The sequence below is a fragment of the Pseudoblastomonas aquimaris genome (assembly GCF_035481675.1).
In the GTDB taxonomy this organism is placed as follows: Bacteria; Pseudomonadota; Alphaproteobacteria; order Sphingomonadales; family Sphingomonadaceae; genus Alteriqipengyuania_B.
Genome location: NZ_JAYJJW010000002.1, coordinates 1 through 56,699, shown reverse-complemented (window position 1 = coordinate 56,699; position 56,699 = coordinate 1). Strand labels below are relative to the sequence as shown.

50 protein-coding genes and 2 tRNA genes (1 of these 52 running past the window's edge) are annotated in these 56,699 nt (G+C 67.2%); 29 read left to right on the top strand and 23 right to left on the bottom strand.

What is annotated here, in order from left to right; translation table 11 throughout:
* The 4 genes from VCJ71_RS10330 to msrB all read left to right on the top strand — a co-directional run.
* On the top strand, positions 1 to 770 hold the 3' portion of the coding sequence (locus tag VCJ71_RS10330) for an ABC transporter ATP-binding protein (RefSeq protein WP_324640996.1). Its footprint begins 223 nt before the window's first position; the window shows 770 of its 993 coding nt (coding positions 224-993); the start codon falls outside the window, past its left edge; it ends in the stop codon at positions 768 to 770.
* Entirely contained in the window at positions 767 to 2,014 is a 1,248-nt protein-coding gene (locus tag VCJ71_RS10325; protein ID WP_324640995.1) for an ABC transporter permease, read from the top strand. Before VCJ71_RS10330 ends, VCJ71_RS10325 begins: the two co-directional genes overlap by 4 nt.
* Before the next feature lie 120 nt (positions 2,015 to 2,134).
* Positions 2,135 to 3,475 (top strand): cytochrome P450, encoded by a 1,341-nt coding sequence (locus tag VCJ71_RS10320; protein WP_324641519.1) that lies wholly within the window; start codon positions 2,135 to 2,137, stop codon positions 3,473 to 3,475.
* Between the two features lie 57 nt (positions 3,476 to 3,532).
* Entirely contained in the window at positions 3,533 to 4,051 is a 519-nt protein-coding gene (msrB, locus tag VCJ71_RS10315; protein ID WP_324640992.1) for a peptide-methionine (R)-S-oxide reductase MsrB, read from the top strand.
* Here msrB and VCJ71_RS10310 read toward each other — a convergent pair.
* From VCJ71_RS10310 to VCJ71_RS10280, 7 genes are all read right to left on the bottom strand, one after another.
* Positions 4,038 to 5,825 (bottom strand): hypothetical protein, encoded by a 1,788-nt coding sequence (locus VCJ71_RS10310; RefSeq protein WP_324640991.1) that lies wholly within the window; start codon positions 5,823 to 5,825, stop codon positions 4,038 to 4,040. The genes msrB and VCJ71_RS10310 overlap by 14 nt on opposite strands.
* Entirely contained in the window at positions 5,822 to 6,238 is a 417-nt protein-coding gene (locus tag VCJ71_RS10305; protein ID WP_324640989.1) for a GtrA family protein, read from the bottom strand. The genes VCJ71_RS10310 and VCJ71_RS10305 overlap by 4 nt, the downstream gene beginning before the upstream one ends.
* Before the next feature lie 10 nt (positions 6,239 to 6,248).
* On the bottom strand, positions 6,249 to 7,862 hold the full coding sequence (locus VCJ71_RS10300) for an NAD(P)/FAD-dependent oxidoreductase (protein WP_324640987.1): 1,614 nt from the start codon (positions 7,860 to 7,862) through the stop codon (positions 6,249 to 6,251).
* A gap of 79 nt (positions 7,863 to 7,941) precedes the next feature.
* Positions 7,942 to 8,586 (bottom strand): PilZ domain-containing protein, encoded by a 645-nt coding sequence (locus VCJ71_RS10295; protein ID WP_324640986.1) that lies wholly within the window; start codon positions 8,584 to 8,586, stop codon positions 7,942 to 7,944.
* A 262-nt stretch (positions 8,587 to 8,848) separates the two neighbouring features.
* Positions 8,849 to 8,933, bottom strand: a tRNA-Leu gene (locus VCJ71_RS10290).
* 72 nt (positions 8,934 to 9,005) lie between these two features.
* Positions 9,006 to 9,287, bottom strand: coding sequence for an integration host factor subunit beta (locus tag VCJ71_RS10285; protein ID WP_290136567.1), 282 nt, complete (start codon positions 9,285 to 9,287; stop codon positions 9,006 to 9,008).
* Between the two features lie 147 nt (positions 9,288 to 9,434).
* On the bottom strand, positions 9,435 to 9,776 hold the full coding sequence (locus tag VCJ71_RS10280; RefSeq protein WP_324640985.1) for a GntR family transcriptional regulator: 342 nt from the start codon (positions 9,774 to 9,776) through the stop codon (positions 9,435 to 9,437).
* A gap of 277 nt (positions 9,777 to 10,053) precedes the next feature.
* Between VCJ71_RS10280 and VCJ71_RS10275 the strand changes: the two genes are divergently transcribed.
* The 5 genes from VCJ71_RS10275 (at position 10,054) to VCJ71_RS10255 (ending at position 15,855) form a co-directional block, all read left to right on the top strand.
* Positions 10,054 to 11,811, top strand: coding sequence for a peptide MFS transporter (locus VCJ71_RS10275; RefSeq protein ID WP_324640983.1), 1,758 nt, complete (start codon positions 10,054 to 10,056; stop codon positions 11,809 to 11,811).
* A gap of 74 nt (positions 11,812 to 11,885) precedes the next feature.
* Positions 11,886 to 13,259 carry an amidohydrolase gene (locus VCJ71_RS10270; RefSeq protein WP_324640982.1) on the top strand — a complete coding sequence of 458 codons (1,374 nt, stop codon included), beginning with the start codon at positions 11,886 to 11,888 and terminating at the stop codon, positions 13,257 to 13,259.
* Positions 13,256 to 14,632 (top strand): amidohydrolase family protein, encoded by a 1,377-nt coding sequence (locus VCJ71_RS10265; RefSeq protein ID WP_324640979.1) that lies wholly within the window; start codon positions 13,256 to 13,258, stop codon positions 14,630 to 14,632. Before VCJ71_RS10270 ends, VCJ71_RS10265 begins: the two co-directional genes overlap by 4 nt.
* Positions 14,629 to 15,144, top strand: coding sequence for an FKBP-type peptidyl-prolyl cis-trans isomerase (locus VCJ71_RS10260; protein WP_324640977.1), 516 nt, complete (start codon positions 14,629 to 14,631; stop codon positions 15,142 to 15,144). Before VCJ71_RS10265 ends, VCJ71_RS10260 begins: the two co-directional genes overlap by 4 nt.
* A gap of 21 nt (positions 15,145 to 15,165) precedes the next feature.
* Positions 15,166 to 15,855, top strand: a complete 690-nt coding sequence (locus VCJ71_RS10255) for an NnrU family protein (protein WP_324640976.1) — start codon at positions 15,166 to 15,168, stop codon at positions 15,853 to 15,855.
* Between the two features lie 7 nt (positions 15,856 to 15,862).
* Here the strand turns inward: VCJ71_RS10255 and VCJ71_RS10250 are convergent, their stop codons facing one another.
* Positions 15,863 to 16,516, bottom strand: coding sequence for a hypothetical protein (locus VCJ71_RS10250; protein ID WP_324640974.1), 654 nt, complete (start codon positions 16,514 to 16,516; stop codon positions 15,863 to 15,865).
* Complete coding sequence (gene dxs, locus VCJ71_RS10245) at positions 16,513 to 18,435, bottom strand: 1-deoxy-D-xylulose-5-phosphate synthase (protein ID WP_324640973.1); 1,923 nt, start codon at positions 18,433 to 18,435, stop codon at positions 16,513 to 16,515. The genes VCJ71_RS10250 and dxs overlap by 4 nt, the downstream gene beginning before the upstream one ends.
* 132 nt (positions 18,436 to 18,567) lie before the next feature.
* Between dxs and VCJ71_RS10240 the strand changes: the two genes are divergently transcribed.
* Positions 18,568 to 18,900, top strand: coding sequence for a hypothetical protein (locus VCJ71_RS10240; RefSeq protein ID WP_324640972.1), 333 nt, complete (start codon positions 18,568 to 18,570; stop codon positions 18,898 to 18,900).
* Between the two features lie 7 nt (positions 18,901 to 18,907).
* Here the strand turns inward: VCJ71_RS10240 and VCJ71_RS10235 are convergent, their stop codons facing one another.
* The 5 genes from VCJ71_RS10235 to rpe all read right to left on the bottom strand — a co-directional run bounded on the left by VCJ71_RS10235 (position 18,908) and on the right by rpe (position 24,494).
* Complete coding sequence (locus tag VCJ71_RS10235) at positions 18,908 to 19,378, bottom strand: Fur family transcriptional regulator (protein WP_324640971.1); 471 nt, start codon at positions 19,376 to 19,378, stop codon at positions 18,908 to 18,910.
* A gap of 46 nt (positions 19,379 to 19,424) precedes the next feature.
* Positions 19,425 to 20,111: a peptide-methionine (S)-S-oxide reductase MsrA gene (gene msrA / locus VCJ71_RS10230; protein WP_324640969.1), complete on the bottom strand. Its 687-nt coding sequence runs from the start codon at positions 20,109 to 20,111 to the stop codon at positions 19,425 to 19,427.
* A 229-nt stretch (positions 20,112 to 20,340) separates the two neighbouring features.
* Positions 20,341 to 21,933: a bifunctional phosphoribosylaminoimidazolecarboxamide formyltransferase/IMP cyclohydrolase gene (gene purH, locus VCJ71_RS10225; protein WP_324640968.1), complete on the bottom strand. Its 1,593-nt coding sequence runs from the start codon at positions 21,931 to 21,933 to the stop codon at positions 20,341 to 20,343.
* A gap of 4 nt (positions 21,934 to 21,937) precedes the next feature.
* Positions 21,938 to 23,833 carry a heparinase II/III family protein gene (locus VCJ71_RS10220; RefSeq protein ID WP_324640967.1) on the bottom strand — a complete coding sequence of 632 codons (1,896 nt, stop codon included), beginning with the start codon at positions 23,831 to 23,833 and terminating at the stop codon, positions 21,938 to 21,940.
* A 1-nt stretch (position 23,834) separates the two neighbouring features.
* The gene (gene rpe, locus VCJ71_RS10215) at positions 23,835 to 24,494 is read right to left on the bottom strand and encodes a ribulose-phosphate 3-epimerase (RefSeq protein ID WP_324640966.1); all 660 of its coding nucleotides are present in this window, start codon (positions 24,492 to 24,494) and stop codon (positions 23,835 to 23,837) included.
* Positions 24,495 to 24,579: 85 nt separating this feature from the next.
* Here rpe and VCJ71_RS10210 point away from each other — a divergent pair, with 85 nt between their 5' ends.
* From VCJ71_RS10210 to VCJ71_RS10185, 6 genes are all read left to right on the top strand, one after another.
* Entirely contained in the window at positions 24,580 to 25,437 is an 858-nt protein-coding gene (locus tag VCJ71_RS10210) for a hypothetical protein (RefSeq protein WP_324640965.1), read from the top strand.
* A complete protein-coding gene (locus tag VCJ71_RS10205) occupies positions 25,434 to 25,685 on the top strand; it encodes a PqqD family protein (RefSeq protein WP_324640963.1) in 252 nt (83 codons plus the stop codon). Before VCJ71_RS10210 ends, VCJ71_RS10205 begins: the two co-directional genes overlap by 4 nt.
* Positions 25,682 to 26,101 carry a lasso peptide biosynthesis B2 protein gene (locus tag VCJ71_RS10200; protein ID WP_324640962.1) on the top strand — a complete coding sequence of 140 codons (420 nt, stop codon included), beginning with the start codon at positions 25,682 to 25,684 and terminating at the stop codon, positions 26,099 to 26,101. The genes VCJ71_RS10205 and VCJ71_RS10200 overlap by 4 nt, the downstream gene beginning before the upstream one ends.
* 239 nt (positions 26,102 to 26,340) lie before the next feature.
* Positions 26,341 to 28,239, top strand: a complete 1,899-nt coding sequence (locus VCJ71_RS10195; protein ID WP_324640960.1) for an asparagine synthase-related protein — start codon at positions 26,341 to 26,343, stop codon at positions 28,237 to 28,239.
* Between the two features lie 5 nt (positions 28,240 to 28,244).
* A complete protein-coding gene (locus tag VCJ71_RS10190) occupies positions 28,245 to 29,945 on the top strand; it encodes an ABC transporter ATP-binding protein (RefSeq protein ID WP_324640958.1) in 1,701 nt (566 codons plus the stop codon).
* A 91-nt stretch (positions 29,946 to 30,036) separates the two neighbouring features.
* Entirely contained in the window at positions 30,037 to 32,571 is a 2,535-nt protein-coding gene (locus tag VCJ71_RS10185; RefSeq protein WP_324640957.1) for a glycoside hydrolase family 3 protein, read from the top strand.
* Between the two features lie 58 nt (positions 32,572 to 32,629).
* Here VCJ71_RS10185 and VCJ71_RS10180 read toward each other — a convergent pair.
* Positions 32,630 to 32,706 (bottom strand) — tRNA-Arg (locus VCJ71_RS10180).
* A 172-nt stretch (positions 32,707 to 32,878) separates the two neighbouring features.
* Between VCJ71_RS10180 and VCJ71_RS10175 the strand changes: the two genes are divergently transcribed.
* From VCJ71_RS10175 to VCJ71_RS10135, 9 genes are all read left to right on the top strand, one after another.
* Positions 32,879 to 33,202, top strand: a complete 324-nt coding sequence (locus tag VCJ71_RS10175; protein WP_324640956.1) for a hypothetical protein — start codon at positions 32,879 to 32,881, stop codon at positions 33,200 to 33,202.
* A gap of 31 nt (positions 33,203 to 33,233) precedes the next feature.
* Positions 33,234 to 33,743 carry an MmcB family DNA repair protein gene (locus tag VCJ71_RS10170; protein WP_324640954.1) on the top strand — a complete coding sequence of 170 codons (510 nt, stop codon included), beginning with the start codon at positions 33,234 to 33,236 and terminating at the stop codon, positions 33,741 to 33,743.
* Between the two features lie 64 nt (positions 33,744 to 33,807).
* Positions 33,808 to 34,551 (top strand): sterol desaturase family protein, encoded by a 744-nt coding sequence (locus VCJ71_RS10165; RefSeq protein WP_324640953.1) that lies wholly within the window; start codon positions 33,808 to 33,810, stop codon positions 34,549 to 34,551.
* Complete coding sequence (locus VCJ71_RS10160) at positions 34,548 to 35,000, top strand: DUF2141 domain-containing protein (RefSeq protein WP_324640952.1); 453 nt, start codon at positions 34,548 to 34,550, stop codon at positions 34,998 to 35,000. Before VCJ71_RS10165 ends, VCJ71_RS10160 begins: the two co-directional genes overlap by 4 nt.
* A 110-nt stretch (positions 35,001 to 35,110) precedes the next feature.
* On the top strand, positions 35,111 to 37,117 hold the full coding sequence (locus tag VCJ71_RS12800; RefSeq protein WP_416379168.1) for a hypothetical protein: 2,007 nt from the start codon (positions 35,111 to 35,113) through the stop codon (positions 37,115 to 37,117).
* Between the two features lie 54 nt (positions 37,118 to 37,171).
* Complete coding sequence (locus tag VCJ71_RS10150) at positions 37,172 to 38,266, top strand: phosphatase domain-containing protein (RefSeq protein ID WP_324640951.1); 1,095 nt, start codon at positions 37,172 to 37,174, stop codon at positions 38,264 to 38,266.
* A 65-nt stretch (positions 38,267 to 38,331) separates the two neighbouring features.
* Positions 38,332 to 39,282 carry an alpha/beta hydrolase gene (locus tag VCJ71_RS10145; RefSeq protein ID WP_324640950.1) on the top strand — a complete coding sequence of 317 codons (951 nt, stop codon included), beginning with the start codon at positions 38,332 to 38,334 and terminating at the stop codon, positions 39,280 to 39,282.
* Positions 39,283 to 39,317: 35 nt separating this feature from the next.
* Entirely contained in the window at positions 39,318 to 40,691 is a 1,374-nt protein-coding gene (locus VCJ71_RS10140) for a M48 family metalloprotease (protein ID WP_416379167.1), read from the top strand.
* Positions 40,692 to 40,704: 13 nt separating this feature from the next.
* Entirely contained in the window at positions 40,705 to 41,421 is a 717-nt protein-coding gene (locus VCJ71_RS10135) for a DsbA family protein (protein WP_324640948.1), read from the top strand.
* A 7-nt stretch (positions 41,422 to 41,428) separates the two neighbouring features.
* Here the strand turns inward: VCJ71_RS10135 and VCJ71_RS10130 are convergent, their stop codons facing one another.
* Positions 41,429 to 42,049, bottom strand: a complete 621-nt coding sequence (locus VCJ71_RS10130; RefSeq protein ID WP_324640947.1) for an HD domain-containing protein — start codon at positions 42,047 to 42,049, stop codon at positions 41,429 to 41,431.
* A gap of 121 nt (positions 42,050 to 42,170) precedes the next feature.
* Between VCJ71_RS10130 and VCJ71_RS10125 the strand changes: the two genes are divergently transcribed.
* Genes VCJ71_RS10125 through nadC form a run of 3 tightly spaced genes read left to right on the top strand, consistent with a single transcriptional unit; the run spans position 42,171 to position 45,042 of the window.
* Positions 42,171 to 43,388, top strand: a complete 1,218-nt coding sequence (locus VCJ71_RS10125; RefSeq protein ID WP_324640945.1) for a sensor histidine kinase — start codon at positions 42,171 to 42,173, stop codon at positions 43,386 to 43,388.
* Complete coding sequence (locus VCJ71_RS10120; RefSeq protein WP_324640943.1) at positions 43,385 to 44,179, top strand: LytR/AlgR family response regulator transcription factor; 795 nt, start codon at positions 43,385 to 43,387, stop codon at positions 44,177 to 44,179. The genes VCJ71_RS10125 and VCJ71_RS10120 overlap by 4 nt, the downstream gene beginning before the upstream one ends.
* Positions 44,179 to 45,042 carry a carboxylating nicotinate-nucleotide diphosphorylase gene (gene nadC, locus VCJ71_RS10115; protein WP_324640942.1) on the top strand — a complete coding sequence of 288 codons (864 nt, stop codon included), beginning with the start codon at positions 44,179 to 44,181 and terminating at the stop codon, positions 45,040 to 45,042. The genes VCJ71_RS10120 and nadC overlap by 1 nt, the downstream gene beginning before the upstream one ends.
* A gap of 6 nt (positions 45,043 to 45,048) precedes the next feature.
* Here nadC and VCJ71_RS10110 read toward each other — a convergent pair whose 3' ends face one another.
* On the bottom strand, positions 45,049 to 45,915 hold the full coding sequence (locus VCJ71_RS10110) for a helix-turn-helix domain-containing protein (RefSeq protein ID WP_324640941.1): 867 nt from the start codon (positions 45,913 to 45,915) through the stop codon (positions 45,049 to 45,051).
* A gap of 186 nt (positions 45,916 to 46,101) precedes the next feature.
* Between VCJ71_RS10110 and VCJ71_RS10105 the strand changes: the two genes are divergently transcribed.
* Positions 46,102 to 47,121: a transglutaminase-like cysteine peptidase gene (locus tag VCJ71_RS10105; protein WP_324640940.1), complete on the top strand. Its 1,020-nt coding sequence runs from the start codon at positions 46,102 to 46,104 to the stop codon at positions 47,119 to 47,121.
* 7 nt (positions 47,122 to 47,128) lie between these two features.
* Here the strand turns inward: VCJ71_RS10105 and VCJ71_RS10100 are convergent, their stop codons facing one another.
* From VCJ71_RS10100 to VCJ71_RS10075, 6 genes are all read right to left on the bottom strand, one after another.
* Complete coding sequence (locus VCJ71_RS10100; RefSeq protein ID WP_324640939.1) at positions 47,129 to 48,388, bottom strand: HlyD family type I secretion periplasmic adaptor subunit; 1,260 nt, start codon at positions 48,386 to 48,388, stop codon at positions 47,129 to 47,131.
* Entirely contained in the window at positions 48,385 to 49,419 is a 1,035-nt protein-coding gene (locus tag VCJ71_RS10095; RefSeq protein WP_324640937.1) for a cell wall hydrolase, read from the bottom strand. The genes VCJ71_RS10100 and VCJ71_RS10095 overlap by 4 nt, the downstream gene beginning before the upstream one ends.
* Positions 49,416 to 51,587 carry a type I secretion system permease/ATPase gene (locus VCJ71_RS10090; protein ID WP_324640936.1) on the bottom strand — a complete coding sequence of 724 codons (2,172 nt, stop codon included), beginning with the start codon at positions 51,585 to 51,587 and terminating at the stop codon, positions 49,416 to 49,418. Before VCJ71_RS10090 ends, VCJ71_RS10095 begins: the two co-directional genes overlap by 4 nt.
* Positions 51,588 to 51,594: 7 nt before the next feature.
* Entirely contained in the window at positions 51,595 to 53,025 is a 1,431-nt protein-coding gene (locus VCJ71_RS10085) for a TolC family protein (protein ID WP_324640934.1), read from the bottom strand.
* A gap of 16 nt (positions 53,026 to 53,041) precedes the next feature.
* Complete coding sequence (locus VCJ71_RS10080; protein WP_324640933.1) at positions 53,042 to 53,758, bottom strand: OmpA family protein; 717 nt, start codon at positions 53,756 to 53,758, stop codon at positions 53,042 to 53,044.
* Positions 53,759 to 53,779: 21 nt separating this feature from the next.
* On the bottom strand, positions 53,780 to 56,699 hold a 2,920-nt coding region (locus tag VCJ71_RS10075), incomplete at its 5' end, for a cadherin-like domain-containing protein (RefSeq protein WP_324640932.1).

Genomic DNA, 56,699 nt, shown 5'->3' with positions numbered 1-56,699 from the left:
AACTGCTCGGCCATGCCAACCCCCGCGATGTCGCGCGGCTGGTCGGCTACCTGCCGGAAGAACGCGGGCTCTATCCTTCGATGAAGGCTTACGAGGCGATCGGATTCATGGGGGCGCTGCGTGGGCTGCCGCTGGCCGAAGGGCGCAGGCGCGGGCGGGAACTGCTGGACGCGCACGGCCTCGGCCACGCGGCCGAGCGCCAGATCCGCCAGTTGTCGAAAGGCATGGCGCAGACCGTCCAGCTGCTCGGCACGCTGGTCCACCGCCCGAAGCTGGTGGTGCTGGACGAGCCATTCTCCGGCCTCGATGCGATCAACCAGGGCAAGCTCGAAAAGATGATCCGCGGGCTGGCGGACGCCGGCACGACGGTGATCTTTTCGACCCACGTCATCAGCCATGCCGAGCGCCTGTGCGAATCCATCGCCATCATCGCCGGCGGCAAGGTGCCGTTCGCCGGCTCGGTCGACGTGGCGCGGGACCGGATACCGGCGCAAGTCCATCTGGAAACCGCGCGCGGCGAGGGCGCCTGGCGCGCCGCGCTGCCACCAAGCGCCGACCATGACCGCAAGGCCGGCGGCGGGCATTTCTGGTCGTTCGACCTGCCCGAAACGGGAGTCGAGCCTCTGCTGCGCGCCCTGATCGAAGGCGAGGCCGGCATCCTGTCGCTTTCCATCGAGCGCGCGGGCCTGCACGATGCCTTTGTCGCCATCGCGGGCGAGGCGGCAGCTGCCGAGATGGCGGGCACCGGCGAGCAGGACGTCGCGGCATGAGCGCGGGACACATCGAAGGCCGCCTGCCGGTGTGGCGCGCGGCATGGGTCGTCGCCCGGCGGGACTTCCTTGCCGTGCTGATGAGCAAGACCTTCATCTTCTTCCTTCTCGGCCCGCTGTTCCCCTTCGTCATCGGCGGGCTTGCCGGCGGCATCGGTGCGGAGGTACGCGACACGGTCGACCGGCCGGTGCTCGGCATCGCCATGGCTCCGGCGGCGACCGTGCAATTCGAGCGCGCCCATGCGCGGCTCCAGGCCGAACTGGGCGACTATATCCCCGGTCTCGTGCGCGTGGATGCGAGCGGCGATTTCGATCCCGGTGCGGCGCTCCGAGGCAGCGAGGTCAACATGGGCGCCATCGTCGGCGGCACGCTGGAGAAGCCGCAGCTTTACGGGCCGGCGGAGCAGGTCGCCGCGTGGCAGGGCCGCGTCGGGCTGATCGCGCGGGAGGCGCGCAGCGGCGGCGCGGCGCCCCTGCCGCAAGTCGCCAGCACCACCACGCAGGGGAGCACCGCCGGCGAGACGCGCACCCGCCTGTTCACCGCGCAGGGCGGGCAGCTGCTGTTGTTCATGCTGACCATGCTGCTTGCCGGGATGGTCCTGTCCAACCTCGTCGAGGAGAAGGGCAACAAGATCATCGAGATCCTGGCCGCGGCGATCCCCATGGACGCGGTCTTCCTTGGTAAGCTGTTCGCGATGCTGGCGATTTCCTTCGTCGGGATCACCGTGTGGGGGCTTGTCGGCGGCGGGCTGCTGTCGATGGCGGGGCGCTCGCTCGCCGATCTCAGCCCGCCCGCCGTGGGCTGGCCCGCCTTCTTCGGGCTCGGCATCGCCTATTTCTCGATGGCCTACCTCCTGCTCGGTTCGGTTTTCCTCGCGATCGGATCGATGGCGGCCACCGTGCGAGAGGTGCAGACGCTGTCCATGCCGGTGACGATGATGCAGCTGATGGTGTTCCTCTTCGCCAGCTACGCGATGGCGCAGCCGGGGTCGGGCGTGGAGATGGCGGCAATGGCGTTTCCGCTGTCCTCCCCTTTCACCATGATCGCCCGCGCCGCCCAGGACGCGGCGTTGTGGCCGCATGTGCTCGCCCTTGTCTACCAGGCCGTGTGGGTCGCGATTTTCGTGAAAGTCGGCGCGGGGCTGTTCCGCAGCCGGGTAATGAAATCGGGCGCGCAGGACCGGCGCCCCCTGTGGCGCAGGATGCTAACCCGCCGCCGCCGGCCCGTTCCCGCCGCGCGGTAAGGCGTTTGTATAAATCCGTCGCATTTCGAAACCCGTCTTGACGGACGGCGCGGCGCGGTGAACACTCCGCCCACCCATCCCGCAGGCATGCACCGGCAGGAGGGCGAGGAGATAAAAGGCATGGCAACGCAGGCACCCCCGCAGGCTCCGATGGAGTTCCGGTCCTCCCCCGCGGCGGTCGAGGCGCTGGACGCCCACCTTGCGGCGAACCCCGACCAGGCCTGGACCCACGAAGACCCCAAGGACGTCAGCCGCAGCGACATTTATTACGAGGATCGCTGGCAGCCGATCTTCCGCGAAATGCGCGAGGAAGGGCCGCTTCATTACGTCGAGCGCAGCCCCTTCGGTTCCTACTGGAACGTGGTCCAGCACAAGGCCATCCAGCACGTCGAATCGCTGCCCGAGCTCTATTCCTCCAGCTGGGAATACGGCGGCATCACCATCCTCAACCGTCTCGACGACGAGACGTTGGCGGAGCAGGGGCGCGAGCGCTTCGAGCTGCCGATGTTCATCGCGATGGACCGGCCCAAGCACACCGGCCAGCGTCGCACGGTGGCGCCCGCCTTCACGCCTGCGGAAATGAAGCGGATGGAAAGCGAGATCCGCGCCCGCACCGGCGAGCTGCTGGATACGCTGCCCGAAGGCGAGGAATTCGACTGGGTCGACACCGTCTCGATCGAGCTCACCACCGGCATGCTCGCGATCCTGTTCGGCTTCCCGTGGGAAGACCGCCGCCTGCTCACCTTCTGGAGCGACTGGGCCGGCGACACGGAGATCGCGCTGGTCCGCGATCTCGACGAGATGCGGCAAGGCATCCTCTTGGAAATGGGCGCCTATTTCCAGCAGCTGTGGGCGAGGCGTTCGCAGGAAGAGCCGGGGCCCGACCTCATCTCCATGATGATCCATTCGGAGGCCATGGCCGAGATGGACCCGCAGGAATTCATGGGCAACCTCGTCCTCCTGATCGTAGGGGGCAACGACACCACCCGCAACACGATGAGCGGCATCGTTCATGCCTTCGACCAGTTCCCCGACCAGCGCGAACTGTTCGAACAGAACCCCGAGCTCATCCCCAACGCGGTGCAGGAATGCATCCGCTACCAGACCCCGCTCGCCCACATGCGCCGCACCGCGACCGAAGATGCGGAGCTGTTCGGGGAAGAGATCAAGAAGGGCGACAAGCTGGTGATGTGGTATCTTTCCGCCAATCGCGACGAAGAGGTTTTCGAAAACCCCGACAAGCTCGACATCACGCGCGAGAATGCGCGGCGGCATATCGCCTTCGGTTATGGCATCCACCGCTGCGTGGGTGCTCGGCTGGCGGAATTGCAGCTGCGGGTCCTGCTGGAAGAAATGCACGCGCGGCGCATGCGCATCGCGGTGACGGGCGAGGTGGAGCGCGTGCGCGCGAACTTCGTCCACGGCTTCCGCAAGCTTGGGGTCACCATGTCGCGCTTCTGACGCGCCGGAATGCAACCGTTCAGCCTGCCGATACGTATATCATGGCAGGAGATACGCATGACTTTGCCAACACGACACGACCGGGGCCCAGCCAGTACCGACCGGCGCGGCTTTCTCAGCTTCCTCGGCATCGGCACCGCCCTGCCCGTGCTTGCCGCCTGCGGTGCGAGCGAGGCCGAGGCGCGCGACTGGCCGGTGACCAAGACGGACGCCCAGTGGCGCCGCCAGCTGACGAGCGCGGAGTACCGCGTGCTGCGGCAGGCGGGTACCGAGCGCCCCTATTCCTCCCCGCTCAACAGCGAGAAGCGCGCCGGCACCTATGTCTGCGCAGGCTGCCAGAACCGGCTCTATGCCTCCTCGACCAAGTTCGAGAGCGGCACCGGCTGGCCGAGCTTCTATCGTCCGCTGCGCGGCGGAATCGCGACGGATACCGATTACAAGCTGGGTTACCCACGCACCGAGGTGCTGTGCGCCGATTGCGGCGGCCACCTGGGCCATGTGTTCGATGACGGGCCGCGGCCGACGGGCAAGCGCTATTGCATGAACGGCGTGGCGATGGACTTCATTCCGTCTTGATCCGCCACAGGGCGAGATCGGTGGGGCTGCGCGGTGCGATCACCGGCTCCAGCCATGCAGGCGCGTTCCCGTCGCGCAAGGCTCCGGCCAGCGTCTCATCGCCTTCCAGCGCGTAGAAATAAAGCTCGTGATGCCCGGTGCAGGTGGCGACCCACTTCGTGCCGCGCGCCGCCAGTATGTTGCGGGACTCCTGCGGTGACGCGGCGAAAACCTCCAGCAAGGCCTTGATGCCGCGATCCCCGCGGTGGTGGCTCGTCGCGACCACGCCTGCGGGGCTGCGCAGCAGGATCTGCGGGCCGAGGTCGAGCGGGGCAAGCACTTCCTCGCCGCGACCGGCGTGGCTCGCAAATGCGGCCCAGTCGGCCTCGCACGTTTCCAGGATGTCCGGCGCTGCGCCTGGCGACGCGTTGACGGCGGACGATGTCAGCAGCGCGCCCAGCGTGAACGGCAGGGCGGGCACCAGGATCAGCGTGCAACCCGCAATCGCGGCGATGCGCTGGCGCGGGACCGGCGAGGTGCGTACCACCTCCACCCAGCGCGACAGCTGCCAGCCAAGCACCGGGGCGGCGAAGGCCACGGCGACCGAACCGGCGCGGCTGACCAGCATGGCGACGCCCAGGGCGGCCAGCGTCAGCGCGGCATATTCGAGCCAGAAACGGCGCAGCCACGCATGGGTCAGGCTGGCGTGGTGCATCATGCCCCAGATGCCCAGCGCGGCAGGCACCACGGTGAGCAGGATGATGGTCGGTTCCTGCTGCCACATCGGCAGGCCTTCGGCGATGGTGGCAAGCCAGCCGTCGCGCACCACCGGATCGACCTGCGCGAAGCCGCCGGTCGCGCACTCCGGCGCGCTGAACGCAAGGAGGGCGAAAGCCGCCGCCGCAGTGGCGGCAAGCCCGCCCAGCCGCACGGCCACGCTTCCGGGCTCGAGACGGGCGAGGCCGAACAGGCTCGCCGCGCCCAGCAGGAATACGGACAGGTGAACCGGCCCGATCGCATCGCAATGGGCGGCAAGGTCGGTGAAGCCGCGCGTGAAAGCGAACAGCAGCGCGCTGGCAGCGGCAAGCGCGGCCATGGCGTGGGTCATCAGCGTATCGTCCTGCGGATCGCGCAGCCAGCGCAGCGCGGCGATGCCGATGAACGCGGCAGCGAGCGGCAAGCCTTCGATGGAGATCGCCATCCACGCCGCCAGCGCCGTGCCGAGCACGAGGCCGCCCTTGCGCTCGTCACGCGCGATCAGTGCGTTGATCGCCACCAGCGCCAGTGCGATCTGCCAGCCGTGGTGGTCGATGCGGCCGGGCCGCAACTGGTTCGCAAGCGGCGCGGCGACGGCAACCACTATGCCGGTGGCGACGACCGCCTTAAGGCCCAGCATCCGCCAGGCGATCCGGCCGGCCAGCAGCATCACCGCGAGCAAGGTCAAGGCCGGCACTGCCGCGAGCGCAACCACTTCTGCCGCGCCCTGCCCGATCAGCGGAGCCAGCAAGGCAGCGATCAGGGCTATCGGCGCATCGACGAGGCGCGACCAGTGCATCGCAATGCCGCCGCTCGCCGCGTCGATCCGGTATTGGGTGAGATCGAACCAGCCTTGCCCGGCCAGGAAGTCGCGGACCTGTACCAAGCGCAGCGCGTCGTCGGGCCCCGGCAGGTCGAGCGCGGCAAGCTTGCTCCATGCGAAGGCGAGCGACAGCGCGATGGCGGCGAGCCAGATGGCGGCAACGCGCACGACCATCTCCCGCCCGAACAGCAGCCGCCGCCGGTCGAGGCCGCTCATGGCGTGCCTGCGGTGCGAAAGACGAAATGGTTGCGCAGCAGCCAGGTGGTGAAGAAACTGACCACGATGGCCGCGACCTTGGCGGCGCGCGGATCGATCCCCGCTGCCGCTCCGCCAGCCACGATCGCGGTGGTGAGGGCGAGGCCGACGAGCGCCGAGAAGACGAACAGCGCCTTTTGCCGCGTGCGGGCAGGTCCGCGGTCCGCCACGTCGGTGCCGAACACGGTGCGGCTCGACAGCAGCCAGTGGGCCAGGATGCCGAGCGAATAGCCGGTCGCGGATGCGGCCCAAGGCGCGGCCGATAAGGCCAGCAACGCGAGGAACGTGCCGACGTCGACCGCCAGCGCGCCGACGCTTGCCAGCACGTAGCGCGTGAAGCGGATGTCGATCAGGCGGCGGACGAGAGGCGCCATGGCAATTGCGTCAGGCGGCCTTGCTGCCCGCAGCGGGCTTCACCCGCTCCGGCACGTCGCGCATGGAATTGAGTGCGGCGGCCTGGTCCTCGCTCACCGTCTCGCGTCCGTTCTCTCTGGCCGGCAGAGCCTTTTCGGCGCCTTCGTCGCCAGCCTCGTGATACTCGGCATCCTCGTTCACGCACCAGATGTCGTACACGCGGCGGTCGGCGAGGATGTTCTCCACCGTCAGCATCGCGGTCATCATCGCGTGGTCCTGGTTGTTGTAGCGGTGCATGCCGTTGCGGCCCACCAAGTGCAGCGTCGGGAACTTGTCCTCCAGCTCACCGCGCATCGCGGCGACGTTCGCGGCATAATCCTCGTCATAGACGGGATAGGCCTTTTCCTGCCGCACCACCGCGCCGCCCTTGACCTTATTGGGGTCGAGCAGGCCAAGCGTGTCCATCTCGCTTGTCGCGAGCGCAACGAGGTCGCCGTCGTCCATGTCCCACAGGCCGTCGCCCTCGAAACAGAAATATTCGAGGCCGACGCAGGCCATTTTCTCGTCGGGCACCATTTCGGGCGACCAGCTGCGGAAGTTCTGCACCCGGCCGACCTGCACCTTGCTGTCGTGGATATAGATCCAGTTGTCGGGGAACAGGTCCTCGCCTTCCACCATCAGCGCGACGGTTAGGAAGTCGCGGTATTTCAGCTTCGAGCCATTGAGCGTCGTGTCGGGCAGCGGATGCAGGCGCGCGGCGAGCTCGCGCATCGGCGCGCTGCTGATCGCGTGTTTCGCGCGGATGATCGTTTCGCCATCCGCACCGCTGGCGGTCATGCGCCAGCCGCCTTCGCCATCATCGGAGCCGACATGGGCTAGCTGCTTGAGCGCGTGGCCCATCAGGACCTCGCCCTTGCCGCTCGCCACGATCTTGTCGCGCGCGGCTTCCCACATCATGCCGGGGCCCTGGCGCGGATAGCGGAAGGTTTCGAGCAGGGTCTTGGCGCCCATCCCGTCGTTCGGTTTCTTGTTGAGGCCGAGGCTGCGCTTCAGACCGTCGACCACCGCGCTCCACAGGCTCAGGCCCTTGATCCGCTGCGCCGCCCAGTCCGCGCTCATTTCGTCGCACGGCATGCCCCACACCTTCTCGGTGTAAGTCTTGAAGAAGATCGAATAGAGCTTGTGGCCGAACTGGTTGGTGGTCCAGTCCTCGAAACTGCGGATGTCCTTGATCGGGAAGAGCTTGTACCTGAGGTAGCTCGCCATGCATGCAGTCGAGCGCCACAGGCCCAGGTTGCGCAGCGCCTCGAAGGCGCGCAGCGGGTAGCTGTAGAACTTGCCCTCGTAATAGATGCGGCTCATCCGCGGGCGCTGGATGAAATCATCGGGCAGGATTTCGTCCCACAGGTCCACGACCTGCTGGCTTTTCGAGAAGAAGCGGTGGCCGCCGATGTCGAAGCGATAGCCGTCGTGCTCCACGGTGCGGCTGATGCCGCCGACGTAATGCGCGTCCTTCTCGATGATCGCGACCGACTTGCCGGCCTTGGTGAGGAGGTATCCGGCGGTCAGCCCCGCGGGGCCGGCCCCCACGATCGCCACGTCGACTTCGATTTCACCGCTGCTCTTGCGCGTTTCCGCTGCCATTCCTGCCCCCGTTGGCCAACCTGTCCGGATGTCTTGGTCGGGAGTGAAGGAAAATGGTTATCCAATGGTTAAACTACGGTCAGATCGCGGCGACGAGCTGGGCGAATTCCTCGAAGCGGAGATAGTTCTCGAACGTCACGCCCGCAGCCCGGCTGTGCGACCAGCACACCTTGGCCTCCAGCTCGGGCAGGACCCGCGCGCCAATGCGGATGCGACTGTGGACGGGCAATCGCCGTTCGCATTCCAGCCGCGCGCCCTGCTGCGAGATATTGGTGATGAGCGCCATCTCGCTGCCGAAGATGCCCTCGACCGTGACCGGCAGCGTGATCGCCAACCGGGTTTGCCGGCGGCGATAACGGCTCGGCTCCTCCACGATGCGGGTGACGTCCGGCCTGCCCACGAATTCGCATGCCAGCAGCATCGGTTCGCGCCTGACGGGCGTCAGCTTGAACCGGTCCCCGTTGCCGAGCACCAGCTCCAGCGTGTCTGTCTTAGGGATATCGTGGAAGACGCGCAGCGAGATGCCCTTTTCGGAAACGTCGCGGATGACACAGAGATATTCGCGCGCGCCGATGACCAGCTTGGCGCTGCGGATCAGCATCGCCTGGCGCGGCTTGGCGCGGCGTTCTTCGGGATGCGGAGCGTGGCGATGGGCGTGCGAGGCCCCGTGCTGGTCCGCGACCTGTCCCTCGTCGATGATCGGTGGCTGCCAGGCCTGCCCCATTCTGTCGTCCCCGTTTCCTGATCGCCGGAAGATTGGCGACGGGGGATGGTGTGGGCGCGGATTGGCTAAAAAGCGGCGGCGGGAGGGCTTGGGGGGATTACGTAGTGCAGTGCGGACGGGAGTCAGCGATTCGTTGGCTGAGCTGAGCTTCGCTCGGGAACTCGGGCCGATAAGGGTGCCGAAATCAAGCTTGGCGCACCTTCGCTTCGCTCGGGAGTTTCAACGGAAAACCATCCCCCGGATGGTTTTCTCTTGTTGAAACTGGTGCGGGCGGTGGGACTCGAACCCACACGAGCAAGGCTCAGGGGATTTTAAGTCCCCGGCGTCTACCATTCCGCCACGCCCGCAGCTTCGCAGCGCCTAGCGCGGCTGCGGCGGCGCCACAACGATGGCAATGATAGAGAGTCGGGAAACCGCGGTCAGTCGCGGTTGAGGCGTTCGCGCATGTCCTTGCCGGGCTTGAAGAACGGCACGCGCTTGGCGGCGACGTCCACTTCCTCGCCCGTGCGCGGATTGCGCCCCTTGCGGGCTTCGCGCTCGCGCGTGGAAAAGGCACCGAAGCCGCGCAATTCGACCCGGCCGCCTTCGGCCAGCCGCGCGCTGATTTCGTCGAAGAACAGCTCGACCACCTGCTCGACTTCCTCGTGGCGCAAATCGGGGTTGTCGTCGGCGAGGGCCTGGATGAGTTCCGATCTGATCATGTCACACCCCTTGAGTTGACCACGAAACCGCTTTTTTCGCTTGTTTATAAGCGGCTGTCGAATCCCGCGCCCCTGGCTTTCCTTGCCAGACGCGGGCGCGCGGGGCAACCTTGCAACATGAATTGTTAAATTAGGCGACAGGGCCGATTAGCAATCGGCGAGCAGGTCGCTGGCCGCGATGCCGAGCCGTTCCATCCGCGCGCGGATTTCGGGCCACTCCTCGGACAGGAACTCGTCGCGCTCGCGCGCCCGCAGGCGGCTGGCCGCGCCCGAAACCACGAACATGCCGACCCCGCGCTGCACCTCGACCAGCCCGTCGTTCTGGAACTGCTGGTAGGCCTTGGCCACTGTCAGTGGGTTCGCCCCCTGCTCCGCCGCGAAGGCGCGGACGGACGGGAGCATCGCCCCCTCCTCGTAGCGCCCTTCGATGATCGCGGCGGCGATCAGGTCGCGCAGGCGCAGGTATACGGGTCGGTTGGCTTGGTTCATGTCGGTCCCCGATCGGCCGATAACCCGACCGATTTCTTGCGCGACCATGGCCCAATCCGCCGGCCGCAAGGTGTTTCAGTGCCATAATACGGCGCAGCGCGTCAAGGGTTCCCACGTCATCGTCGCGACACAAGGACGGCTGCTTCAGGTGATAGAAAGGCGGTTTCGTCTGCAACTTGTCGCTTCACAGCGCCGATTCATCCGCTAGGGTGCGCGCTTTCCACGGGGAACGGCGCGGGACAGGGCCGCACCCGACAGGGACAAGAGGGACTATTCGATGGCATCGCAATCGCTACCGCACGGAGATTCGGCGGGCACTTTCCTGGGGCATCCGAAGGGGCTTTTCGTCCTCTTCTTCGCCGAGATGTGGGAGCGTTTCTCCTACTACGGCATGCGCGCCCTGCTGATTTTCTACCTGACCAAGCACTGGCTGTTTTCGGATAGCGACGCGGGCATCATCTACGGTGCCTACACGGCACTGGTCTACATCACGCCGGTGATCGGCGGCTATCTGGCCGACCGGTACCTGGGGCAACGCAAGGCGGTGCTGTTCGGCGCGGTCCTGCTGACCCTGGGCCATTTCTTCATGGCCTTCGAAGGCGAGCCGGGAGCAGGCAATGCCGATAATCCGGTCATTTACGTTTTCTGGCTGGCGCTGGCGCTCATCATCGTCGGCTCCGGTTTCCTGAAGGCCAACATCTCGGTCATCGTGGGTCAGCTGTACCCCCGCACCGACGTGCGGCGTGACGGTGCCTACACCATCTTCTACATGGGCATTAACCTTGGTGCGGCCATCGGCTCCCTGCTGTGCGGCTATATTGGCGAAACCTATGGCTGGGCCTATGGCTTCGGTCTTGCAGGTATCGGCATGCTCGCCGGCCTGGTCGTCTTCGTGCTCGGGAAGGGCCTGCTTCTCGGCCGCGGCGAGCCGCCGAAGGCTCTGGCCAAGAGCAAGGAGATGAGCGTCTACCTCGTCGGCCTGCTGATGGTAGCATTGTGCTGGATCGCCATCCAGAACCAGGACGCTGTCGGCGTCTTCCTCGGCACCTTCGGCGCGGCGCTCGTTTGCTACGTCCTTTCGATCGCGGTCTTCCAGCTGCCTTACGGAAACTACAACGCCGCACCTTCGGCTGCGTTCTATTCGTTCGTCGGCCTCAGCGCCCTGCTGATCGTGTCGATGTTCTTCGTTTCGCAAGGCAATGCCGGCTGGCAGCTGCCCGCGACGATCGGCGCAGGCGGCGTGCTGAGCGTGATGATCTTGCAGATGATCGCCAAGACCGACCATGACCGCGACCGGATCGTCGCGGCGATGTTCCTGATCTTCGTGTCGATCATCTTCTGGGCGCTGTTCGAACAGGCCGGCTCCAGCCTCAACCTGTTCACCGATCGCCATGTCGACCGCGGCGGCGTGCCGGCATCGGTCTTCCAGTCGATCAACGCCATCTACATCATCCTGCTGGCACCGGTGTTCGCCACGCTGTGGACCGTGATGGGGCGCAAGGGCATCGAACCTTCGACCCCGTTCAAGTTCGGCCTGGGCGTTATCCAGGTCGGGCTCGGCTTCCTGGTCCTGGTCTGGGGCGCGCAGTCGGTGGGCATCGACGTGCCGGTGCCGGTGATCTTCATCTTCCTGATCTACCTGCTCCACACGACCGGCGAATTGTGCCTGTCTCCGGTCGGCCTGTCGGCCATGAACCGGCTGGCTCCGGCGCAGATCGCATCGCTCATCATGGGCACGTGGTTCTTCGCTTCGGCCACCGGCAACTTCGCCGCCGGCCTGATCGCGGCAGCAACCGGCGCAGAAGGCGTGGGCGAAGAAGCGGGCAAGCAGGTCGTGCTCGACGTCTACTCCTCGGTCGGCTGGTGGGCCATCGGGATCGGTGTCGGCGTGATGGTCGTCAGCCCCTTCATCAAGAAGCTGATGCATCTCGATACGCTGGCAGACGACAACGTGGGCGACGACCTGGAAGGCCAGGCCGAAGGTCCGGGCGAACCGCAGGGCGCGGGCATCCACCCGGCCACCAAGCCGAACTAATTGGTGAAGGGGCGGGGTCCGGCAGAGTCCCGCCCTTTCCATTTGCTCGAACGACATTTCCGATGGGGGGATTGATGACCACAGGCCTCAGGACAGGCTTCGCGGCACTGGCTGCATTCGCGCTGGCGGGATGCGCGACGACCGGAACGGGCGAGGAGGCGGAAACCGCAGACGCGCCGGCCGAAGTGCCTTTCGCCAGCACCTATTCCGCCTATCCCGGCACACCGACCGCGATCGTGGGGGCAACCATCCTCGACGGGGCGGGCAACCAGATCGATGGCGGGACGGTCCTGTTCGCCGATGGCGAGGTTGTGGCCGTGGGCGACGCTTCGCTTGCCATCCCGGCCGGCTACACCCGCATCGACGGGGCGGGAAAATTTGTGACGCCCGGCATCATCGATATCCATTCGCACCTCGGCGTCTATCCCAGCCCCGGCGTGTCCGCGCAGAGCGACGGGAACGAGGCCACCTCCCCCATCACCGCCGACGTCTGGGCCGAGCATTCGGTCTGGCCGCAGGACCCGGGCTTCAGCCGCGCGCTTGCCAACGGCGGCGTTACCGCGATGCAGATCCTGCCCGGCTCCGCCAACCTCATGGGCGGGCGCTCGGTCACGTTGAAGAACGTGCCCAGCCGCACGGTGCAGGGAATGAAGTTCCCCGGCGCGCCCTACGGCTTCAAGATGGCATGCGGCGAAAACCCCAAGCGTGTTTACGGCAGCCGCGGCCGCCAGCCGTCCACCCGCATGGGCAATTTCGCCACCAACCGCGCCAAGTGGGCCGCAGCCAAGGAATGGGCAGAGGGCAAGCGCGAGAAACGCAATCTCGAGATGGAAACGCTGGCCGGCGTGCTCGACGGCGAAATCCTCGTCCACAACCATTGCTACCGCGCCGACGAAATGGCACTGGTGCTCGATATGGCCAAGGAAGCGGGCTACCGCGTCAGCGCCTTCCACCATGCGGTCGAAGCCTACAAGATTGGCGACCTGCTGCGCGAAAACGACGTCTGCAGCGCCATCTGGGCCGACTGGTGGGGCTTCAAGATGGAATCGCTCGACGGGATCCCGGAAAACGCGGCCCTGCTCTATAACCAGGGCGCCTGCGTGGTGATCCACTCCGACGATGCGAACGGCATCCAGCGCCTGAACCAGGAAGCTGCCAAGGCGATGACCGACGGGCACCGCATGGGCATCGAGATCAGCGATGCGGAAGGCATCCGCTGGATCACCTACAACGCCGCCAAGGCGATGGGGATCGAGGCGATGACCGGCAGCCTGGAAGCGGGAAAGATGGCCGACGTGGTGCTGTGGAACGGCAACCCCTTCTCCGTCTATTCGCGGCCCGAGCGGGTGTGGATCGACGGCGCCCTGATGTTCGACGCGGCCGATCCGGCGATGCGCCCGGTGAGCGATTTCGAGCTTGGGCTGCCCGGTGAAGGAGACGTGAAATGAAGCGCCTGCTGTCCGCCGCCGCCACGCTCGGCCTTGCCCTTTCGGCAGGCTCGCTCGCCGCGCAGGATTTCACCGTCACCAACGCCACCGTTGCCACGGGTGACGGGTCGGAGCCGGTCGAAGGCGGCATCGTCGTCGTCACCGGCGGGCGCGTGACCTATGCCGGTGCTGCCGGCGGGGCCGCCCCGGCGGGCACGGTGGTCGATGCGGGCGGGGGCTGGGTCACGCCCGGCATCTTCGCCTCGCTGACCGACCTCGGCCTCTACGATGTCAGCGGGGTGAGCAATTCGAACGACCTGTCTGCTCGAAGCTCGCCCTTCAGCGCGGCGCTCGATTTCTCGACCTCGATCAACCCGGCATCGACGCAGGTCGCGGTAAGCCGCGCGGGCGGCGTCACCCGGGCGACGGCCATCGGCACAGCGGGCAGTTCGATCTTTGCCGGTCAAGGCGCGATCATCGACCTCGGCGACGATCCCGAGCCGGTGGTCCGGCCGCGCGCCTTCCAGATGATCGAGCTGGGCGAACGCGGCGGTGCGCTGGCGGGCGGATCGCGCCCGGCGGCGCATGCGCTGCTCCGCAATGCCTTGCGCGAAGCACGGCAATATGGCGAGGCGTCGGGCATTTCCGGATCGCGCCGCCGCCCGGCCAGTGTCGACACGGGCGACGACGTGCCGATCGACCCGCGGTTGGTCGACAGCGAGGCGGAGCGTGACGATGTGCTGCTCTCCCGCTTCGATGCCGCCGCGCTGGTGCCGGTGGTGAGCGGGCAGCAGCAGCTCTACGTCCGCGCCGAGCGTGCCGCCGATATCCGGAGCGTGCTGGCGCTGAAAGGCGAATTCCCCGCGCTCGACCTGGTCCTCGTCGGCGTCAGCGAAGGCTGGCTGGTGGCAAGGGAGATCGCGGCGGCGGGCGTGCCGGTGATCGCCGACCCGCTCGACGACCTGCCCTCCAGCTTCGAGCAGCTCGCCGCCACGCAGGACAATGTCGGCCGCATGGTCGATGCCGGGGTGACGGTGGCGGTCGGCAGCTATTCCGATATGGAGCAGCCGCGCTTCGCCCCGCAATATGCCGGCAACCTCGTCAGCCTGGCCCGCGTGCCGGGCCGCACCGGGCTGACCTGGGGAGAGGCGCTGGCATCCATCACCTCCATCCCCGCGCAGATCGCGGGTGTCGGCGGGCGCTACGGCGTGCTCGCACCGGGCGCGGTGGCCGACGTGGTGATCTGGGACGGCGACCCGCTGGAGCTGTCCAGCCGCCCGACCCGCGTCTTCATCGACGGCATCGACCAGCCGCTGACCAACCACCAGACGCGCCTGCGCGACCGCTATCGCGATCTCGACGAAAGCGACCTGCCGAAAGCCTACGACCGATGACCGGAACCAAACGCAAGAGTACCTCTCCCATGCGCACCACGCTCGCCATGCTGGGCCTCGCCATCGCGGCGAGCGGGGCGGCGGTTTTGGCGCAGGACCGGGCGCCCGATTACTCGCAGGATATCGCCTGGCAGCAACAGCAGCAGACCGCGCTCCATTCGCGAAACTCGGCGGACGGCTGGACGGTGATGGACGGCGGCCTGCGCTGGCGCCGGATCGCGGGCGACGGCGTGGGCGAAAAGCCGAGTGTCGCGGACACGGTCACCGTGCATTACGCCGGCACATTCGTTGACGGCACGGGTTTCGACAGTTCCTACGACCGGGGCGAGCCTGCCACTTTCCCGCTCGGCCGGCTGATCCCGGCGTGGCAGATGGCGATCCCGCAAATGGCCGTGGGCGACACGATCGAGCTCGCCGCGCCGGCCACGCTGGCCTACGGTCCGGAAGGCAAGGGGCCCATCCCGGGCGGCGCGACGCTGTTGTTCAAGGTGGAGCTGCTCGGCATCGAGTAAAGCGCGGCGAGAGGAGGCATCATGGAACGCGACCTGATCGAACTGATTGCCGCCAGCATCGCTTTCGTCGGCACGCATTTCGCCATGTCGCATCCCTTGCGCGCCTCGCTCGTCAAGCGGCTGGGGCAAGGCGGCTTCATGATCGCTTATTCGCTGGTCAGCGCTGCCTGCATGGCGTGGATGTATTTCGCATTCACCGGCGTCCACTTGCCCATGACGCCGCTGTGGTCCGGCTTCGACGATGTCAGCTGGGCGGCGGCGAGCGTGCTGACGCTGCTCGCCATGGTGCTGTTCACGGGATCGCTGATGGGCAACCCGGCCCTGCCCGCGCCGGGTGCGCAGGAGCTGGCGATGAGCAAGTCCGCCAATGGCGTCTTTGCCGTCACCCGCCACCCGATGATGTGGGGCTTCGCGCTGTGGGCCCTCGCCCACATCATCGCCGCGCCGACCGCCCGCACGCTGGTGGTCGCAAGCGCCATCGGCTTCCTGGCCCTTGTTGGCGCGCATATGCAGGACCGCAAGAAGAAAGCCCTGATGGGCGGCGCCTGGCGCGAATGGGAAGGCAAGACGACCTACTGGCCGCGCTGGAGCCAGCTGCCGAAAGCGGGGGTGATCCCTCTGGCAGGCGGCGCCGCAATCTGGCTCGCCGCAACCTACATGCACATTCCGCAGGGCGGCTGGGCCGCAGGCATCTGGCGGTGGGTGGTTTAAGCTGCTGCTAGTCTGCTTGTGTGCGGTTGGGCGTGCGATACTGCGCATTGCCGACAATCCTGAACTGGATGCCTTCTAGCGTCAGAACAGACATCGCGCATCGAAAGGCAGCAAACGTCGCGCTCTCGTAGATATCATCCCGGCCTAGCCAGGCTGGGGAGACCGTGAGACCTTCCAGTTCGTTGGAGAAAAGTCCCTCGGCCTCAGAACCACAATATTCTTCTATTCGCTTGGCAAACGCAAATTCTGTCTCATTGTCGAATCGCACGGGAGGCGGGCCAAGGTCCGACCGGCTTTTTAGATAGGCTCGCTTTTCCGTGCGCCTTCGCTCACGTCGTTCCGCTTCGATCGGGGCGCGGATGGGCCCTTCCGCATCATGGAATAGGGTGGCGATCCGATCGTCGGAAAATTCGATCTCATAGAAACTGCGAACGGTAGCACGAGCCACACATTCCAACTCCGCGACAGAAAGCTCGTCATCCGAAATGAAGATTACGTCGGTTTGGGTAAGCTTATCCATGAAGATTTCGAACTTGTTGAGCCCGCAGCTTGCCAGTCTATCTTTCATCTCGGCATGATTGACATGTTCATATAGATCGGCGGTTTGGGGCGCTTTTCCGATCACCCCCAAAAACATCAATAGGATCAATAATCCGCTCAAGCCCGCGCTTCCTCCACGCCGGCGCTGTTGTGGCGTAGCGCCTTCAGCACCGTGTCCACGATGTGCGGGGCGTTGAGGCGGGCTTCGTCGTATTGCTTTGCCGGATCGTCGTGGTCCTGGAACATGTCGGGCAGGCGCATGGTGCGTACCTTCAGCCCGGTATCGGTCAGGCCCTCGTCGCTGGCGTGGGTGAGGACATGCGCGCCGAGGCCGCCGATGGCGCCTTCCTCCACTGTGATCACGACCTCGTGGCTTTTCATCAGCCGGTCGATCAAGTCGGTGTCGAGCGGCTTGGCGAAGCGCAGGTCCGCGACGGTGGTGGAAAGGCCCTTGGCCTCCAGTTCGTCAGCCGCCTTGTTCGCTTCTGCGAGCCGCGTGCCGAGCGACAGGATCGCCACCTTGCTGCCTTCGCGCACCACCCGGCCCTTGCCGATTTCCAGCTTCTGCGGCGTTCCCGGCAGCGGCACGCCGACGCCGTTGCCGCGCGGGTAGCGCAGGGCAATAGGTCCGTCGTCATATTCGGCGGCAGTGTAGGTCATGTGGACCAGCTCCGCCTCGTCCGCCGCGGCCATCACCACGAAATTGGGCAGGGTGGCGAGGTAAGTGATGTCGAAACTGCCCGCATGGGTCGCGCCGTCCGCGCCGACCAGCCCCGCGCGGTCGATGGCGAAGCGGACCGGCAGGTTCTGGATCGCCACGTCGTGGACCACCTGGTCGTAGGCGCGCTGGAGGAAAGTAGAGTAGATCGCCGCGAACGGCCGCATCCCTTGCGCGGCGAGGCCGGCGGCAAAGGTCACCCCGTGCTGTTCGGCGATTCCGACGTCGAAGGCGCGGTCGGGGTGCGCGGCGGCGAACTTGTCCACCCCCGTCCCGCTGGGCATGGCGGCGGTGATGGCGCAGATGCGGTCGTCGCTCTCGGCCAGCTTCGCCAGCGTTTCGCCGAACACGTTCTGGTAGGCGGGCGGGCCGGCCTTGGACTTCGCCTTTTCGCCCGTGACCACGTCGAATTTCGGTACGCCGTGGTACTTGTCGGCGCTGTCTTCGGCGGGCTGGTAGCCCTTGCCCTTGGTGGTCACGACATGGACCAGGATCGGGCCCTGCTCGCTGTCGCGCACGTTTTCCAGGACCGGGATGAGGTGGTCCAGATTGTGTCCGTCGATAGGGCCGACGTAATAGAAGCCAAGTTCCTCGAACAGCGTCCCGCCGGTCACCATGCCGCGGGTGTATTCCTCGGCCTTTTCGAGGCCCGACCACACGCGGCGCGACAGTTTCTTCGCCGCCTTGGAGGCCAGGTTGCGCAGGCCGAGATACTCGCTGGAGGATACCATCCGCGCGAGGTATGCGGACAGGCCGCCCACCGGGGGCGCGATGCTCATGTCGTTGTCGTTGAGGATCACGACCAGCCGGTTGCCCGCCTGCTCGGCGTTATTCATCGCCTCGTAGGCCATGCCCGCGCTCATCGCGCCGTCGCCGATGACGGCGATCGCCTTGCCCGGCTGGCCCTTCAGCTTGTTGGCGACCGCGAAGCCCAGCCCCGCACTGATCGAGGTGGAGGAATGCGCCGCGCCGAAGGGATCGTATTCGCTCTCGCTCCGCTTGGTGAAACCGGACAGGCCGCCGCCCTGCCGCAGCGTGCGGATGCGGTCCCGCCGGCCGGTCAGGATCTTGTGCGGATAGGCCTGGTGGCCGACGTCGAAGATCAGCTTGTCGTCGGGCGTGTTGAAGACATAGTGGATCGCGGTGGTCAGCTCGACCACGCCCAGCCCGCTGCCCAGGTGCCCGCCTGTGGAGCCGACCGCGTCGATCATTTCGGCGCGCAGTTCGTCGGCGAACTGGCGAAGTTGTTCGGGCTTCAGTTTGCGAAGGTCTTCCGGTGTGTCGACAGTGTCCAGAAGCGGCGTATCGGGGCGTTGGTTCATGGTTTTTGGCTTAGCGCCGCGTTTCGTGCTTGTCGATGAACAGTCTGCGGGGCGGCGAACGGCCTCGTCCGGCGACGCGGTTAGCATTTTCGCAAGGACCGGGAATTATCCATCGCTCCAAGGGGGGTAGTCATGGACGCATTGAAATTCCGGCTCAAATTCGTCGCCGCCATGGTGGGGATGTATATGGTCTATTCCGCCGCTTTCGATGCGACGGTCGTCCCGGCGATGAACGAGCATGCGGAACGATCGAAGGCCTTCGCCAGCGGCGATTTCGACGCGCTGCCCGCCCCCGACGGCAGCCGTTTCAGCGACCGGCTAGGTGCAGGCCGGCACGACGAGTTTGCCGCCGAACGCGCCCGTTTCGAGGCCCGCATGGAAGAGCTACGCCGCCAAAGCGAACGCGACCGCTTCTACGACGGGTTCTCGGAAGACAGCTACGAGGAAGGCGCGGACGGCTGGTAGGCGCGCATCAGGCCGCGCATTTGTCGCAAAGGCCGCGCAGTTCCACGACCGGGCGGATGTCCGCAAAGCCTGCGTCCTTGCCCGCTTCGCGCAAGGCCCCGGTGACGCGGTCGTCGTCGATATGGGTTGCCGCGCCGCAATCGTCGCAGATGACGAAGATGCAGTCGTGGTGGCAGCCCGGGTGGGTGTTGACGAGATAGGCGTTGGCGCTTTCGATCCGGTTGGCGAGGTTGGTGCGCACGAACAAATCGAGGATGCGGTAGACGCTGTTGGGGGCCACGCGCTTTTCGCGGCGGCGGGTCATCTCGTCGGCGAGATCGTAGGCGGAAACCGGCTTGTCCTCGCTCGCCAGCGCGCGGAACACGCCTTCGCGCATGGCAGTCCATTGCTCGCCGTGCTCGGTCAGCGTGGCGCGCGCGGCTTCGACCAGCGCTTCGCCGGAATGTTCCTGGTGGTGGGTATGTGCGTGACTGGCCATGCCGCCGATATAGGACGCCCGGCAGCCGCTCGCAATCGGGGCGCGATCAGCCGGTCTTGAAGCTGCTGCGGTAATGCTGCGGCAGCAGGCGGCGCAGCGCGGCGACCTTCGGCGCGTCCCAGCGCACGATATAGCCGTGACGCGGGTTCTTGTGCGCGAAATCCTGGTGATAGGTTTCGGCCGGGTAGAACCGCTTCGCCGTCTCGATCTTCGTCACGATCGGCCGGTCCCAGATGTCCGCCGCTTCCAGATGGTCTAAATAGGCACGCGCGACCGCGCGCTGGTCGGCGCTGACGGGGATCAAGGCAGACCGGTAATGCGCGCCGCGATCGGGACCCTGGCGGTTGAGCTGGGTGGGATCGTGGACGACCGAGAAGAAAATGCGCAGCAGCTGGTCGTAACGCACGATCTTGGGATCGTAGGTGACCTTCACCGTTTCGGCATGCTGGCTGACGCCGGAACTGACGATATCGTATTTCGCCGTCGCCGCATTGCCGCCGTGATAGCCACTGACGGCGCTCGTCACGCCGGGCACGTGGCTGAACACCGCCTCCACGCCCCAGAAGCAGCCGCCGGCGAAATAGGCGTTCTTCAACCCTTCGCTCTCTCGCGAAGTCCGGTCGGCCACCGGCGCGCGCACGGTTTCTTCCGCAGCGACGGCCGCGGGCATGGCCTGACTGCACGCCGCCGTGGCGAGCGCGAGGGCGGCAAAGCTGGCGCGGATGCGGTTCATGCGAGCAGGTTGAATTGGCTCGCCATGATAAACGCGGTCAGGCCGAAGCCTCCGGCGAAGGCGATGTAGGAATCGGTTTTGAAAAGGCCCATCGGTCGTGCTTTCGAATTTCGTCATCGTTGGGCACCTTCTACCGCATGGCCGCTTGCAAAAGGGTGAAGCGACCTGTCGTGCGGCGTTCAGCTTCGGCGAAGCGTGATTGGGGCCCCATTGGCGCGTCACCTGGGCGTCAGTGGTTGAAGTGCCGCATCCCGGTGAACACCATGGCGAGGCCCTGTTCGTTCGCGGCGTCGATCACTTCCTGGTCGCGCATCGAGCCGCCGGGCTGGATGACGGCCGTCGCGCCCGCTTCGGCGGCAGACAGCAATCCGTCGGCGAAGGGAAAGAAGGCGTCCGAAGCAACGGCGCTGCCCACGGTGCGCGGCTGGTCCCAATCGTATTTCTCGGCCGCTTCCTGTGCCTTGATGGCGGCAATGCGGGCGCTGTCGCGGCGGTTCATCTGACCCGCCCCGATACCCGCGGTCGCGCCATCCCTCGCATATACGATGGCGTTCGACTTGACGTGCTTGGCCACCGTCCAAGCGAACAGGCAATCGTCCAGTTCCTGCTCGGTCGGCGCGCGCTCGGTGACCACCTTCAAATCATCGCGCGTGATCCGCCCGTTGTCGCGCGACTGCGCGAGGATGCCGCCGGTGATCGACTTGATCGACAGGCCGCCGCGCGCCGCATCTGGCAGCTCCCCGGTCAGCAGCAGGCGCAGGTTCTTCTTGGCCGCGAAGAACGCCCTGGCTTCTTCGTCCGCATCGGGCGCCACCACGACTTCGGTAAAGATCTTGCAGATCGCCTCTGCCGTCCTGCCGTCGAGCGGCGTGTTCGACGCCACAATCCCGCCGAAGGCCGAGACGCTGTCGCACGCCAGCGCGGCTTCCCACGCTTCGATCTGGCTGCCGGCCTGCGCCACGCCGCACGGGTTGGCGTGCTTGACGATCACGATGGCCGGGGCCTGCCCGGCAAATTCGCTGACGAGGTTCAGCGCCGCATCGGCATCATTGTAATTGTTGTAGCTCAGCTCCTTGCCCTGCACCTGCTTGGCCTGCGGGATGCCGCGCGCCGGGGGACCGTCCGGGATATAGATCGCAGCCGACTGGTGCGGGTTCTCGCCATAGCGCAGTTCGTCCGCCTTGCGCGCGTTGGCGAACAGGCGGTCCGGCAGGGCCTGCCCCTGGTCGGATTGGGCGAACCAGTTCGCGATCATGGAATCGTAAGCGGCGGTCGCGGCAAAGGCCTTCGCTGCCATCGCCTTGCGGAATTCGTAGGAGGTCGCCCCGTCGCGGTCGGCCAGCTCGCGCTGCAGCGCGGCATAATCCGCAGGGTCGGTGACGATGGTCACGTAAGCGTGGTTCTTGGCCGAGGAGCGGACCATGCTCGGCCCGCCGATATCGATGTTCTCGATGATTTCGGGCCGCCCGGCGCCTTTCGCCACGGTCGCCTCGAAGGGGTAGAGATTGACCACCACAAGGTCGATCGCGCCGATGTCATGCTCACCCATGGCGGCGGCATGGGCGGCGTCGTCGCGCACGGCGAGCAGCCCGCCGTGGACCTTGGGGTGCAGCGTCTTGACCCGCCCGTCCATCATTTCGGGAAAGCCGGTGAGCTCGGAAATATCCTTTACCGCCAGCCCTGCGTCGCGCAGCGCCCTGGCCGTGCCGCCGGTGGAAACGAGTTCCACGCCGCGCGCCGCCAGGTCCCGGCCCAGTTCGACCAAGCCGGTTTTGTCGGACACCGAGAGCAGCGCCCGCTTCACCGTGACTGCATCCGTCACAAAATCACCCCATTCGCTTGAGCAGCCAGGAGAAATTCGCCCCGCTGCGCGAGATCATCCCCGCGATTACCAGTTGTTCGATCGCCTGCGGGCGGCCGTCACCGTCCGACCACATCGAATCCTCGATCGACAGCTCGCCTTCCGTGGTGCGCAGCTGCCAGTTGGTGCCGTCGGGCAGCGCGAGCCGCGCGCCCTTGCGATCCTTCGTCAGGCTGAGCTCCACGCCCGGCCCGACGTGGAAGCGGATCGCGTAATTGACCTTGCCGCGCTTGCCCTTGCGGCCCGAAGGCACGAGCACGTCCTCGCCGCGCAATTCGTCGCCTTCGTCGCTCAACATCAGGATGCGCCGGTGGACCAGGCCGAAGCGGCTGGCATAGCCGTCATGGCTCGCTTCCAGCCGGGTTGCCGGCTTCTTGCCGCCCACGCTGCGCCGGTCAATTTCCACTTCGCCGACGCCCGCGCCCAGTTTCCCGCCGATCAGCACGGCGGTGGAATTGGCATCCTCCAGCACCAGTGTCGAATGGGCGGCCGTAGCGCGCAGGCCCTGTTCGATGCGCACGGGAATCTGCCCGCCGGCCATCGCAGCACCGCCGCAATTCACGATGAGGCGATGCGCGCCGCTGGAAAATTCGAACGCCAGCGTCGATGCGCAGCCATAGCGGGCGTGGCGCGCCAGCGGCGGCGGGGCGGCGTCGAACTGCAGCACCGCGCCCTTGGCCGCGACCCGCTGGTAACCCCAGCCGCGCGCCTGCCTGAGCGGCCGGGTGCGCACCCGGGTCGCCTCCACCAGCGCGCGCAGCGTGTTGGCGCTCGTCGCGCCCGATCCCTGCCAGTTGCCGAGCGACCCGTCGGCATGGGTCAGGGTGAGCAGCGGCGGCACGAGCAGGCGCATCATCGCCTCCAGTGCATCGGGCGGATCGCGGCGCACCGCCTCGTAACAGGCGCGGCAGTCGACCAGCAGGCGCAGCGCTTCCATCTGGGCATAGGGGCTGCGCGACAGGACGCCGCCATCTTCGCCCACCAGTTCGCCCAGCGCGCGCACGAGGCCCGCTTCGCCATAGAGGCGGCGCGGCTTGCCATCGGGCAGCAGCAGGCCTGCGGCGGTGATCGCGCACCACGCGGCGACTTCCTCCAGCCGGTCCTCTGCCTTGCCATGGTTGCGGTCGAGCCAGCGCGCGGTCTCGGCGATCTGGGCGAGCAGCTTGGTGCGCACGCCCTTGTCGCCCGACATCACCAGCGGGGCGTGGACCAGCCATGCGAGCATCCGGCGCGCAGCCAGGCCGACGCGCCACGGCATGCCCTTGCCGACCTGCGGATTGGCCTTCAGCCACGCGGCGGCGATTCGCTCCGCCACGCCGCTGCATTGTTCGCGCGGGGCGGAGGAGGAAAGGTCGCGCAGCCACGTGAAGCCGTGGATCGCCTGCTCGAACGGCGGGGTGAGCCGCGCGCTGGGCGTGAAATCCATCTGCGAGATCGGCGCCTTGACGCCGTGGACGAGGAAATGGCCGGCCCTCAGCGCGACTCCGCTCGGCCGGCGGCCCGGCAGCGGGCTTTCGACCGTGGCGAGCAAGCGCAGGGCGGACGGCTTGCGGAACGGGCCGGACAGCACCGAACCCGGCACGCCCATCCGGTATGCCATGCGCATCAACCGCTCGCCCGCGCCGAGCGACGGCGGCGCGAAATCGGCGAGCGCCAGCGCGCGGCTGGCGCCGGCGGCGTGGTCGACGGCAGCGGCGGCGGTGGTCGGCGGATCGGACCGCCGCTTCAGTTCCTCGCGGACCAGGCCTTCTTCCGCGTTTCTCAGCGGGATGGCGCGCGCATCGTCCTCGCCCGGAACCTGCGGATCGCCGAGCGGCAGCTCGATTGTGTCCGGCGCGGTGCGGGAGAGGCTGTCGGTCATCCTATCCGCCCTTCAGGCCGGCGATGTTGGCGGCATAGCGATCGGGGCCGCCCTTGAAGGTGGCCGACCCGGCAACCAGCACGTCGGCCCCCGCCTCGACGCATTGCGGCGCGGTCTGCGCATCGACGCCGCCGTCGACCTGCAACCGGATATCGCGGCCGCTCGCGTGGATGCGGCTCCGGATCGTGCGGATCTTGTCCAGCTGGCTGGGAATGAACTTCTGCCCGCCAAAGCCGGGATTGACACTCATCACCAGCACCAGGTCGACCATCTCGATGAGGTAATCGAGCGTGTCGACCGGGGTTGCGGGATTGAAGACGACGCCCGCCTTCTTGCCCAGCGCCTTGATCGCCTGCACCGTTCGGTGGACGTGCGGCCCCGCTTCGGGATGCACGGTGATGATGTCCGCGCCCGCATCTGCGAAGGCTTCAAGATACGCATCCACCGGCGAAATCATCAGGTGGACGTCGAACGGCTTGTCGGTATGGGGACGCAGGGCCTTCACGACGGCAGGGCCGATGGTGATATTGGGGACATAATGCCCGTCCATCACGTCGATATGGATCCAGTCCGCCCCGGCCGCGTCGATGGCGCGCACTTCCTCGCCCAACTTCGCGAAGTCGGCAGAAAGGATGGATGGCGAGATCAGCGGGGGAGCCATGACTATCCCCGCCGGTTACGCGCGGGGCGAATCGCCGACAAGGCGCAGGCGCGGCCTTTTCCACACCGCTCCGGCCCGCAAACGCATGGCTGAATGGGTTATGCACAGCAAAGATGCACTGGCGCTGCTGGAACGCGAGCTGCAGCGGAGGGCCGGCCATGTGGAAGCAGCGCTGGATGGCGAGGCGCTGGGACGGCGGACATATTTGCTGAAGCCGGGCGAACTGCTGTTCCGCATCCCGCCCGACACGCTCGTCCATTACCGTTTGGGCAGCGGGCTGACGGTTGATCCGGGCAAGGGCACCCATCCGGCCGAGATCGACCTCTTCTGCGATGGCAGTATCGCGGCGGCGGTGACGGCGATCGCCGGGCTCTACCCGTTCCACGGATCGGCGGTGGGGGTAGGCGGGCGCGCGGTCATCCTCACCGGACCGTCGGGCGCGGGCAAGACCACCCTGGCAACGGGGCTCGCGCTGGCGGGAATGCCGCTCCTCGCCGATGATTTGAGCGTGATCGTGGACGGCGAAGACGGCCCGGAGGTCCTCCCGTGGCGCAAGAAGCCCAAGCTGTGGCCCGATGCCTTCGCGATGACCGGTGCGGTGAAGGGCCGGCAGGTCTCGCCCGAATATGCGAAGTTCTTTGCCGAGGGCTTGCCGCGCGCGGGCTGGCCCTTGCCGCTCGGCGCGCTGGTCCTGCTGGAGGACGGCGAGCGGTCATTCGGGCCGCTCGGCGGCGCGGCGGCAATCGCGGCCTGGTCGGCGGAGCATTACTGCAGCGAATTTCTCGCGCTCGCCCGCCGGTGGGATCGCGCTGCCGTTTTCGCCGACGCCGCGGCCAGGGCGCGCAGCGTCTCGGCATGGAGGCTGGCGCTGCCGCACGCGCACGGCGAATATACCGCCAATCTTGACTTCGCCCGCGACGCAATCGAGCGTGCGATGCGATGATTCCGCGCAAGACCAGCGACTTCGCCGAAACGGCCTTCGATGACGAAACCGTCGTCATGCGCATGTCCGACGGCGATTTCTTTGCCATGGAAGGCAGCGCGCACGCGATCTGGAACCTGATTGACGGCCAGCGCAGCCGCGACGAAATCCTCGCCGGACTGCAGCGCGACTATGCAGGCGATCCGGCAATGGGGGAGGAACTCGATGCCTTCCTCACCAGCCTGCGCGGCGCGGGACTGCTGGCGTGAAGCGACGGTTGCACGGCTGGCTGCGCACGGCGGAGGCTGCGCTTGCGCTGGCGGTTGCGCATGGCCTCGTCCGCCTGGTTCCCTTCCGCACGTGGCGGGCCTGGTTCGCGCATGGCAGCGTCCCAAGCCGTCCCTCTCCCGACGCAGCGACGCTGCGGCACCGCTCCGCGGCGATCGAGCGGGCCGCTGCGCGCATGCCGGGCGACGCGCCCTGCCTGCCCCGCGCCCTTGCGATGGCGCTTATGCTGCGGCGGCGCGGCTTCGGTTCGCAGCTTCAGATCGGCGTGCGCCCTCCCGCCGAACGCGACGGGCACGAGGACCTGCATGCGTGGCTGACCCATCGCGGGCAGGTCATTTACGGGGAGCGGCAAGGCAGCGACGTGGCGTTTGCGGCATACGCTCTGGGATCGCGATGATTAACAGAGCATCGTTGGCAGGCGATTCGGTGTCTGTTATGCTGCATCGCAACGCCGCATCCCCGCGGCCCGTTATGGAGGCGAATGTGAAAGAGCAGGGCACGGATGCCAAGCGATGGTCGACGCCCCGACTGGTGCCGATGGGCACCTTGCGCGACGTGGCGGGGAATGGAACCGGGGCCGATCAAGGTAACGGCAAGAACTCCACAAACCGCAGTTAGGTCGCCAGGGGCCGAGCCATGATTGCGCTCGGCCATCACTGGTCCGCGGCCTCGTGGCTCGACACGTCGCGGATCGCCCGCTCGCTGGGCCTGTTCGCCGGCCATCCCGCCAGTAGCGCGCACACGCCCGCCGGGCTCGCCGCAAGCCTGCCGCACCCCCGCGCCGCACCCGATCGCAGCTGGACGCCGGCCACCGGTCCCGACGGATCGCTGTGCCTCTTCAGCGGCTGGATCGACAACCACCAGGACCTTGCCGAAAGCATCGACGTCGCCGATCGCGACGATGCGCATGTCTTTGCCCACCTCGTCGCCCAGCACGGGGATTTCGCCGATCGCCCCGTCATCGGCTCCTATGCCGCCATCGTCATCAAGCCCGACGGCACGCTGAGGCTGTCGCGTAGTCCGTGGGACGCGCCCTCGCTGTTCTGGGCGGCCGACGACCACGCCGCCGTAGTCGCCTCGGTCCCGCGTGTCCTGTTCGCAGCCGGCTTCCCGCGCCGGCTGCACCGGCACCGCTATGCCAATATGCTTTTCGGGATCGAGCACACCGGCATCGAATTCTGGTACGACGGGGTCCACCGCGTGCCGCAAGGCTCGATCGTCACGCTGGGCCCCGACGGGTTCAAGCTCGACCGGTGGTACGACCCGCATGCGCTCCCGCCCACCAAACTGCCCGACGACGCCGATTACCTCGCCGCTGCCGATGCCTTGTTGGACGAGGCGGTCGCCGCCGCGCTGGACGGCGCGGAGAAGCCGGGATTGCTGCTATCGGGCGGTCTCGATTCGGGCATCGCGGCGGAGGCGGTGCTGCGCCAGCTATGGGAATCGGAGCGCTTGCCGAGCTTCACCTTGGTGCCGGAGGCAGGCACCGCGCGGGACCGCCGGCCTGGCATCGTGACCGACGAGCGCGCCGCGGTCGAGGCGTTCGCCGCCATGCATCCGCGCATCGACGCGCATTTCGTCGGCACCGCCGAATTCGACAATCTTGCCGAGCGGTTCTTCACCGCGACCTCCACCGGCCGGCCCGGACAGGCGGCGGCCAGTTTCTACCACAACGCCTACAGCGCCGCGGCGCGGGCAGGCTGCGACGTTCTGCTGACCGGCTTCATGGGCAACGACACGATCAGTAACGACGCGCCCTGGGCGCCGGTCGAATTCCTCGTGAACGGCAAGTGGCGACAGCTCTCCGGCCTGCTCGCCCACCCTGCGCCGGGCGACGAACGGTCGCGGCTGCGCCGATTCGCCGCGCAATCGCTGTTGCCGGTCATGCCGGAGGGGTTTCGTCGCTTCGTCCGCAAGCGCGTCCATGGCGAGCCCGATTTCATGCCCGCCAACGGCAGCCTGGTGCGCCCGGACGCAATCGAAGAGCTGGACCTGCGCGAGCGGGCGCAGCGGAACCACTGCCTGCGAACCGGGGAGCGGCCGGCGACCCGCCGCCAGTGGCTCGACATGGTCTGGCATGGCGCGGACGCAGGCGCGGAAATGCACCACGGGTTCGAGCAGGTGTTCGGCATCCGCCAGCGCGACATCTATGCCTATCGCCCGCTCATCGAATTTTGCATCTCCTTGCCGACCAGCCAGTTCGTGCGCGGCGGCGTTACGCGTTATCTTGCCCGCCGGCTGGCCAAGGGCCGCCTGCCCGAAGCACAGCGGACGGAGCGGCGGCTCGGCATGCATAACGGGGACCGCCATGCTCGCCTGACCCCGCGGCGCGAGGAACTGCGCGAGAGCCTGCGCCGCATGGAAGCGCATCCGGAGCTGGGCGCCGTCATCGACTTCGACCGTGCCTACGCCATCCTAGACAACTGGCCCGCACGCTCGCCCGTGGGTCATGTGGAGGCGCAGGCGCTGCTGCTGGCGCTGCCGGGCGTGGTGCTGGCAGGACGGTTTGCCGACCACCTGGAAGGGCGTAACTAGGGCCGATGGATTCCGCGATCCGCGATCACTTGCCGGCCCGCAAGGCGCTCGGTCTTGCCGCGCTGACCGTTGCGGGCGCCGGGCTTGAGGCGCTGGGCGCGCTGGCGCTGGTGCCGCTGTTCGCGCGGTTGGGGGGGAATGCGGGCCGCGGGGCGGATGGCGGCAGGCTGCTCGAATGGGCCGCTACCCTCAGCCTGCCGAGCGTGCTGGCCCTGTTTGTGGCTCTCGTCGCCCTGCGCGCTGCAGCGGCGCATGCGCGGCAGGTCGTCGCGCTCGATATCGAGATCGCGGTGGTCGACGGCCTCCGGCTGCGCGCCTTCCGCTCGCTGCTCGCCGCCGACTGGCGCGCACTCTCCGCCTCCCGGCAAAGCGAGCACCGCGCCCTGCTGATCTCCGGCATCGCCAGGGTCGGCCATGCGGTGCAGGAAGCGGGCAGCGCCCTAGCTGCCGCCACGACCCTAGCCGCGCTGGGCGCGGCTGCGTTGCTGCTGTCGCCGGTCGCGGCGCTGGCAGGGATTAGCGCAGGCGCTGGTGCAATGCTGCTGCTGTTACCGCTGCAACGCCGCGCCCGACACCTGGGCCTGCAAACCGGCGCAGCCTACGACGCGATTTACGAACGGCTCGAGACCAGCCTCGACGGGTTGCGACTGGTCAAGAGCTTCGGGCGCGAGGATGCGGCAGCGACTGGTCTGGCGAATGAACTGGCGCAGCTGCGACAGGCCGAGCGGGCCTATCTGTCCGGCACCGCATGGGCGCGCACCGCCCTCCAGCTGGGCGGGGCGATCATCCTCGGCGGCGTCGTGTGGTTCGCGGCCGATGCGCAAGGGCTCGCCCTTGCCGTGGTCCTGCCGCTGGCCGCGATCCTCCTGCGCAGCGTGCCGCTGCTCGGCGCATTGGTCGAAAGCCTGCAGCGGTGGAACAACGCAGTGCCGGCCATCGGCGCGGTCGAAGGCCTGCTCGCACGGATGGACGCGGCTGCCGAGACCGCGGGTGCGGACGAAGACATACCGCGCTTGGCACGGGCGCTCGCGCTCGATGTCGTATCCGTCACTTACGAAGGCTCGCGGCCCGCGTTGTCGGGCATTTCGCTTACCATCGCGGCTGGCGAAATGGTTGCGGTGTCCGGCCCTTCCGGCGCGGGCAAGAGCACGCTGGCCGACGTACTGGGCGGCCTGCTTGCCCCCGACGAAGGGGCGCTGCTGGTGGACGGGACGCCGCTGCCGCCGAACTCGCGCGCCGCTTGGCGCCGCCGCGTCGCCTATGTGCAGCAGGAGCCGGTGCTGTTCCCCGGCACCATCGCCGAAAATCTGCGTATGGCGGCGCCGGACGCTTCGGACGAGGCGTTGGCAGCGGCACTGCGCGATGCGTCTGCAAGCTTCGTCCTCGACCTGCCCGGCGTGACCGGGCACCGGCTCGGCGATGGCGGGCGCCAGCTGTCGGGCGGGGAGCGCCAGCGGCTCGCACTTGCCCGCGCCCTGCTGCGCAAACCGGACCTGCTCATCCTCGACGAGGCGACCAGTGCGCTCGATGGGGACAACGAAAGCGCCATCGCCGGGGCAATCGCCCGCCTGCATGGCTCCGTCACCATCCTGGTCATCAGCCATCGGGGCGCGCTCGCCGCACTAGCCGACCGGCAGGTGCGGATCGAGAACGGCCAGATCGTCGCCAGATCACCGGCTCGCCGCATGCCAGCAGCGGGGCATTGACCCTCGCCGCGATATGTTGTTAACGTTCACAACGAGAGTGAGAGAGGGCCGCGCGCCTGCTGCGGTCGCCTGTAGAGGGATGGGGATTGCCGTGAAATTTGCTAGGATTGCCAAGCTGTTGTGCGCCGCCGGATCGGGCCTTGCGCTTGCCGCATGTGCCACCGTCGAAACGCGCGGACCGAATCCCCAGGTCGCCGATGGCGACGCGATGGATGCCCCGCGCGAAGCCGGCGTCGCCAATCCCGAAATCTGGCCGGCGTACGAATATCCGGTCGAAGTGCCCGCGGCAGAGCAGGCGCGGATCGACAGCCTGCTGGCGCGCATGACGCTGGAGGAGAAGGTCGGCCAGCTGGTCCAGGCCGACCTGTGCTGCGTCTCTCCCGAAGATGCCAAGGCCTATAACCTCGGCTCCATCCTCGTGGGCGGCAACAGCGGCCCTTATGGTGACGATCTTGCGCCTGCACCCGAATGGCTGAAGGCGGCGGACGATTTCTACAACGCATCGATCGACACCAGCGATGGCGGCGTCGGCATCCCGATCGTGTGGGGCGTGGACGCCGTGCACGGCCATTCGAACATCATCGGGGCGACCATTTTTCCGCACAACATCGGCCTCGGCGCGATGCGCGATCCCGAACTGATCGAGCGGATCGGCGCCATCACCGCCCGCGAAATCCGCGCGACGGGGCAGGAATGGACCTTCGCGCCCACCGTGGCCGTGCCGCAGGATTTCCGCTGGGGCCGCGCCTACGAAGGCTATTCCAGCGATCCGCAGCTCGTCGCGTCCTATGTCGGCGCGATGGTGCGCGGGCTGCAGGGCGGGCCCGACAACTGGAACATGCTCGCGGGCGACAAGGTCATCGCATCGACCAAGCACTTCTTGGCCGATGGCGGCACCGATAACGGCGTCGACCAGGGCGATTCCTCGATTTCCGAAGAGGAGCTGCGCGACATCCACGGCCTGCCCTATGGCCCGGCGATCAGCGAAGGCGTGTCCACCGTGATGGTCAGCTTCTCCAGCTGGCAGGGCAAGAAGATGACCGGCAACAAGAGCCTCGTCACCGACGTGCTCAAGGACCGGATGGATTTCGAAGGCTTCGTGGTCTCCGACTGGAACGCCCACGGCCAGGTCGCCGGCTGCACCAACGACAGCTGCCCGCAGGCTCTGCTGGCCGGGATCGACATGTACATGGCTCCCGACACGTGGAAGGCGATCTACACCGACACGCTGGCCAAGGCGCTCAGCGGCGAAATCCCGATGGAGCGGATCGACGAGGCGGTCGCGGCGATCCTGCGGGTCAAGGCGCGGCTCGGCCTCTTCGAGGCGGGCGCACCGTCGACACGCCCCCTTTCGGGCGAGTTCGAGCTGCTTGGCGCCCCCGCCCACCGCGAAGTGGCGCGCGAAGCGGTGCGCAAATCGCTCGTCCTCCTCAAGAACGACGGCATCCTGCCGATCGCACCGGGCGGGCGGCTGCTCGTCGCGGGTGAAGGGGCCGACGATATCGCCCGCCAATCCGGCGGCTGGACGCTGAGCTGGCAGGGCACCGGGCATGACAACAGCCAGTTCCCCGGCGCGACCTCGCTCTTCGCGGGGCTGAAATCGGCGGTCGAATCGGGTGGCGGTAGCGCCGTTCATTCGCCCGATGGCTCTTTCGAACAGCGTCCCGATGCGGCGGTCGTCGTCTTCGGCGAAAAGCCCTACGCCGAATTCCAGGGCGACCGGGCGACACTGATGCTCGATGCCGACCTGACCGGCCCCTATGCCACGATGGAGCGCCTGAAAGCGCAGGGTATCCCGGTGGTCGCAGTGATGATCACCGGGCGGCCGCTGTACGTGAACCCGGCACTGAACCGGGCCGACGCGTTCGTCGTCGCCTGGCTGCCGGGCAGCGAGGGCGCAGGCCTTGCCGACGTGGTCGTCGCCGGGGCGGACGGCGCGCCGCGTTACGACTTCACCGGCAAGCTGCCGACCGCATGGCCCGCCACGGGCAGCCTCGACGACGGGGCGCTGTTCGACTTCGGCTACGGCCTGACCTACGCCTCGCCGGCGACCGCATGGGAAACGCTGGCCGAGCTCGACATGGCCGAAGCCGGCGACAGCCGGACATGGTTCGCCAACGGCGTCCCGGCGGCGAGCTGGTCGCTGCTGGTCAATGACGAGGGCGAGATCGACCAGACCCGCATCACCACGGTCCCCGCCGGTGCGCTGGGCGGCCGGATGCGCGTGACGGCAGCGAACTACATCGTGCAGGAAGGCGCGCGCCGCTTCGAGATCGCTTCGGGGGACGCGAACGTGGTGCTGCACAATTTCGATGCGGTCGACCTGTCGCGCGAAGCTGCGGGCGACGTCATGCTGCTGGTGACCATGCAGGTGACCGACCCGGCGGACAGCTTCGCGCTGGCGGTACAAGGCGGGGGAACCCAGGCGATCATCCCGCTCGACATTCCGGCCACCGCGGGCTTCGTGCGTTACGGCATCCCGCTGCGCTGTCTTGCGGGGGCCGGTGTCGACATGTCCCAGCTGACCACCATCATGCTCCAGACCAGCGGCGCCACAGACTATGCGTTGGCCGAGGTGCGCGTGGGCAATGATGCGGAGACGGTGCTGGCCTGCCCGGCGGGCTGAACCGAGGCCGGACGACAACGATACGCCGGGGGGCGGCGATATTTGAAAGACCGCCCCCTGGCGCACCCGACAGGATTCGAACCTGTGACCTCTGCCTTCGGAGGGCAGCGCTCTATCCAGCTGAGCTACGGGTGCTTCGCCGTGGCGTAGGTGCGGCGCTCTAGCAGCGGGTTTGCCCCTCGCCAAGCGCGTTTCCACCGGCCCGCCCCCGGCGTCAACGCTTTGGCAATCGGTCGCGCGCTATGGGGGCATCATGAACGCGATGTCCTTTCACGCAGGGGCCCATCAGGGCCAGGGCTCCCACGCGATGCGCTGGGGAGCGCTGCTCGACGCCGGCGCCGTGCTGGCCGACCTTGCCGGCGTGGCGCAGGAGCGGCCCGATGCCGCTGCCAAGGCCTTCCCGCTGGCAATGAAAGAGGCCGAGGGCCGCCGCCGCGCGGTCATGGAAGGCGCCTTGTCCGATATCGCCGCGGTCATGGAACCCGGTATGGCGGCGCTACTCGCCGTGCTCGCTCGCGGGGCCGATGCACGCCCGGCCGCCCGCGCGCTGTGGAGCGAATTCGCCACCTCGCGCGATGCGCTGCTGGCGATGGTCCCGGCCGGCGGCCACGGCCCGCGCCGGAGCGCTTGACGAAGTTCCCTTTTCGTTCCAACACGGCGGCATGACCGAAACGCTTGCCGCTGCCCCTTCGCCCGACGATCTCGACCCCGCCCGCTGCGACAGCGGTGCGGTGGCACGCGGGATCGCCCGGCTCTTTGCGCGCAACGACACCTGGCTGCTGCCCGAAATGCCGCTGCGGAACGGGCGGCGGGCCGACCTGATGGGCATCGATCCCAAGGGCCACGTGGTCATCGTGGAGATCAAGGTGGCGCGCGGCGACCTGATGGGCGACGCGAAATGGCCCGATTACCTCGACCATTGCGACCGCTTTTACTGGGGCCTCGCCCCGTCGCTGGACCGCGGCTGCATGGAGACCGAGGCGTTCCAGCCGGATTGCTGCGGGGTCATAGTAGCCGATGGCTACGACGCGGAAATCCTCCGCCCGGCGCCGCTGCGCCCGCTCGCCGCCGCCCGCCGCAAGGTCGAGATCGAGCGGCTGGCCCGCACGTCAATGCGCCGCCAGGTCGTGGCCGCCGATCCCTATTGCAGCCCGTGGGGTGAAGCGGGCTGATCGGCGAAAGTCCTGCCAACAGGGTACTGTCCCGTTAACCTGCCCTGCGCTATAGAACGGCGCCATGGGAACGGGGACGACACTGGCGATAACCATCGCGGGCATGGGCGCGATCATCGCACTGCGCTATATCGCGACGAGCGGGATTTTCGCGCTGGCCACCAGCCGGGTGCGCCCGGGTCTTTATGCCTCGCTCCGCCCGCAGATCCTGCGCGAAATCGGCTGGTCGCTGATCTCGGCGTTGATCTTTGCCGTGCCAGCCGGGATCGTGGCATGGGGCTGGCAGGAACGCGGCTGGACGCTGATCTACGACGACATTGCGGCCTATCCCGTGTGGTACATGCCGGTGTCCGTGCTCGCCTATCTGGTTTGCCATGATACGTGGTTCTACTGGACCCACCGGCTGATGCACCACAAGCGCATCTTCCCTGTCGCGCATGCCGTGCACCATGCCAGCCGTCCGCCGACCGCCTGGGCCGCGATGAGCTTCCATCCGATCGAGGCGATCACCGGGGCGGTGGTCATCCCGGCGCTCGTCTTCCTGATCCCGATCCATGTCGCCATGCTCGCTGCGGTGCTGGCGATCATGACCGTGATGGGCGTCACCAATCACATGGGCTGGGACATGTTCCCGCGCGCGCTCGTTCATTCGCGGTTGGGGGGCTGGCTGATAACCGCCAGCCATCATAACCGCCACCACACGCTCTACCGCTGCAATTACGGCCTCTATTTCCGCTTCTGGGACCGCCTGTGCGGAACCGACCGGGGCCTAGACACAGACTTCGCCAGGACACCGACGACGCCATGACATCACGCATCCTCGCCGCACTCGCCATCCTTGCCGCAGCACCCGCGGTGGGCGCTGCCGCACCGGCTCCGGAAGACGGGACCAGTGTCACCGTGTCCGTCAACAACATCCGCAATGCGAAGGGCGTGGTGCGCGCATGCATCACCGACCAGTCGCGCAATTTCCACAAGTGCCAGGGCGGCAAGACCCAGCGCCTCGTGGTCGATGCCAATGCCAGCGTGACCTTTACCTTCCGGAACGTCACGCCTGGCCGCTGGGCGATCGCGCTGCTGCATGACGAGAACAACAACAACAAGGCCGACAGCGTGCTGGGCATGATGCCGAAAGAAGGCTTCGGCTTTTCGCGCGATGCACCGGTCCGCATGGGCCCGCCCAGCTTCGGCAACGCCGCCTTCACGGTGGGCGACGAGCCGGTCAGCCAGTCGATCAAGATGCGCTACATCCTCTAGGACCCACCAAGGCCGGGCGGCGGGAGCACACAAACCCGCTCGCACTTAACGGCTTGTTTACCATGGTCCGGCACAACCCCAGCGAATGACCGAACTGGGGGCACGACGCCATGGATACGCTTAGGGGCAATTTTGGAAACGACGCCGATCCGCTGGATGGCGGCGTGGAGCCCGATATCCACGAGGACGAGACCGGGCGCGAGGATCCGCCCGCAGCGATCGGCACGGACGAGCGCCGCATGCAGGTGCGCGCCTACAATCATTGGGCCGGCCTGCTGGAAGATCGCAACTTCCCCTCGATCGAGGACCTCGATCCCGACGCCTTGCCCGATTTCGGGCCCTATTCGGTGCTGCTCGATTTCTCGACCGGGATCGAGAATCCCGGAATTTCCTATCTCGGCGCCAAGCTGGCCGAGGAATGCGACGCCGATACGTCGAACATGGCCAAGCTGGACGATATCCCGGCCCGGTCGCTGCTGAGCCGGATCACCGACCACTACATGCAGATCCTGGCGAATCAGGCGCCGATCGGTTTCGAGGCGGAATTCGTCAACCAGCGCAGCCAGACGATCCTCTATCGCGGGATCCTGCTGCCGTTTTCCAGCGACGACGACACGATTGACTTCATCTACGGCGTCATCAACTGGAAGGAACTCGCCGACCCGGAAACGGCCGACGAGCTGCTGCTGCAGATCGACCAGGCGCTCGACGAGACTGCCGGTACTGCCGAGCCGGTGCCCGGCCATGCCGCAGAAATGACCGACTGGGCCGACGGCCCGGCCTCGCCCGTCGAATCAAGCGACGAACCGCTCGAACTGACGGCGGGCGATGTTGCGGTGCCCGGCGCTACGGAGACGGTCGACGACATGGGCCTTCCGCTGCCTGCCTATGGCGATGCAGGCGAAGACGACTTCGACACCATGGATCAGGGCGCGGAGAGCGACGAAGACGAACTCGATTACGCGCCCGACAGCGATTTCGTGCTGGAATATGACGACGAGGACGAAGAGCCGAGCGACGAATATGGCGAGCCCGAAGAGCCCGTCGACACCGGCTCCTTCGCCTCGCTGACCGAACATCTCTCCGGCCTCGGCTCCCCGCGGACCAAGAAGACCGCGACCGAACTGGGCGTGGTCCAGTCCGATCCGACACTGGCCGACGAACCGATTTCGGACGGCGAATTCGACCTTGCCGCCTACGGCCTGTCGGACGACGACGAGGAACTGCTGGAGGACGAGGGCGCCGACGACGCGGCCTTCGGTTCGCTCGGTGCGCTGCTTGGCGGCGGTGCGGACGATGAAGAAGCCATTGACGAATCCGCCGTAGAGCAGGACATCCATGCCGAGGAAGAGGATTTCGCCGATGACGCGGTCCTCGAAGACCTCGAAGCGTCCTTCGAACCTGCTGCCACGCGGGAAGCGGCGCCGGCAGCCGACACTACGCCTGAGAATGAGCCAGAGCCAGAGCCTGCCTTCGAAGGCCCCCTCATCGAAGCGCCGCGCCCCGAAGACATGGAGCTGGGCGACTGGCTCGCCGTGGCCCGCGAACAGGCCGAGGCTGCCAGCGTCCGCGAGGATCGCTCGCGCGCCGCGCTCTACGAAGCGGTCGGCCGCGCGCACGACTTTGCGCTTGCCGCCAGGCAGGCGCCCGAGGATTTCGCCGAACTGGTCGAGGACTATGGCCTCACCATGCAGGACCGCGCGCCGATGACTCCGGTCGTGAAGCTGGTTTTCGGTGCCGATTACGACAAGACCCGCATCACCGAATACGCCACCGTGCTTACCCACGCCGAGCGCGTCGGCGTCGGCCGCGGCGAACTGGCGGACTATCTCGCCAGGGCCGACGGCGGCCTCAAGGGCGTGGTCGCGGAAGAACGGGCCTGGAAGCGCGAGAAAGACGGCAAGCCCGCCGCGCCGAAGAACGAAATCAGCAAGGCGCTGGCAAAGCAACTGCGCGCCCTGCCGGTCCAGCATTTCAGCGAGATTGCGTCCGACGGCCAAGAATTCGCGCTGGTCGCCATCCGCCGGCTCGACGACGGGACGATCGCCGTGATCGGCGAAGTGCCGCACGACGCCAAGCTAGTTACCAAGGCGGCGCGCAGCCTGCTCGATCGCTGACCGGGTGAAATCGGGGGTGGGTTCCGGCGGCATGGCCCGCTAGGGCTGCCCCCGATGCCCATTTTCCCGACCGCGCCCGCGCAGATCCACCCTTTCTTCGGCTATCGCAGCGAAACGCGCCTGATGCTGCGCGCCCGCGCGCTGCGTTCGCGCAGGAACGAGCACAACTCCGGCGGCCGCTGGCAGGCCATCCGCACGCTGATGTCGCATTACGCTTCGCACGAGGTGAAAGCCCTCGACGTCCGGATGGACCTCAAATCCCCGGACGGGGAAGTCGTCAGCCACCGCGCCGTTACCGACAAGGAAGGCTATGTCGTGTTCGACATCGGCCTGCCGGGCGAATGGCCCCTGCCCGATCGCCCGCGCTGGGAAGTGGTCGAGCTTCACTGGAAAAACGACGAAGGCGAGCAATGCGTGCCCGCCCATGTCCTCGCACCGGGCGCAGAAACACATCTTGGGGTGATTTCCGATGTCGACGATACGATCATCGAGACCGGCATCACCGGCAGCCCGCGCGCGCTGCTGCGCAACTGGCGCCGCCTGCTCGCGCAGCATCCCGAAGAGCGGATCGCCGTGCCGCACGCCGATACGTTCTACGGTGCGCTGGGCGGGGCGCGGTTCGACCCGGAAGAAGCGAGCCACCTGGGCGAAAGCCTGCCGGCGACGCAGCGACCGTTCTTCTTCGTCAGCTCCAGCCCGTGGAACCTGTTTTCCTATCTCGTCGCGTTCAAGAAGGCGAAGGGCCTGCCGCTGGGTCCGATGGTGCTGCGCGACTGGGGCCTCAACCGCGAGACCTTCGGCTCCTCCAGCCACGGCGGCCACAAGGTCGATGCCATCAAGCAGATCGTCGGTTTCTATCCCGACATGCGGTTTGCGCTGGTTGGCGACGACACCCAGGGCGACGTGACCGCATTCGGCGAGGTGGCCGAGGCGATGCGCGGCCGGATCGCGGCAATCTTCATCCGCAAGGCCGCCGCCGACCCGCTGTCGCCAGAAGAAGTGGCCGCCAAGGCGAGCATCGAGGCGCTGGGTATCCCCATGTGGCTCGGCCCCAGCTACGATGCGGGCAAGCAATTCCTGCGCGCAACCGGGCTGGTCGGTGATAAGGACGCAAAGGATATCGTGGACACGGTCGAAGAGGCACAGTGATGGCAACGGGGGCAGCGCAGGGTGGCAAGACGTCGGGGAAGACTCGTTCGAAAGGCAGGCGCGCGATGATCTGGGCTCTGGTGGTGCTAGCGTTGATCGCCGCGATCCTGTTCGGCATCTGGCGCTGGGCCGTGGCGAACCAGTCCGTCTCAACGCTCGACCGGATCGACGGCATCTTCACCTCCGGCGACGCGGCGCTTGCTGCCGGCCCTGTCAGGTTGGGCGAGGCGGACCGCCAGCGCCTCTATGTCTGGAAACCTTCCGGCGAAGCGGACGGCCTGCGCCCGGTGGTGGTCTGGATCCATGGCGGCGGCTGGAACGCGGGCGACCCGGCCGATTACGCGTTCATCGGGCGCAATCTCGCAGCGCAAGGCTATGTCACAATCGTCGCCGGCTACCGGCTGGTGCCCGGCGGCGAATATCCCGCGATGCTGGAAGATACCGCTGCCGCCGTCGCGTGGACCTATCGCAACGTAGCGCAATATGGCGGCGACCCGGAAAAGATCGCCCTGATGGGCCATTCCGCCGGCGCCTATAACGTGGTGCAGGTCGGGCTCGACCGGCGCTGGCTGGGCGACGAGGGTCTACCCGACAATGCGGTCGACGCTGTGGTCGGCCTCGCCGGGCCGTACGACATCTTCCCCTTCACCAGCGATTCCACCCGCGCCGCGTTCGGCGGCTGGTCGCGGCCGGAAGAGGTCGACAGCTTCACCTATGTGCGCGGCGATGCCCCGCCGATGTTGCTCGCCACCGGCGGCGACGACGAAACCGTCGACCCGCGCCATTCGAGCGAACTTGCCGCCGCGATAACGAAAGCCGGCGGGACCGCGCAGGCAATCAGCTTCGACGGCATGGGCCACGCCGGCATCCTCATGGCGCTCGGTCGCCCGTTCGACCGCGACGACCGCGTGAAGACGAGCGTATACAGCTTCCTCGACGGGATTTTCGCCCAGCCCGCGATGCCCGACGCCCGCCCGGCGTCGGACGCGGCGGGCGAGCGGGACGGGACCGAATAGCCCGCAGCGACACTTCAGTTCCGGTTCAGCCCCGGATGGGCTACAGCTGCGCCAGCATGATGCGCCCCATCACCCGGATTCTCGCGGTTTTCGCGGTCTTCTCGCTCGTCGTCCAGCCGGCCGCGGCGCAAAGCGTGCTGCGCGATGCCGAAACCGAGGCACTGCTCGAAGACATGGCCGCCCCGCTTGCCGAAGCGGCCGGGCTGGAAGACGTCGACATCGTCCTCATCAACGACCCGTCGATCAACGCCTTCGTCGCTGGCGGGCAGCGGATCTACATCCATTCCGGCCTGCTCAACGCGGCCGAGGATGCGGGCGAAGTGCAGGGCGTGATCGCGCACGAGCTGGGCCATATCACCGGCGGCCATGTGCTGCGCCATTCCGAGGGCGCGAGCACGGCGGGCAACATCACCATCCTCTCCCTCCTGCTCGGCCTCGCTGCCGCGGCGGCCGGTGCGGGCGAAGCGGGCATGGGCATCATCGCCGCAGGCCAGCAGGCCGCGATGGGCAATTACCTCTCGTTCAGCCGCGTGCAGGAAAGCTCCGCCGACGCGGCCGGGGTGGAATATCTCAGCAAGGCCGGCATTTCGGGCCGCGGTTCGCTTAAATTCTTCGGGCGACTGCTGAACCAGGAATTCCGCTATTACCGCAACCAGTCGGACGAGGCCGAATTCTACCGCACGCACCCGCTCTCCGGCGACCGGATCTCGCGGCTGGAGGCGGATTACCGGGCCGATCCGGCGTGGGACGTGCCGACCGATCCCGCGTTGCAGGCGCGCTTCGTGCGAGCGAAGGCGAAGCTTTACGGCTTCCTCGCCAAGCCGCAGGACACGTTCCGCGCCTATCCCGACAGCGATGGCAGCGTGCCCGCCCGCTATGCCCGCGCCTACGCCTATCACAAGGATGCGCGCACGCCGGATTCGCTGCGGGAAGTCGACGCGTTGCTGGCGGCGGAGCCCGACGATCCCTTCTTCCTCGAACTGAAGGGCCAGGTGCTTCTGGAAACCGGCCAGCCGGATGCTGCGCTGGCGCCACTCCGCCGGGCGACCGAACTGACCGGCGCGCAGCCGCTGATCGCCTCGATGTTCGGCCACGCGCTGATTGCGACGGAGGATGCGGAGCATTTTGCCGAGGCGGAGCGCGTGCTGAAAGCTTCCGTCGCGCGGGACCGTCTCAATCCCTTCGCGTGGTACCAGCTCGGCCAGATCTATGCGGCTCAGGGCGATATTCCTCGCGCGCGACTGGCGAGTGCGGAACAGCAGGCGATGCGCCAGCAATGGCCGGAGGCGCTCACCAGCGCGCAGGCCGCACAGGCGGGGCTGGACACCGGCACGCCCGACTGGATCAGGGCGCAGGACATCGAATACCAGGCGCGCGACGCGCTAAAACGTGCGCGGGATCGGCGCTGAAACGGGGCAATCTATGACGGACAGGAACAACATCTGGCCAAAACTGGCCGCGGTGGCGGCAATCGGCGCAGTGGCCGGCTTCGGCGGCGGCTGGGCGGCCACGACGCTTGGCGGACCGGCGGACAAGGATTTCGAGGCGTACCTGCTCGCCAATCCGGAAATCCTGCCCGAGGCGATGCAGGCCCTGCAGCAGAAGGAAATGGCCGCGCGGCTCGATCCGGTGCGTGAAGCCGTCATGACGCCCTACCGCGGCGCGGTGCTCGGCAATCCAAACGGCAGCAAGGTCCTCGTCGAATTCAGCGACTATGCCTGCGGCTATTGCCGCCAGAGCGCCAAGGACGTCGAAGCGCTGGTGGCCAAGGACCCGGAACTGAAAGTCGTGATCCGCGAATTCCCGATCCTGTCCGAAGGCAGCGTCCATGCCGCGCGCATGGCGCTCGCGGCTGCCGAACAGGGCAAGTTCGAAGCTTTCCATCACGCCATGTTCGCCGGCGGGTCGCCTGACGAGGCAGGCGTGGAAGCGGCGGCCAATGCGGCCGGTCTGGACATAGAGGCCGCCAACAAGGCGATTGCTGCGGGCAAGTACGACCAGGAACTGGCCCAGAACCAGCAGCTCGGCCGCGTACTGGGTTTCGACGGAACGCCCGCGTGGATCGTCGGCGATGCGGTGCTGGCCGGCGCGGTCGGCGAGCGCGAGCTCGCCGAAGCCATTGCCGAGCAAACGGGCTAAGCGCGCTTCAGGCCGGCGCGTGTTCCTCCAGCGCGTCCTTGACCGGGCCCGATAGCGGCTTCGTCATCACCCGCTCCACCATCGGCTCGAAGAATTCGAGCGGCAGGCTGTCGTAGTCCGGGTCGAAGCTGGCCTGGTCGTATTTTTCGCAGAATTCCGCGCAGGCATCGAAATGGGGGTGGTCGCGGAACTGCTCGCGCTGGTCGCGGTCCATGCCCAGGTAATGGAAGTAGTAATAGCCCTGGAACATGCCGTGGTTCTGGCAGATCCAGTGCAGCTCCTCCGACACGAAGGGCTTTAGGATCGCGGCGGCGATGTCCGGGTGGTTGTAGGCGCCCAGCGTGTCGCCGATGTCGTGCAGCAGCGCCATGACGACGTAGGCCTCGTCCCGCCCGTCGCGGTGGGCGCGGGTCGCGGTCTGGAGCGAATGTTCCAGCCGGCAGACGGGAAAGCCGCCGTGGTCCCCTTCCAGCAACCGCAGATGCGCCAGCACCCGTTCCGGCGTATGGCGCGCATGCTGGCCGAACTCGCGCGCGATCAGCTGCCAGTCTTCCTGCGTGCCTTCGGTCATGGCGGTGAATTTCGCCCGCTCTGCCGCGCCGTGAAGCGTATCGTTGTCGACGTTCATGCTGTGCTCTCCCGGACACTCAAGATGACGACGAAACCTATCAGAGCTGCGCCCGGTCGCCAACGGGGCACAAAAACCCATGTGACGAAGCCGTCCGCGATGCGCTAGGGTGCGCGTAATCATGGTTGCCCTGCCTTTCCGCCCCACGCCGTTCTTCAGGGACAAGAGCCGTGCGTTCTGGAACCTGCAGTTCGTGGGCTGGACGGGCGCGCTCCTGCTGCGCACGGGCGGCGCGCTGGCCGGCGGACAGGATTACGAGTTTTTCGTCGTCCTGCTGATCGAGGCGATCACCGGCTTTTCCATCAGCCTGATCCTGGCGGTGGTGTTCAAGACGCTCCTCGACCAGAAGCCGATCGTCACCTGGGTCGCATCGGGGGCCGTGCTGCTGCTGGCGGTCAGCCTGTTCGCTTTCGTGATGGCGTGGGTGATCGGCCTGTACCGCACGGAAACGGAGACCGCGTTCCTACAGCTGTTCATCGGCTACTACATTTTCCCGCTCACGCTGCTCGGCGCGTGGTCGGCACTGTATTACGCGATCAATTTCTTCCTGCAGATCGAGGAGCAGGCCGACCAGCTCGCCCGGCTCGAGCTGCAGGCCACCAGCGCGCAACTGGCCATGCTGCGATACCAGCTGAACCCGCATTTCCTGTTCAACACGCTCAATTCCATTTCCACGCTGATCCTGCTCAAGGAAACCGCACCCGCCAACGCGATGGTGACCAAGTTGTCATCCTTCCTGCGCCACACGCTGGTGAACAAGCCCAGCGGCACGGTAACGCTGGCGGAGGAAATCGAGACGCTGAAGCTCTACCTTGGCATCGAACGGATGCGCTTTGCCGAACGGCTGCGGACGGAATTCGATATCGCGCCCGAAGTGGAAAAGGCCTGCCTGCCGTCCCTGCTGCTCCAGCCGCTGGTCGAAAACGCGATCAAATACGCCGTCTCCCCGCAGGAAGAAGGCGCGGAGATCAAGGTTCGCGCCCGCCAGCTGGGCAACCGGCTGCAGATTTCGGTTATCGATACCGGTCCGGGCATCGATCCGGGCCGTGACCCCGCCAGCCTGCCCGGCAGCACGGGCGAGGACGACCGCTCCACCGGCGTCGGCCTGGCCAATATCCGCGACCGCCTGCAGCAGGCCTATGGCGAAGAGCAGCGCTTCGACATCGTTTCCCCGCCGGGCGGCGGATTCACCGTGACGCTGGAATTGCCGTACGAAATCGCCGAAGAGGCCGACAAGGCCGCCGGCCAGGCAGGCCGCGCCACCAAGCCGGCCATCGCCGCCCCGTCATCCCCGGCGGAACGCCCCCTCACCCCGCCCCAACTTGGACAAGCCACATGACCATCCGCACCATCCTCGTCGACGACGAAAAGCTCGCGATCCAGGGCCTGCAACTGCGGCTTGAACCGTTCGAGGATATCGAGATCATCGCCACTTGCGCGAACGGGCGCGAGGCGATCCGCGCGATCAAGACCGAAAAGCCCGACCTCGTCTTCCTCGACATCCAGATGCCGGGCTTCGACGGGTTCTCGGTGGTGAAGGGCGTGATGGAGATCGAGCCGCCGCTATTCGTCTTCGTCACCGCGTTCGAGGAGCATGCGATCCGCGCCTTCGAAGCCAACGCCGTCAACTACCTGATGAAGCCGGTGGACGAGGACAAGCTGGCCGATACGATCGAGCGCGTTCGCCAGCGCATCGCCGAAAAGAAATCGGCGGAGGATGCCGACAAGCTGCGCGAAGTGCTCGCCGAAGTGGCCCCCGACGCGGCCGAAGCCGTGGCCGAAGAAGAGGACACCGGCAGCCGTTACGAGAAGCTGATCAACGTGAAGGACCGCGGGCAGATCTTCCGAGTCGATGTCGCCACCATCGAACATATCGAGGCAGCGGGCGATTACATGATCATCTCCACCGGCGACAATTCGCTGGTCCTGCGCGAGACGATGAAGGACCTGGAACGCAGGCTCGATCCCAAGACCTTCCAGCGTGTCCATCGCTCGACCATCGTCAATCTCGACCTCGTCCGGCAGGTGAAGCCGCACACCAACGGCGAATGCTTCCTTGTGCTCGACAGCGGCAGCGAAGTGAAAGTCAGCCGCAGCTACCGCGACGTGGTCGCGCGGTTCGTGCACTGATGGGTTTCGCGCTCCCCGGCTTCGATCTCGACGCCTTCGTTGCCGACACGCTGGCCGAGGACCTTGGCGACTGGGCCGAAGGCGGCGGGAAGGATGTAACGGCCGAAAGCGTCATTCCCGCAGGCGCGCGGTTTTCCGGCGTGATGGACAGCCGCGATCCGATCACCGTGGCCGGCCTGCCGGTGGCGGAGGCATTCTTCCGCCAGCTCGACCCCGACATGCAAATCGACATCCTGGTCGAGGAAGGGGCGCAAGTCGCGGGCGGCACCGACCTGATGCGGCTCGAAGGCAACGCCCGCGCCATGCTGACGGCAGAGCGCAGCGCGCTCAATACGGTGCAGCACCTCTCCGGCATTGCGACGATGGTGCGAGAGTATGTCGATGCGATGGCCAATCCCGATTGCACCCTGCTCGACACCCGCAAGACGATACCGGGCCTGCGCGTGCTCGAGAAATACGCCGTGCGGATGGGCGGGGCGAGCAACCACCGCATGGGATTGTGGGATGCGGCGATGATCAAGGACAACCACATCCTCGTCGCCGGCAGCGTGGGCGAAGCGGTGCGCCGCGCGCGCGATGCCGGGGTGAGCGACATCATCTGCGAAGTCGACCGGATCGACCAGATCGAACCGGCGCTGGAAGCCGGGGCCACCCGCCTGCTGCTCGACAACATGGATCCCGCGACCTTGCGCGAAGCAGTGGCGCTGGTTTCCGGCCGCGTGCCGACCGAGGCGAGCGGCGGCATCAACCTCGACACGATCGCTGCCAAGGCCGCGACCGGGGTCGATTACGTCTCCGTCGGGCGCCTGACGCAGAGCGCGCCGGCCGCCGATATCGGGCTCGATTTCACCCCGCTGGACTGACCGCGCTCAGGACTTGTCGAGCACCTGCACCGGCGATCCGAAATCGGCCAGGCGCTGGCGCACGAAGGCGCGCATCAGCGGCAGGTCGAAACGCGCGTATTCACTCGGCGAAACGCCCATGAAATGCTGGAATTCGCGCGTGAACTGGGCGTGGTCGGTATATTGCGGGTCCATGACCTCGGTCCAGCAGGTTGCGCCCTTGACGAGGTAATCCGCCAGCACCCGCATCAGCCGCTGCCGCCGCAGCAGCAGCTTGGGCGGGAAACCGAAATGCTTGCGGCACACACGCTCCAGCGAACGCACGTGAGTGGCGCTGGCGTCGGCCAGCTGCTCGACCGTCTTGATCGCCGGGTCGAGCAGGGCTTGCTGCACCGCCTTCACCGTGCGCAGATCGGGCGGATCGCTGGCGAGCGAGGCCAGCCATTCCGCGATAAGGCCGAATTCGCGCTCGTCGTCGGGCGGCGCGTCGAGCATGGCGTCGGTCAGCGCACCGAGGCCGGGGAAGATGCGCTGCTCGCGGCCGTCGAACAGCCTGTTGGCGGCATCGTCCGCCGGAGCGCGCGCCATGCGCGCCCAGCCGCAGGGCTTGATGCCGATGCCCCACAGGCGGGCCGAACCCATGGTGAAATGCGCCGGGTGGCTGGTCGGCCCGCTGACGTAGCAATCCGCGCCTGCCAGCACGGGGCCATCGCCGATCCGGCTGACCGGAAGGCTACCGCGCATGATCCGGATGTTGGCCAGTTCCGGCTGCAGCGCGTCGCTGAATTCCCGGCCGCCGGGCAAGCGGATTTCGACCCGGTAGACGCTGGTAATGCAGCAGGAGAATTCTTCGGGAAGCGCGAAGAAGCGCGTGTCGAAACTCGGCTTGTCCATGGCTACGGCTGCCCTGCCCCCTGGCATAGCTGACGATATCGCGGCCCCTTGGATGCCGAATAGCATACGGCCCCGGGGGGCTGGCAAGTTTGGTGGTTCGCGACATCGCCGGGCGCAATTTCCTTGCGCCACCGTTAACCTAGTTTGCCAACCGCGTCGAATGGGGCCGCGGGCCATAGCGCCCCCATGTCGACGAAGAACCTTTCGCGCATTGCGCTGCTCGGAGCGGGCCTGTCGCTGCTCGCCATACCGCAGGCCGCCGCGGCGTCCGGCACGCTGGCCCTGGGCCACAGCGTCCTTGCCGCCGAATTCGTCGGTGCGTGCAATCGCGCCGCGAGCCGACCGGTCGTCAGCGCCGTTGCCGCACCCGCGCCGCGCCAGACCAAGGCCGCGGCGATCCTCGACCAGCCGATGAGCGCGCTGGAGCGTATTCGCCAGCAGCAGGCCGCCGCCGAAACGGTGATTACGCCGAGCCCGGTGGTTCCCGCCGCTGGAGCCGCTGACGTCGCCTCGCTGGAAGGGAATGCGGAGGGCGCCGCCTGCCCTGTCGCCGCGCTTGCCGACGCAGGCGTGGTCGCTTCGCTGCGCCGCTATGCCACTGCCGGCCGGTCGCATTCCGCGCCCATGCGCGACATCGTCACAATGCCGACAGAAGTCGCGCTCCCGGACACGGCCTCACCGGCCCCGACCGGAGCCGAGCCGCTGCTCCTCGCCAGCCGCCGCATCCGCATCGGCCAGACGCCGTTCGACGCCAAGTGGGCCGCAGCCACGCGTCGCGGCATTGCCGGATCGACCGTGCGCGGACTGGTCGAAACCACCGGCGACGCGGAAGAGACGCTGGGCCGGGTCAACGCCTGGGTGAATGCCAACATCCGCTATGTCGAGGACGTGGACGGATTCGGCAAGGCCGACTACTGGGCCGATGCGCCGCTGACCATGGCGCTGCGCCAGGGCGACTGCGAAGATTTCGCGATCCTCAAGATGCAGATGCTGCAAGGCCTCGGCTTCGCGCGCGAGGACATGGTGCTCACCATCGCCCGCGACCGGATCCGCGGCCGCGACCACGCGGTGCTGATGGTCCGCATCGGCGATGGCTACCGCATGCTCGACAATGCGACCGACGCGGTCCTCGACGGGTCGCAGGACTGGGATTACCGCCCGATCGTCAGCCTGAGCGCCGCCGGTTCGTGGCTGCACGGCTACTGAGCCGCGGTCAGTTCTCGGTCAGCGCGCGGTCCATCGCGGTGACGACCGGATTGAAGATGTAGGACAGGATCGATCGGCGCCCGGTGATGATCTCCACATCGCCCATCATGCCCGGCACGATCGGATATTGCCGCCCGCCGCGCTCGAAATAGGCGCGGTCGGTTTCCACCAGCACGACGTAGAAGGCCTTGCGCTCGACCTCGTCGTAGATGCTGTCGGCAGAGACTTCGAGCACCCGGCCCGGCAAGCCGCCATAGGTCGCGAAATCGTAGGCCGAGATTTTCACGTTCGCCGGGTCGCCGACCTTGATGAAGGCGATCTTCGACGGGTCGATCCGTGCCTCCACGATAAGCTTCTCCCCGCGCGGGATGATCTGCATCAGCGTATCGCCCGGGCCGACGAAGCCGCCGACGGTGGTGACCTGCACATCGTTGACGATCCCGGCGACGGGCGCGCGCAGTTCGTTGCGCTGCTGCCGCGCTTCGGCGCCGCGGATCGATTCGTCGTTCACGGCCATGCGGGTGCGCACTTCGCTGCGTTCCTCCAGCGCGGACTGGCGGAATTCCTGCCGCGCAGAGCTCAATTCCGCCTGCGCCTCGCTGATCGCGGCGCGCGCGCGGCCCAGGCCCTGGCGCGCGGCGGACAGGCGGCCCTGGATATCGACGACTTCGCGCTGGGCGCTGAGCAGTTCGGTGCGCGGGACGATGCCCTGTTCGGCCAGCGGGGCGAGCATGTTCACCTCGTCGCGGGCAAGCTTGAGGCTGCTTTCGAGCGCACCGACCGTGGCCTGCCCTTCGCTGAGGTCGCGGCGGCGCTGTTCGATCTGCGCAGCGAGCGCGCTCTGGCGGCTGCGCGCGGCGCTGATGCGGGTGGCGGCCAGCTGGCGCTCTTCCGCGCATACGGTGCCTGCCGAACAGTCGAGCCCGCCGCCGCCGGCCTCCGCGCCCAGCCTGCCGGCCCGGGCGGCCAGCCGCTCGTTCTCGGTCCGCAATTGCCCAACGGCAGAGGCGGCTTCGCTGTCGTCCAGCCGGACGAGCAATTCGCCCGCCTCGACCGTCTGGCCGCTGCGCACGAGGATGTCGGACACCACGGCCGGGTCCGCCGACTGGACGAGCTGCGCCTTGCTCGACGGGATGACCCGCCCGTTGCCGCGCGTCACCATGTCGATCTGCGCAAAAGCCGCCCAGACCAGCAGCACGGCGATGCCGACCACCGATACGAAGATCAGCTTCCGGCTCGCATCCCAGTCACGCCAGCGCGATATCACAGGGGCCCGTCCGTTTCGTTGGCGGCCATGGCCGCGGCCTCTTCCTGCCGCTGCTGCGCGGCGCGATAGCCGGCGCTGGCAGTGGTCGGATCGGGGATCGTCATGCGCCATTCGGTGCGGGTGTCGAGCCGGCCGCCGACATCGGTGGGTGCACGGCGATCGGTCGGATCGGGGGCGAGCAGCGGCTCGGCCTCGGCCAGTTCCTCGATCGCGGCGATGTCCTCCACCGCCTCGGCCGCAAAGCGTTCAGGATTGAAGGCGGGCTTGCGCTCCAGCCCGTTCCATCGTGCCGACAGGGCTGCGACAGTGCCCGCGCGGCCGGGGAAGCGGTAGAAGATGTGGCGGCCTTCCTGGTGGACTTTGGCGAGCGTGAACGCCCAGCGCGGCAGGACGTAATCGGCGTGGTAATGCGTGGCGCTGCCGACCGAAACCTCGACCGCGCCTGCCAGCGCCGCTTCGGCCACGTCGCGCGCCTGCCTCCACAGCACCGCCGAGGGCCGCCGTGCAAGCGAGCCGTCGCAGGTGAAGGAGAACTGGCAGCCGGTCCGCCGCTCGCTGCCTTGGTACACGACGCCGCAGACCGAGTTGGGATAGGCCGGGTGCCGCACGCGGTTGAGCACAACCTGCGCCACGGCGCGGCGGCCCTTCATCGGCTCCGTCGCCGCTTCGTAATAGACCGCTTCGGTCAGGCAGGTGAGCGCGGTGCCATAGCCGCTGCCGCCCGCGGCAATGGCATGGAAGGGATTGGCCCCGGCGATTGCGCCCCTAGCGAAAGGGATCGCCGCGTTGCGCGCCTGCGCGCTATCGCCGGTGACGATCAGCTCGGCCTCCTCCCCGGTCGTCAGCCTTGCCACCTGCCGCATTTCCAGTGCCTCGCGCTGTTCGGCGCGAGCCTGCTGGATTTCGAAGACGTTGCCGTCACCGCCCAGGCCGGGCCCGGTCAGCATGACGAGCGCCACCAGCAGGGCGAGGATGATCGGCGCCCGGTGCGCGAGGAGGCCCGCACGGTCCCTGATCGCGGCAGCGGTCATGCCCCCGCCTCCCGCGCCGGTTGCGAGCGGGCGAGGATTTCCGCCTTGGGCCCGTCTGCCACGATCCGCCCCTGGTCGAGGACGATTATCCGGTCGCACAGGTCGAACAGCGCCGGGCGGTGGGTCGCCACGACCAGCGACTGCCGCGCGCCCAGCGTCGCCTTCAGCCGCTCCACGAACAGCTTCTCGGTCACCGAATCCATCGCCCCGGTCGGCTCGTCCAGGAAGAGGAGCTGCGCATCGCCGACCAGCCCGCGCGACAGGGCGACGAAGCTGCGCTGGCCGCCGGAAAGCTGGTGGCCCTGTTCGCCCACCTGCCGGTCGATCCCGCCGGCGTCGCGGGCGAGGAACGTGTCCGCCCCGGTGGCGCGCAGCACTTCCTGCAGCCGTTCGTCCGGCGTGCCGCGCCGGCCCAGCGTGAGGTTGTCCTTGATCGATCCGGTGAACAGCGCCGCGTCCTGGCCGACGAAGCGGAATGCTTCGCGCAGGGCCTGCGGGCGGAACTGGCGGCTATCGACCCCGTCCACCAGTAATGCGCCGTCCGTGGGCTCGTAGAGGCCGCACAGCACGCGGCCGAGCGTCGACTTGCCGCTCGCCACCCGGCCGATCAGCGCCACGCGCTCGCCGGGGCGGATGGTGACGTCGATGCCCTTGAGCGCCGAGGCGGAAGCCCCGGGATAGGCGAAATCGAGCCCTTCGGCCCGCACCGTCGGCTGCGATATGGCGATGTCGCTGGACGATGCGCCGCCGCGCCGCTCGTCTTCCGCTTCGAACAATCGCTCGATGCTGGCGAGCGTTTCCTTCGCCTGGCGGCCGCGGGTGAGCAGGAAGGCGATCTGGCCCGCCGGCGCGAGCGAACGCGAGGCCAGCATGACGATGGCGATGATAGCGCCCATCGTGATAACGCCCGCGTCGAACAGGTAATAACCGCCGATGACCAGGGAGATCGTGGAGATTTGCTGGAAGCTGGTGGTGAGGCTAGTGGCGGCCGTGGCGATCTTGCGCAGCCGCTCCTGTGAGCGGGAGCCGATTTCGGCAAGCGCATGCCAGCGGCCGATCATGCCGCCTTCCGCGCCCATCGCCTTGACCGTTTCCATGCCGGCGATCGATTCCACCAGCATCGTCTGTTGCAACCCGGCGTCGGCCTGCGCGTCGCGCGCGGCCTCCACCGTCTTGCGCTGCAGGATGAAGCCGGCAATCGCCATCAGGATGATCGCCACGACAGGCACGAGCGCCAGCCAGCCTGCGATCCACGCGATGGCGGCGACGAATACCACCAGGAAGGCGAGGTCGACCATCAGCACGATGCTGGTCGAGGCGAAGAAATCGCGCACGACGGCGTATTCCGCCACCCGTGCGGCCAGCGCGCCGGTGTGGCCCTGCTTGGCCGTCAGGGGCGTGGAAAGCAGCCGCGCGTAGATCTTCTGCGAGAGGCGCAGGTCGAGCTTGCGCCCGATCTGGTCGATCACGTTGGCCCGCGCCAGGCGCAGCGCATATTCGAGCGCAAAGGCTAGCAGCACGCCGACCGCGAGCACCCACAGGGATGCCACCGCCTTGTTGGGGATCACCCGGTCATAGACGTTCATCGAAAACAGCGGCAGCGACAGCGCGAGCAGGTTGATGATGAACGAGGCGACCAGCACCGGGCGGTACGCCTTGCGCTCGCGCCGCAGCTCGCTCCAGAACCAGTGCTGCCGCCCCTTGGCATGCCAAGGAGCCTCGCTGTCGCGCATGACATCGGGGTCCGCCCACACGGTGCGGATCCCGCCGGCATATCGCGCGGCGATATCGACCCGCGGCGTCCAGACCGGCTCCGCATCGCCGGCGCGGGCAACCAGCAGCTCGTCTTTAGCGCGTTCCAGGATCGCCACGATCTCGCCGTCGTCGAGCTGGACGACGGCGGGATAGGCTTCGTCCGAACGCGGCAGGCCGCGGCCGCCGGGATCGTCCTGCTTCAGCCCGGCGAGATCGAGCGCAAGGTCCACCTGGTGGAACGGCACCTTGCCCTCGCCATTGCGGGCGAGGGTGGAAAAGCGGTCGCGCGGCAGGGCGACGTCGAAATGGCGCGCGACAGCGGCAATCGCGGCGAGCAGCGGGTCGGGGGTTTGCCCCTGCCCGCTGCCCGTGCGATCCGTACCGTCCAGATCGATGTCGACCACCGCGTTCATGCGTGTCTCAGTCCGCGTATCTGCGGCGCTGGAGCTCGGCCGGTACCGGCGGACCGTAGTCGAAGCGCTCGCGCTCCTCCATGCCCGCCCCGACGCCGGGCTGCACGCCCATCGCCGAAAGCAGCAGGTTGGTCGCCGCCAGCACCTGGTACTGCGCGAAATCTTGCGAGAAGCGCGCGGTTTCGAGCCGGACCTGCGTGTTGAAGCGCGTGTTTTGCGCATCCAGCACGTCGAGCAGCGATCGCCGCCCGATGTTGAACTGGCTGCGATAGGACAGCAGCAGATCGTCGCTCACCTGGCTTTGCCGGGTCAGCACGTCGACGATTTGGCGCTGCGTCGTCATCGCATTCCACGCGACGCGCACATCCTCTTCCGCGATGCGGACCCGGTCGTGCAGTTCGTAGCGGGTCTGGCTGGCACGGCGCACCATCTCCTGCACCCGCGCCCGGCGGATGCCGCCATCGAACAGCCGCCAGCGGACATAGCCCTGCGCGCGGAAATCTTCCGTATCGCCACGGAACCCATCGATATCCTCGCCATAACGGCCGACGACCTCGACCCCGATGGTCGGCGACAATTCGCCCTCGGCCTCGTCCACCGCGGCATTGGCCGCATCGACATCCGCCAGGCTTTCACGCACCAACGGGTTGTCCTTGCGCGCCCGCGCCACCGCATCGGCAAGCCCCGTCGGCATGGACGCAGCGAGGTTCGGCGGCAAGACGACTTGGTCGATATCGAGCCCGGTCAGCCGGCGCAGCGAAATGCGCGCATTTTCAAGCGCTTCGACGGCTTGCGCCTCGCGCACCAGCGCCGCCTGCAGGCGCTCTTCGGCCTGCTGCTGGTCGGCGATGCTGATCGATCCCTGCGCAACGCCAGTGGCCAGGTCGCCGACCAGCGAGCGGTGGAAGGCCGCGTTGTCCTGCGCCGCAGCGACGATCCGCTCCTGCAGCAGGATGTCGAAATACTGGCGCGAAACCTGGAGCGCCACGAATTGCGACCGCTCGGTCACCCGCAGCGAGGCACCATCGACGCGCGCAGCCTGGTACAGCACGCCCGCACGGCGCTGCCCGCCGTCGATCAGCGCCCAGTCACCGCGCAGCTGGATCTCGACCGGCTCCAGCCAGTCGTCGGCAATGCCCAGCGCCCGGCGGGTCTGGTTCTCGAGCCGGCGCACGCCGCCGGTCACCTCGAGGTCCACCGTCGGGGCAAATCGGCCTTGCGCCTGTTCCCGTTCGAACTGGATCGCCTCCGTGTTCATCTGCGCCTGGATGATTTCCGGATTGGTCGCCATGGCGACTTCGATCGCATCCTTGAGCGTGATCGGGGCGGCCTCTGCCGGGGCGACCGGAACGACCGCCTCCTGCGCTGTGGCGGCCTGCGGCAGGGCCGCCATAATCAACAGCGAAGCGCCGAGGGCGAATGTCTTGCGAAGTGTCATCGTCTGTCTCCCTCGGTTACTGCGCCGTCACGACGACGCGGCGGTTATCGGGTTCGCGAACACCGTCCGCGGTCGACTTCTGCAAGTCGTTCTCGCCGCGTGCCGAAACCGCCATCCGGTCCATGCCGATGCCCAGCTCGGCCATGTCCCCTGCCACTGCATTGGCGCGGTCGAGCGACAGCGCGTCGTTATAGGCGTCGGAGCCGGAGGTGTCGGTGTGGCCGACCACGCTGAAGCGGGTCCAGCCACAGGCCTGCGCCTGCGAGACGAGGCCGCGCAGGTTCGCCGCAGCCGATGCCGGCACCACGGCGCTGTCCCATTCGAAATAGATCGAAGAGGTCGCGCTGTTCTCGCACTCGGGCCGCTCGACGACGACCTCCTCTTCCACTTCGTCATCGATGACGACGCGCGGCACGCGCTGCATCATCTCGTAGGCGAGCGCGCACTTGCGGATGCTCGGCGCATCCTTCGTCCCGCTCTTGGTATAGCCGATGGCGATGCCGCACTGGACCTTGGTCTCCAGCGCCCACAGGTACCGCGGATCGTCTGCCCCCACGATCGCCGGGTTTTCCGAGGCGGCAAGCCCCGCGTCGTAGCGCATCTCCAACGCATCGCGCAGTTGATCGCCGTCGAGCGCGAGCAAGTCGTCACCCATCGTCTGGGCCGCTGCCAGTCCGGGCAGCGTCATCGCGGCCCCTCCCAGCAACAGCGCGTGGAAAGTCTTTGACCTCATGTCTTTCCCCCTTTTTGTTTCTTACGCGACCGCCGAGTCCGCAGCCGCGGCTGCATCGTCGAGCGGATCGGGCATTTCGAAATTCGCGAAGCCTTCGCCCTGCGGCGCGATGGCCGCGAGAAGGTCGACCGCCGGCGATGTTTCGGCAATCGCGGGCGCATCGGCCGGGCCGACGAGCGCATCGAGCGCGTCGTCCACCACGGTCGCCGCTTCGATATCGGCACCGATCTCGGCCAGCGCTTCGTCGGCTCCCACCGTCGCTTCCGCAAACAGTTCGTTGGGCACCTGTGCGAGCAGCAGCGCTTCCATCATCGCGGCTTCCGCCCCGCCGGCATCGCCGAGCGGGATCGCGCTTTCGAAACCGGACGGCGCCATCGCCGCTTCCAGCGCCGAAACCTCGTCAGCTGCGGCGATGTCGGAAACCGTGTCGAGAGCGGCGGCCTCGAATTCGAAGCCCGGGTCGATCGCCAGCTTCGCAGGTGCCGCAATCGGATCGCCAGCGACACCGCCGTCCGGCAATTGGCCTATGGCCACGCTTTCTACGTCGGCAATGCTCGCCATCGCTAGCTTTGCGCTCGCGAAATCCGCCGCAGCGACCTGCGTGTTGGCATCGGCAGCGAAGCCCTTCATCCCGCCCATGCCGGCGTCCATCGCCATGATGCCGAGCGCCGCCGCCATCGCGCCGCTTTCGCCGCGCTGCTGGCCGTTGCCGGTCGGCTTGAAGCTGTCGAGACCGCCCAGCTGGAACGTCTCGTCATTGTCGTTGGTCGCCGCCTGCCGCGTCGCCGCCGACATGCTCATGCCGCCCTGGTTGATCGCATCGAAAGTGATGTCGAGCTCGCTGGCGACCGTGTCGCCATCGGCATCGACCAGCTCGATCGGCACCGTGATATCGACCGGCTCGTTGGTGATGACCGCCGCGCCCAGCCCCGTGATGGTGAATTCGGACCCGGCGACGTATTCGGTCTGCAAGGTCGTGTAGGCGCCGTCGGTATAGACCCCGATCTGCGTGCCGTTCTTCACCCCGTTATACTGGATCGCAAGGCCGCCGCCGGTCGAAATCGCCGTCAGCGTATAGGTCGTGTTGTTGTAGACCACCGAGTACGTGCCCGGCCCGGTGATATCGATCGTGTAGACCGCATCGTCGGCAGTCGTGTTGGTGGTCGATCCGTAGGTGATCACGACCTGGCTGATCGTCTCGACCGTGTTGCCCACGCCGACCCGGTCGCCATCGCTGTCGTTATCGGTCGATGCCGTCATCAGCACGGTGGTCGTGTTGTTGGCATTGCCGCCGATGCCGTACTGCAGGGTTGCGAACGGGACGGTGTAGTGATCTTCGAACATGTGAGTTGCGGGCCGCGTGTAACCGCCTCCGCCGCTCGACGGCGCGCCGGTCAGGTCCTGCACGAAATCGAACCGCAGTCCCTGGTTCTGGCCGACCGCGAGGCTGCCGCCGTTCGCGCCGCCGGAACCGATCTCGTTCGCATTGCCGTTGGCCGTGTCCCCGATGGCCGTCGGCGTGACGAGCGCGTCCTGGCTCAGGTTCGGGATCGGATTGTTTTCCTCGCCCGCCGGCACATAACCGACCCAGTGGGTGTTGCCGCCCACGAAATCGTAGGCGCTGGAGGTGAAATCGACCTCGCCGACCGAATCGACCGTCGCATAGGTCGTGACCGTGAACTGGTCGTTGGCCGCTGCGATGTCGCCATCCTGGTTGACCTCGATCGAGAATACCCACGCGCTGGTGTCGGCCGGATTGAGGAACGGGTCGGTGGTCGACGTCGTCGCCAGCAGCGTCTGCCCGTCGGCGGAAACGTGGTAGTAAACAGTTGCTCCGCCCGAAGTCAGGCCGCTGTTGCCTTCGATCGCTGCATTGAACTGCACCGTCCCCGGCTGGTCGGCCCCGACATTGTTGTCGATATTGCCGTCGCTATCGAGCGCGGCGCTGCCGCTCTCGCCGGCCTGGTTGTCGATCACCAGCGTTGCGGGATCGAACGGCAGCGGCGCATCGTCGAGTACGGTGACCGCGATGGTCTCGCCCGCCTGGATGCCGTCTGTCGCGGTGCTGTCGCCGTCGCTGTCGGTCACGCGGACCGCGAAGCTCTCGCCGGCCAGCGGGTCGGCCGCGCCCTCGATCCCGTCGCCGTCGGTGGTGACAGTGTCGGGATGGGTCAGCGCGTTCGTCAGCGTATAGGTATAGCTGTAGCCCGTGCCCGGCGAACCGGTCACCACCAGCGTGCCGTTCGCGCCGGTCACCGTGCCGCCGTTCGTCACATCGACCCAGCTGTTGTTGACGGCATCGAAGATCTCGACCGTCTCGATGTCGTCGTTCCCGGTCGCAATGGTGAAGCTGCCGCTCGCGCTCTCGCTGGTATCGCTGTCGTTGCCCGCGTCCCCGTCAGCCAGCTCGCCCGTGCCCGCAGGCAGGCCCTGCTCGTCCACGGTGAGGTCGATGACGCTCAGGGTCGGCGTGCTGTCGGGCGCGATCGTCACGGTCACGGTCGCCGTGCTCGGGTCCCCGTCGCCGTCGGTGATCGTGTAGGTGAAGCTGTCGCTGCCTTCGGCGCCCGCATCCGGCGTATAGGTGAACGTGCCGTCGCCGTTGTAGACGACGCTGCCCTTCGCGCCCTGGCTCGCCACCACGACCCCGGTCGCAAGATCCACCCCGTCCGCGCCGAACAGGTCGTTGTCCAGCGCATCGCTGATCACCAGCGCCGTGTCCTCGGCCACGTTGTACGTGCCGTCGTCGCTGGCGGCGGGCGCATCGTCGAGCACGGTGACCGCGATGGTCTCGCCCGCCTGGATGCCGTCTGTCGCCGTGCTGTCGCCGTCGCTGTCGGTCACGCGGACCGCGAAGCTCTCGCCGGCCAGCGGATCGGCCGCGCCCTCGATCCCGTCGCCGTCGGTGGTGACAGTGTCGGGATGGGTCAGCGCGTTGGTG

Excerpts from the sequence above, each read along its gene's own strand:
- VCJ71_RS10235 (WP_324640971.1), bottom strand. The coding sequence starts at position 19,378 with ATGGCCAGTCACGCACATACCCACCACCAGGAACATTCCGGCGAAGCG.
- VCJ71_RS10220 (WP_324640967.1), bottom strand. The coding sequence starts at position 23,833 with ATGACCGACAGCCTCTCCCGCACCGCGCCGGACACAATCGAGCTGCCG.
- VCJ71_RS10160 (WP_324640952.1), top strand. The coding sequence starts at position 34,548 with ATGACATCACGCATCCTCGCCGCACTCGCCATCCTTGCCGCAGCACCC.
- VCJ71_RS10270 (WP_324640982.1), top strand. The coding sequence starts at position 11,886 with ATGACCACAGGCCTCAGGACAGGCTTCGCGGCACTGGCTGCATTCGCG.
- VCJ71_RS10265 (WP_324640979.1), top strand. The coding sequence starts at position 13,256 with ATGAAGCGCCTGCTGTCCGCCGCCGCCACGCTCGGCCTTGCCCTTTCG.
- VCJ71_RS10165 (WP_324640953.1), top strand. The coding sequence starts at position 33,808 with ATGGGAACGGGGACGACACTGGCGATAACCATCGCGGGCATGGGCGCG.
- msrA (WP_324640969.1), bottom strand. The coding sequence starts at position 20,111 with ATGAACCGCATCCGCGCCAGCTTTGCCGCCCTCGCGCTCGCCACGGCG.
- VCJ71_RS10305 (WP_324640989.1), bottom strand. The coding sequence starts at position 6,238 with ATGGCGCCTCTCGTCCGCCGCCTGATCGACATCCGCTTCACGCGCTAC.
- VCJ71_RS10325 (WP_324640995.1), top strand. The coding sequence starts at position 767 with ATGAGCGCGGGACACATCGAAGGCCGCCTGCCGGTGTGGCGCGCGGCA.
- VCJ71_RS10275 (WP_324640983.1), top strand. The coding sequence starts at position 10,054 with ATGGCATCGCAATCGCTACCGCACGGAGATTCGGCGGGCACTTTCCTG.
- msrB (WP_324640992.1), top strand. The coding sequence starts at position 3,533 with ATGACTTTGCCAACACGACACGACCGGGGCCCAGCCAGTACCGACCGG.
- VCJ71_RS10120 (WP_324640943.1), top strand. The coding sequence starts at position 43,385 with ATGACCATCCGCACCATCCTCGTCGACGACGAAAAGCTCGCGATCCAG.
- rpe (WP_324640966.1), bottom strand. The coding sequence starts at position 24,494 with ATGGCTCCCCCGCTGATCTCGCCATCCATCCTTTCTGCCGACTTCGCG.
- VCJ71_RS10145 (WP_324640950.1), top strand. The coding sequence starts at position 38,332 with ATGATCTGGGCTCTGGTGGTGCTAGCGTTGATCGCCGCGATCCTGTTC.
- VCJ71_RS10105 (WP_324640940.1), top strand. The coding sequence starts at position 46,102 with ATGTCGACGAAGAACCTTTCGCGCATTGCGCTGCTCGGAGCGGGCCTG.
- nadC (WP_324640942.1), top strand. The coding sequence starts at position 44,179 with ATGGGTTTCGCGCTCCCCGGCTTCGATCTCGACGCCTTCGTTGCCGAC.
- VCJ71_RS10130 (WP_324640947.1), bottom strand. The coding sequence starts at position 42,049 with ATGAACGTCGACAACGATACGCTTCACGGCGCGGCAGAGCGGGCGAAA.
- VCJ71_RS10195 (WP_324640960.1), top strand. The coding sequence starts at position 26,341 with ATGATTGCGCTCGGCCATCACTGGTCCGCGGCCTCGTGGCTCGACACG.
- dxs (WP_324640973.1), bottom strand. The coding sequence starts at position 18,435 with ATGAACCAACGCCCCGATACGCCGCTTCTGGACACTGTCGACACACCG.
- VCJ71_RS10300 (WP_324640987.1), bottom strand. The coding sequence starts at position 7,862 with ATGGCAGCGGAAACGCGCAAGAGCAGCGGTGAAATCGAAGTCGACGTG.
- VCJ71_RS10110 (WP_324640941.1), bottom strand. The coding sequence starts at position 45,915 with ATGGACAAGCCGAGTTTCGACACGCGCTTCTTCGCGCTTCCCGAAGAA.
- VCJ71_RS10240 (WP_324640972.1), top strand. The coding sequence starts at position 18,568 with ATGGACGCATTGAAATTCCGGCTCAAATTCGTCGCCGCCATGGTGGGG.
- VCJ71_RS10255 (WP_324640976.1), top strand. The coding sequence starts at position 15,166 with ATGGAACGCGACCTGATCGAACTGATTGCCGCCAGCATCGCTTTCGTC.
- VCJ71_RS10150 (WP_324640951.1), top strand. The coding sequence starts at position 37,172 with ATGCCCATTTTCCCGACCGCGCCCGCGCAGATCCACCCTTTCTTCGGC.
- VCJ71_RS10135 (WP_324640948.1), top strand. The coding sequence starts at position 40,705 with ATGACGGACAGGAACAACATCTGGCCAAAACTGGCCGCGGTGGCGGCA.
- VCJ71_RS10260 (WP_324640977.1), top strand. The coding sequence starts at position 14,629 with ATGACCGGAACCAAACGCAAGAGTACCTCTCCCATGCGCACCACGCTC.
- VCJ71_RS10175 (WP_324640956.1), top strand. The coding sequence starts at position 32,879 with ATGCGCTGGGGAGCGCTGCTCGACGCCGGCGCCGTGCTGGCCGACCTT.
- VCJ71_RS12800 (WP_416379168.1), top strand. The coding sequence starts at position 35,111 with ATGGATACGCTTAGGGGCAATTTTGGAAACGACGCCGATCCGCTGGAT.
- VCJ71_RS10210 (WP_324640965.1), top strand. The coding sequence starts at position 24,580 with ATGGCTGAATGGGTTATGCACAGCAAAGATGCACTGGCGCTGCTGGAA.
- VCJ71_RS10085 (WP_324640934.1), bottom strand. The coding sequence starts at position 53,025 with ATGACACTTCGCAAGACATTCGCCCTCGGCGCTTCGCTGTTGATTATG.
- VCJ71_RS10320 (WP_324641519.1), top strand. The coding sequence starts at position 2,135 with ATGGCAACGCAGGCACCCCCGCAGGCTCCGATGGAGTTCCGGTCCTCC.
- VCJ71_RS10140 (WP_416379167.1), top strand. The coding sequence starts at position 39,318 with ATGGGCTACAGCTGCGCCAGCATGATGCGCCCCATCACCCGGATTCTC.
- VCJ71_RS10190 (WP_324640958.1), top strand. The coding sequence starts at position 28,245 with ATGGATTCCGCGATCCGCGATCACTTGCCGGCCCGCAAGGCGCTCGGT.
- VCJ71_RS10205 (WP_324640963.1), top strand. The coding sequence starts at position 25,434 with ATGATTCCGCGCAAGACCAGCGACTTCGCCGAAACGGCCTTCGATGAC.
- VCJ71_RS10090 (WP_324640936.1), bottom strand. The coding sequence starts at position 51,587 with ATGAACGCGGTGGTCGACATCGATCTGGACGGTACGGATCGCACGGGC.
- VCJ71_RS10310 (WP_324640991.1), bottom strand. The coding sequence starts at position 5,825 with ATGAGCGGCCTCGACCGGCGGCGGCTGCTGTTCGGGCGGGAGATGGTC.
- VCJ71_RS10280 (WP_324640985.1), bottom strand. The coding sequence starts at position 9,776 with ATGAACCAAGCCAACCGACCCGTATACCTGCGCCTGCGCGACCTGATC.
- VCJ71_RS10295 (WP_324640986.1), bottom strand. The coding sequence starts at position 8,586 with ATGGGGCAGGCCTGGCAGCCACCGATCATCGACGAGGGACAGGTCGCG.
- VCJ71_RS10095 (WP_324640937.1), bottom strand. The coding sequence starts at position 49,419 with ATGACCGCTGCCGCGATCAGGGACCGTGCGGGCCTCCTCGCGCACCGG.
- VCJ71_RS10080 (WP_324640933.1), bottom strand. The coding sequence starts at position 53,758 with ATGAGGTCAAAGACTTTCCACGCGCTGTTGCTGGGAGGGGCCGCGATG.
- VCJ71_RS10125 (WP_324640945.1), top strand. The coding sequence starts at position 42,171 with ATGGTTGCCCTGCCTTTCCGCCCCACGCCGTTCTTCAGGGACAAGAGC.
- VCJ71_RS10170 (WP_324640954.1), top strand. The coding sequence starts at position 33,234 with ATGACCGAAACGCTTGCCGCTGCCCCTTCGCCCGACGATCTCGACCCC.
- VCJ71_RS10285 (WP_290136567.1), bottom strand. The coding sequence starts at position 9,287 with ATGATCAGATCGGAACTCATCCAGGCCCTCGCCGACGACAACCCCGAT.